Source organism: Bacillus ectoiniformans, assembly GCF_016908875.1.
Classification (GTDB): Bacteria; Bacillota; Bacilli; order Bacillales; family Domibacillaceae; genus Bacillus_BX; species Bacillus_BX ectoiniformans.
Genome location: NZ_JAFBES010000009.1, coordinates 57,672 through 115,342, shown reverse-complemented (window position 1 = coordinate 115,342; position 57,671 = coordinate 57,672). Strand labels below are relative to the sequence as shown.

At 41.0% G+C, this 57,671-nt stretch carries 50 protein-coding genes and 1 riboswitch (2 of these 51 cut by a window edge); of the genes, 24 read left to right on the top strand and 26 right to left on the bottom strand.

What is annotated here, in order from left to right; genetic code table 11:
* Positions 1–1,067, top strand: partial view of a DNA helicase RecQ gene (recQ, locus tag JOC78_RS12645; RefSeq protein WP_204556445.1) — the 3' end only. 1,078 nt of this gene lie to the left of the window's left edge; the window shows 1,067 of its 2,145 coding nt (coding positions 1,079–2,145); its start codon lies off the left edge, out of view; its stop codon occupies positions 1,065–1,067.
* Positions 1,068–1,110: 43 nt separating this feature from the next.
* Here recQ and JOC78_RS12640 read toward each other — a convergent pair whose 3' ends face one another.
* Positions 1,111–1,278: a hypothetical protein gene (locus tag JOC78_RS12640; RefSeq protein ID WP_204556444.1), complete on the bottom strand. Its 168-nt coding sequence runs from the start codon at positions 1,276–1,278 to the stop codon at positions 1,111–1,113.
* A 174-nt stretch (positions 1,279–1,452) separates the two neighbouring features.
* On the opposite strand from JOC78_RS12640, the gene JOC78_RS12635 reads away from it, so the two are divergent.
* Together JOC78_RS12635 and JOC78_RS12630 are read left to right on the top strand one after the other, a co-directional pair.
* The gene (locus JOC78_RS12635; RefSeq protein WP_204556443.1) at positions 1,453–1,653 is read left to right on the top strand and encodes a YwbE family protein; all 201 of its coding nucleotides are present in this window, start codon (positions 1,453–1,455) and stop codon (positions 1,651–1,653) included.
* Positions 1,654–2,123: 470 nt separating this feature from the next.
* A complete protein-coding gene (locus JOC78_RS12630; RefSeq protein ID WP_204556442.1) occupies positions 2,124–4,253 on the top strand; it encodes a PAS domain-containing sensor histidine kinase in 2,130 nt (709 codons plus the stop codon).
* A 16-nt stretch (positions 4,254–4,269) separates the two neighbouring features.
* Here JOC78_RS12630 and JOC78_RS12625 read toward each other — a convergent pair whose 3' ends face one another.
* On the bottom strand, positions 4,270–4,635 hold the full coding sequence (locus JOC78_RS12625) for a hypothetical protein (RefSeq protein WP_204556441.1): 366 nt from the start codon (positions 4,633–4,635) through the stop codon (positions 4,270–4,272).
* A 204-nt stretch (positions 4,636–4,839) separates the two neighbouring features.
* On the opposite strand from JOC78_RS12625, the gene JOC78_RS12620 reads away from it, so the two are divergent.
* Positions 4,840–6,150, top strand: coding sequence for a DUF2254 domain-containing protein (locus JOC78_RS12620; protein ID WP_204556440.1), 1,311 nt, complete (start codon positions 4,840–4,842; stop codon positions 6,148–6,150).
* Between the two features lie 32 nt (positions 6,151–6,182).
* Here JOC78_RS12620 and JOC78_RS12615 read toward each other — a convergent pair whose 3' ends face one another.
* From JOC78_RS12615 to JOC78_RS12600, 4 genes are all read right to left on the bottom strand, one after another.
* The gene (locus JOC78_RS12615) at positions 6,183–7,298 is read right to left on the bottom strand and encodes a GerAB/ArcD/ProY family transporter (RefSeq protein WP_204556439.1); all 1,116 of its coding nucleotides are present in this window, start codon (positions 7,296–7,298) and stop codon (positions 6,183–6,185) included.
* A 10-nt stretch (positions 7,299–7,308) separates the two neighbouring features.
* Positions 7,309–7,542: a hypothetical protein gene (locus tag JOC78_RS12610; protein ID WP_204556438.1), complete on the bottom strand. Its 234-nt coding sequence runs from the start codon at positions 7,540–7,542 to the stop codon at positions 7,309–7,311.
* Between the two features lie 76 nt (positions 7,543–7,618).
* Entirely contained in the window at positions 7,619–8,803 is a 1,185-nt protein-coding gene (locus JOC78_RS12605; RefSeq protein ID WP_204556436.1) for a Ger(x)C family spore germination protein, read from the bottom strand.
* Positions 8,804–8,823: 20 nt separating this feature from the next.
* Complete coding sequence (locus JOC78_RS12600; RefSeq protein ID WP_204556433.1) at positions 8,824–10,413, bottom strand: spore germination protein; 1,590 nt, start codon at positions 10,411–10,413, stop codon at positions 8,824–8,826.
* A gap of 200 nt (positions 10,414–10,613) precedes the next feature.
* Here JOC78_RS12600 and JOC78_RS12595 point away from each other — a divergent pair, with 200 nt between their 5' ends.
* Positions 10,614–11,291 (top strand): oxidoreductase, encoded by a 678-nt coding sequence (locus JOC78_RS12595; protein ID WP_204556466.1) that lies wholly within the window; start codon positions 10,614–10,616, stop codon positions 11,289–11,291.
* Positions 11,292–11,361: 70 nt separating this feature from the next.
* Positions 11,362–11,961, top strand: a complete 600-nt coding sequence (locus JOC78_RS12590; protein WP_204556432.1) for a DNA-3-methyladenine glycosylase — start codon at positions 11,362–11,364, stop codon at positions 11,959–11,961.
* A gap of 22 nt (positions 11,962–11,983) precedes the next feature.
* Here the strand turns inward: JOC78_RS12590 and JOC78_RS12585 are convergent, their stop codons facing one another.
* The 8 genes from JOC78_RS12585 to JOC78_RS12550 form a co-directional block, all read right to left on the bottom strand.
* Positions 11,984–12,910 carry a DMT family transporter gene (locus JOC78_RS12585; RefSeq protein WP_204556431.1) on the bottom strand — a complete coding sequence of 309 codons (927 nt, stop codon included), beginning with the start codon at positions 12,908–12,910 and terminating at the stop codon, positions 11,984–11,986.
* 106 nt (positions 12,911–13,016) lie between these two features.
* A complete protein-coding gene (locus JOC78_RS12580) occupies positions 13,017–13,691 on the bottom strand; it encodes a LutC/YkgG family protein (protein ID WP_204556430.1) in 675 nt (224 codons plus the stop codon).
* The gene (locus JOC78_RS12575) at positions 13,684–15,111 is read right to left on the bottom strand and encodes a LutB/LldF family L-lactate oxidation iron-sulfur protein (protein ID WP_204556429.1); all 1,428 of its coding nucleotides are present in this window, start codon (positions 15,109–15,111) and stop codon (positions 13,684–13,686) included. The genes JOC78_RS12580 and JOC78_RS12575 overlap by 8 nt, the downstream gene beginning before the upstream one ends.
* Positions 15,108–15,836 (bottom strand): (Fe-S)-binding protein, encoded by a 729-nt coding sequence (locus JOC78_RS12570; protein WP_204556428.1) that lies wholly within the window; start codon positions 15,834–15,836, stop codon positions 15,108–15,110. Before JOC78_RS12570 ends, JOC78_RS12575 begins: the two co-directional genes overlap by 4 nt.
* A gap of 30 nt (positions 15,837–15,866) precedes the next feature.
* The gene (locus tag JOC78_RS12565; RefSeq protein WP_204556427.1) at positions 15,867–17,336 is read right to left on the bottom strand and encodes a sodium:solute symporter family protein; all 1,470 of its coding nucleotides are present in this window, start codon (positions 17,334–17,336) and stop codon (positions 15,867–15,869) included.
* A 16-nt stretch (positions 17,337–17,352) separates the two neighbouring features.
* Positions 17,353–17,781: a hypothetical protein gene (locus tag JOC78_RS12560; RefSeq protein ID WP_204556426.1), complete on the bottom strand. Its 429-nt coding sequence runs from the start codon at positions 17,779–17,781 to the stop codon at positions 17,353–17,355.
* 138 nt (positions 17,782–17,919) lie between these two features.
* Positions 17,920–19,692: a GAF domain-containing protein gene (locus tag JOC78_RS12555; RefSeq protein WP_204556424.1), complete on the bottom strand. Its 1,773-nt coding sequence runs from the start codon at positions 19,690–19,692 to the stop codon at positions 17,920–17,922.
* 96 nt (positions 19,693–19,788) lie between these two features.
* Complete coding sequence (locus JOC78_RS12550) at positions 19,789–20,007, bottom strand: hypothetical protein (RefSeq protein WP_204556422.1); 219 nt, start codon at positions 20,005–20,007, stop codon at positions 19,789–19,791.
* 157 nt (positions 20,008–20,164) lie between these two features.
* On the opposite strand from JOC78_RS12550, the gene JOC78_RS12545 reads away from it, so the two are divergent.
* Entirely contained in the window at positions 20,165–20,629 is a 465-nt protein-coding gene (locus JOC78_RS12545) for a general stress protein (RefSeq protein WP_204556419.1), read from the top strand.
* A gap of 59 nt (positions 20,630–20,688) precedes the next feature.
* Here JOC78_RS12545 and JOC78_RS12540 read toward each other — a convergent pair whose 3' ends face one another.
* The gene (locus tag JOC78_RS12540; protein ID WP_204556417.1) at positions 20,689–23,205 is read right to left on the bottom strand and encodes an EAL domain-containing protein; all 2,517 of its coding nucleotides are present in this window, start codon (positions 23,203–23,205) and stop codon (positions 20,689–20,691) included.
* Between the two features lie 279 nt (positions 23,206–23,484).
* On the opposite strand from JOC78_RS12540, the gene JOC78_RS12535 reads away from it, so the two are divergent.
* The gene (locus JOC78_RS12535; protein WP_204556415.1) at positions 23,485–24,621 is read left to right on the top strand and encodes a DEAD/DEAH box helicase; all 1,137 of its coding nucleotides are present in this window, start codon (positions 23,485–23,487) and stop codon (positions 24,619–24,621) included.
* A gap of 111 nt (positions 24,622–24,732) precedes the next feature.
* On the opposite strand, the gene JOC78_RS12530 is transcribed toward JOC78_RS12535, so the two are convergent.
* The 3 genes from JOC78_RS12530 to JOC78_RS12520 form a co-directional block, all read right to left on the bottom strand.
* Positions 24,733–26,679, bottom strand: a complete 1,947-nt coding sequence (locus JOC78_RS12530) for an MASE3 domain-containing protein (RefSeq protein ID WP_204556413.1) — start codon at positions 26,677–26,679, stop codon at positions 24,733–24,735.
* Between the two features lie 160 nt (positions 26,680–26,839).
* Positions 26,840–27,496, bottom strand: a complete 657-nt coding sequence (locus JOC78_RS12525) for a Dph6-related ATP pyrophosphatase (RefSeq protein ID WP_204556409.1) — start codon at positions 27,494–27,496, stop codon at positions 26,840–26,842.
* Between the two features lie 17 nt (positions 27,497–27,513).
* Positions 27,514–29,070, bottom strand: a complete 1,557-nt coding sequence (locus JOC78_RS12520; RefSeq protein ID WP_204556408.1) for an ABC-F family ATP-binding cassette domain-containing protein — start codon at positions 29,068–29,070, stop codon at positions 27,514–27,516.
* A 176-nt stretch (positions 29,071–29,246) separates the two neighbouring features.
* Between JOC78_RS12520 and JOC78_RS17740 the strand changes: the two genes are divergently transcribed.
* Both JOC78_RS17740 and JOC78_RS12510 read left to right on the top strand, forming a co-directional pair.
* On the top strand, positions 29,247–30,287 hold the full coding sequence (locus JOC78_RS17740) for an STAS domain-containing protein (RefSeq protein WP_204556407.1): 1,041 nt from the start codon (positions 29,247–29,249) through the stop codon (positions 30,285–30,287).
* Positions 30,288–30,463: 176 nt separating this feature from the next.
* Positions 30,464–31,789, top strand: a complete 1,326-nt coding sequence (locus JOC78_RS12510) for a hemolysin family protein (protein ID WP_204556401.1) — start codon at positions 30,464–30,466, stop codon at positions 31,787–31,789.
* 33 nt (positions 31,790–31,822) lie between these two features.
* On the opposite strand, the gene JOC78_RS12505 is transcribed toward JOC78_RS12510, so the two are convergent.
* The 4 genes from JOC78_RS12505 to JOC78_RS12490 form a co-directional block, all read right to left on the bottom strand.
* Positions 31,823–33,532 (bottom strand): methyl-accepting chemotaxis protein, encoded by a 1,710-nt coding sequence (locus tag JOC78_RS12505; protein WP_204556400.1) that lies wholly within the window; start codon positions 33,530–33,532, stop codon positions 31,823–31,825.
* Between the two features lie 143 nt (positions 33,533–33,675).
* Positions 33,676–34,125 (bottom strand): C40 family peptidase, encoded by a 450-nt coding sequence (locus JOC78_RS12500; protein WP_420829938.1) that lies wholly within the window; start codon positions 34,123–34,125, stop codon positions 33,676–33,678.
* Positions 34,126–34,434: 309 nt separating this feature from the next.
* On the bottom strand, positions 34,435–35,226 hold the full coding sequence (locus JOC78_RS12495) for an endonuclease/exonuclease/phosphatase family protein (protein ID WP_204556399.1): 792 nt from the start codon (positions 35,224–35,226) through the stop codon (positions 34,435–34,437).
* A 3-nt stretch (positions 35,227–35,229) separates the two neighbouring features.
* Positions 35,230–36,879, bottom strand: a complete 1,650-nt coding sequence (locus JOC78_RS12490; protein ID WP_204556398.1) for a PTS transporter subunit IIBC — start codon at positions 36,877–36,879, stop codon at positions 35,230–35,232.
* A 566-nt stretch (positions 36,880–37,445) separates the two neighbouring features.
* On the opposite strand from JOC78_RS12490, the gene JOC78_RS12485 reads away from it, so the two are divergent.
* A complete protein-coding gene (locus JOC78_RS12485) occupies positions 37,446–38,507 on the top strand; it encodes a LacI family DNA-binding transcriptional regulator (RefSeq protein WP_204556397.1) in 1,062 nt (353 codons plus the stop codon).
* Between the two features lie 164 nt (positions 38,508–38,671).
* Here the strand turns inward: JOC78_RS12485 and JOC78_RS12480 are convergent, their stop codons facing one another.
* Together JOC78_RS12480 and JOC78_RS12475 are read right to left on the bottom strand one after the other, a co-directional pair.
* Complete coding sequence (locus JOC78_RS12480; protein WP_204556395.1) at positions 38,672–40,879, bottom strand: GDYXXLXY domain-containing protein; 2,208 nt, start codon at positions 40,877–40,879, stop codon at positions 38,672–38,674.
* Positions 40,880–41,020: 141 nt separating this feature from the next.
* Positions 41,021–41,731, bottom strand: coding sequence for a TspO/MBR family protein (locus tag JOC78_RS12475; RefSeq protein WP_204556394.1), 711 nt, complete (start codon positions 41,729–41,731; stop codon positions 41,021–41,023).
* 200 nt (positions 41,732–41,931) lie between these two features.
* On the opposite strand from JOC78_RS12475, the gene JOC78_RS12470 reads away from it, so the two are divergent.
* Both JOC78_RS12470 and metA read left to right on the top strand, forming a co-directional pair.
* Entirely contained in the window at positions 41,932–44,091 is a 2,160-nt protein-coding gene (locus JOC78_RS12470; RefSeq protein WP_204556393.1) for a DNA topoisomerase III, read from the top strand.
* Between the two features lie 195 nt (positions 44,092–44,286).
* Positions 44,287–45,195 (top strand): homoserine O-acetyltransferase MetA, encoded by a 909-nt coding sequence (metA, locus tag JOC78_RS12465; RefSeq protein WP_204556392.1) that lies wholly within the window; start codon positions 44,287–44,289, stop codon positions 45,193–45,195.
* A gap of 181 nt (positions 45,196–45,376) precedes the next feature.
* Here metA and JOC78_RS12460 read toward each other — a convergent pair whose 3' ends face one another.
* Positions 45,377–46,165, bottom strand: a complete 789-nt coding sequence (locus JOC78_RS12460; protein WP_204556391.1) for a carbon-nitrogen family hydrolase — start codon at positions 46,163–46,165, stop codon at positions 45,377–45,379.
* Positions 46,166–46,263: 98 nt separating this feature from the next.
* Here JOC78_RS12460 and JOC78_RS12455 point away from each other — a divergent pair, with 98 nt between their 5' ends.
* From JOC78_RS12455 to JOC78_RS17655, 3 genes are all read left to right on the top strand, one after another.
* Positions 46,264–47,436: a pyridoxal phosphate-dependent aminotransferase gene (locus JOC78_RS12455; protein ID WP_204556390.1), complete on the top strand. Its 1,173-nt coding sequence runs from the start codon at positions 46,264–46,266 to the stop codon at positions 47,434–47,436.
* A 92-nt stretch (positions 47,437–47,528) separates the two neighbouring features.
* A riboswitch (SAM riboswitch) is annotated at positions 47,529–47,638 on the top strand.
* Positions 47,639–47,706: 68 nt separating this feature from the next.
* Positions 47,707–48,252 (top strand): class I SAM-dependent methyltransferase, encoded by a 546-nt coding sequence (locus JOC78_RS12450; protein WP_204556389.1) that lies wholly within the window; start codon positions 47,707–47,709, stop codon positions 48,250–48,252.
* Positions 48,253–48,410: 158 nt separating this feature from the next.
* Positions 48,411–48,536, top strand: coding sequence for a hypothetical protein (locus JOC78_RS17655; protein ID WP_275582032.1), 126 nt, complete (start codon positions 48,411–48,413; stop codon positions 48,534–48,536).
* Positions 48,537–48,738: 202 nt separating this feature from the next.
* On the opposite strand, the gene JOC78_RS12445 is transcribed toward JOC78_RS17655, so the two are convergent.
* Positions 48,739–49,548: an AAC(3) family N-acetyltransferase gene (locus tag JOC78_RS12445; protein ID WP_204556387.1), complete on the bottom strand. Its 810-nt coding sequence runs from the start codon at positions 49,546–49,548 to the stop codon at positions 48,739–48,741.
* 182 nt (positions 49,549–49,730) lie between these two features.
* Between JOC78_RS12445 and JOC78_RS12440 the strand changes: the two genes are divergently transcribed.
* From JOC78_RS12440 to JOC78_RS12405, 8 genes are all read left to right on the top strand, one after another.
* Positions 49,731–51,119, top strand: a complete 1,389-nt coding sequence (locus tag JOC78_RS12440; RefSeq protein ID WP_204556385.1) for a chorismate-binding protein — start codon at positions 49,731–49,733, stop codon at positions 51,117–51,119.
* Between the two features lie 136 nt (positions 51,120–51,255).
* A complete protein-coding gene (locus tag JOC78_RS12435; RefSeq protein ID WP_204556383.1) occupies positions 51,256–51,573 on the top strand; it encodes a DUF3870 domain-containing protein in 318 nt (105 codons plus the stop codon).
* Between the two features lie 128 nt (positions 51,574–51,701).
* The gene (locus JOC78_RS12430; protein ID WP_204556381.1) at positions 51,702–52,865 is read left to right on the top strand and encodes a DUF819 family protein; all 1,164 of its coding nucleotides are present in this window, start codon (positions 51,702–51,704) and stop codon (positions 52,863–52,865) included.
* Positions 52,866–52,880: 15 nt separating this feature from the next.
* Positions 52,881–53,963, top strand: coding sequence for a dipeptide epimerase (locus tag JOC78_RS12425; protein WP_204556379.1), 1,083 nt, complete (start codon positions 52,881–52,883; stop codon positions 53,961–53,963).
* Between the two features lie 15 nt (positions 53,964–53,978).
* Entirely contained in the window at positions 53,979–54,992 is a 1,014-nt protein-coding gene (locus tag JOC78_RS12420) for a C40 family peptidase (protein WP_204556377.1), read from the top strand.
* Between the two features lie 142 nt (positions 54,993–55,134).
* Entirely contained in the window at positions 55,135–55,722 is a 588-nt protein-coding gene (gene pabA, locus JOC78_RS12415; RefSeq protein ID WP_204556375.1) for an aminodeoxychorismate/anthranilate synthase component II, read from the top strand.
* Position 55,723: 1 nt separating this feature from the next.
* Positions 55,724–56,581 carry an aminodeoxychorismate lyase gene (gene pabC / locus JOC78_RS12410; protein ID WP_204556373.1) on the top strand — a complete coding sequence of 286 codons (858 nt, stop codon included), beginning with the start codon at positions 55,724–55,726 and terminating at the stop codon, positions 56,579–56,581.
* A 209-nt stretch (positions 56,582–56,790) separates the two neighbouring features.
* On the top strand, positions 56,791–57,671 hold the 5' portion of the coding sequence (locus JOC78_RS12405) for an anaerobic C4-dicarboxylate transporter family protein (RefSeq protein ID WP_204556371.1). The gene runs 433 nt beyond the window's last position; 881 of the gene's 1,314 nt are visible here — the first part of the coding sequence; the start codon lies at positions 56,791–56,793; its stop codon lies beyond the right edge, outside the window.

The following is a 57,671-nucleotide window of genomic DNA, read 5'->3' as shown; positions in this document are numbered from 1 at the left end:
AGCTTCAGCTGATGACGGATTATTGCCATACAGAAGAGTGTTTGCAAGGCTATATTTTAAAGTATTTTGGTGAAGAAGACCCCAAGCCTTGCGGGAGGTGCGGCAACTGTATAGATGATCGAGCGGTTGTAGATGTGACCAAAGAGGCGCAAATGGTTCTTTCCTGTATTATTCGGATGGGACAGCGTTTTGGAAAAGCACTAACGGCGCAAGTATTAACCGGATCTAGAAATAAAAAAATCCTTGAATTAGGCTTTCATGAACTATCTACGTATGGGATTTTAAAAGATCAAAGCGCGAAAGAAGTGGGGAATTTTATTGAATTTTTAATTTCTCAAGAAATGGTTGGTGTGGAGCACGGCTCTTACCCGACGATCTTTGTTGCGCCAAAGGGCAAGGATGTTCTTCTCGGCAAGCTGCAAGTCAACCGAAAAGAAGCCGTACGAACAAAGCAGATTTCTAAAGATGATCCTTTGTTTGAGGAACTGCGAAGTATTAGAAAGACAATTGCCGAACAAGCCGGGGTGCCTCCATTTGTTATCTTCTCAGATACGACACTTCGGGATATGTGTATGAAGCTGCCTCAGTCAGAAGAGGAATTTCTTGCTGTCAATGGAGTGGGAAGCAATAAGCTAGAGAAGTATGGTGAAGCATTTATTCAAGCCATTCAAACGTATGCACAAGCGAATCCAAAGCGCGAACAAGTTTTTTCTGAAGAAGTGCCTATATCTAAACCGAGGGCCAAGCCTGTTAACGATTCCCATTTGGTCACGCTAGAATTGCATCAAAATCAGCTATCTATCAATGAAATTGCGGCCAAAAGGGAATTAGCCGTCAGCACGGTAGAAAATCATTTAATGCAATGTGTGGAGCAAGGTCTGGATGTTGACATCGATTCCCTTATTCCACAGAGTTGGATGCCGCTTTTGAAAAGTGCGGTTGAAGAAGCTGGACGAGAGAAGTTAAAGCCTATTAAAGAAAAGCTGCCTGAAGAAGTGACGTATGGGATGATTAAGATGTTTCTTACACTCGAAAGAAAACAGAACATTGTAAATGAAGAAAAATAAAAAGCGCTTAGCTGGGCAGCTGAGCGTCTTATCGAGGGTTTCATTATTTTATTTTTGTCAGCTCTTCTTCAAAGTAAAAAGTACTGGGGTTTTCCTTAATTGTATAAGAATATCTTTGCATGTTGCGAATATAAGAAGATCCTTTAATCGTAACGATTTCTCCATTTAGCAAAACTTTTTCATTATCTTGAAATTTATTTTTGTTGTTCAATGCGTTCACCTCAATTGTATTTAAGTACATTCTTTAAGCTTATCATATAATAAGGACAAGCGGAGAGATTAAAAAAATAAATATCATTTACAGTTCGTGAGCTGCTTGCTTATGATGACCTAAATGGAGAAAATAGATGCAATGTTAGGGTAAATAAAGAAAGAGGTGATCATCATGACACAAAGCGGGAACTACAGAAAAGACATCCGCGCTGGACTTGAAGTAGATATTGTATTAAAGCAAGATCAGCGTACAGGTAAAACAACACGCGGGATCGTAAAAGATATCTTAACGAATTCGGCTCAGCATCCACACGGAATTAAGGTTCGTCTTCAAGATGGACAGGTTGGACGGGTAAAACAGATCGTCAATTAATAAGGTGTTGACTCCGCATGCATAGCGTGATATGATGTTAGTTCATGGCTCGATAAGTAACTTAGAACGTTTAATATACATGACTGGCATTCTGCTATGTTTTTGAAGTAACACTTATTCAAACTGGAGCGGCTTCGGAGCCGCAAGGACTTAAGAGAAGGCAGGGCTTAGGTCGTTTAGGTCAATCATAAACGACGATGTAGAACACAAACCGCGGCGGTTTATATCCCATAGGGGATCAAGGAAATATCTATTTCTTTAAAGCGTTGTGAGTTACCGATATATGCATATAAAAACCGGACTGTTCATTTCAGTCCGGTTTTTTCAATGGGAATAGACAGAATGTTTTCCGGCTATTCCCACGCTAATATTTTTCATCCAGCTGCCCGAGTCTGCTAATATAGAGACAAGAGGTTAAGATTATCATTGCGGCGGGTAGGAAAAAATATAAAAAGTCCAGGTGAACACACATGAAATGGTACAAATCACATATTTTCTGGAAAGTATTTTTGATTAATCTCGCTCTCATTTTCAGCATACTTACTTTAATGTTTATTGTTTCAAGAATTATGCTTCCGGAAATTGTGCAAGTGCAATACCGAGAGATCACTGATAAAAGTGTATTGCGGACGAAAGAACAGATCTCTATCGTAGTGCGAGATATTGAAAGCTTATCTGACTACGTCCAATCAAAAGAGGCTTTTCGTTCGGGGAGGTCTTCCGACTGGCTAAGAGAACTCGATACGATTGGCACCATTTCTCCATTTATCGACAGTGCGACTATTACTGATTCTCAGGGGCGGGTAGTTGGCTATTATCCAGAGGACATCAAGAGTATTCAAAATTATGATTTAAGCAAACGAAAATATGTAAAACGGACATTTGAGACGAAGAAGCCATATTTAAGTGATGTTGTATCAGCTGATACGAATCGTTATATTATTGTCTTATCCGTTCCTATTATAGAGAATGGCCAAGTGATTCGGCTTGTGAATCTTAGTTTGCGAATTGCGGATAATGAAAACTTTCAATCAATCTTTCAAACGTCAAAGATTGGAGAGAAAGGATCTACTTTTATTGTCGATCGCAATGGACGTGTGATATCCCATCCGGAAAAGAGCAAAATAGGTGAAGATGAAGCCAGAAACCCTGTGGTGAAGAAGCTGCTTCAGGCTGAATCAGGCTATATGGACGGTAAGAATGAAGATGGGTTTGATGCCTATGCTTCTTATGAATATGTGCCTGTTCTGGATTGGGGAGTAGTCGCTCAAATTCCTAAAGCAGAGATCTATCAACCCTATCAGATATTCCAACAATCACTATGGACCATTTCTGTCGTTGTCTTTATTTTACTTTCATTATTAACCGCTCTTTATGCCCGACAAATGATTCGGCCGATTCGGAGACTGTACAATGCGGTGGATCGCGTGGCTCAAGGAGACTTTTCTCAACAAGTGAAAGAAATTGATAACAGTGAAATTGGAGCCTTGTCCAGCCGTTTTAATGAAATGACACAGTATATCAGGAAGACGAAATCAGACTTGCAGATGAAAGAAGAGCAGCTGAAGGAGCAAAAAGTCTTCTTAAGAAAAGTGATTGATATGAATCCAAGCTTTATTTATGCGATTGATAGGCAGGGGTGTTTTACGCTGGTTAATGAATCCTTTGCCGATTTTCTTGGAGTAGAAGCAGATGATCTCGTGGGCAAGAAAATGGCGGACTATTCGTTTAAACTTCAGCCAGATTCGGAAGCCGCAGCTCATGGATCATTGCCTTCTATTATATTTGAAGAAGAATTTGTGGGGTGTGTTGGTAAAAACCGCTGGGTAGAAACGGTTAAACTGCCGATCTATTCATCTTCATATGGAATTGATCAGATGCTGTATGTATCAACGGATATAACGGAAAGAAAACAAGCGGAAGAGTGGATGAGAAAGTCAGAGAAGCTCACGGTTGTCGGTGAATTAGCCGCAGGTGTGGCTCACGAAATTAGAAATCCGCTTACTTCAATTAAAGGGTTTATCCACTTGCTAAAAGAAGAGAATGATGAGCGCAAAAGCTATTTCGATATCATTGAGTCTGAGCTTGAGAGGATTAACTTAATTGTTAACGAGTTTTTAGTGCTTGGCAAACCACAGGCCATGAAGTTTGAGAAGAAGAACCTTTCTCTCTTAATTAACGATGTCATGACGCTGCTCAGCGCCCAGGCGAATTTAAATGGTGTGCATATGCGGCCGAATTTTACTGAGGGAATTCCGCTGATTTACTGTGATGAAAACCAGCTGAAGCAGGTGTTTATTAATATAATCAAGAATGCGATTGAAGCTATGCCGGCTGGTGGATGCATTTGGATAGACACTTATATGAATGGTGATCAGTTGGTGGCAAGCATTAAAGATGAAGGAGCAGGAATTTCAGAAGATCGTTTAGAAAAGCTAGGGGAGCCTTTTTATAGCACGAAGGAAAAAGGAACAGGACTGGGATTGATGGTGAGCTTTAAGATTCTCGAAGCTCATGGCGGCACTGTTCATATTGAAAGTAAAGTAGGGGAAGGCACGCATGTAGAGCTCGCGTTCCCTATAAAAAAAGAAGAGGCCTGACTGAGCCTCTTCTTTTTTATGGTTGCATATCTGCTTTTTTACGCTTACGCGGGGCTGGAAGTTTAAATTGATACTCTTCTGTTATCGATTTTAAAACAACGCCCAGCTGTTTTACTCGCTCAGGAGTTTTTTTCGCTTCCTCTACAGTAAACATCACGTTTTCTTTTTGCTGCTCCACAGTTCCTGTAATCTTCGTTTGGTGTACTTTCAGCTGATCTGCTTCTGCTTGAATACGGGTTTGCTGTTCTTGCATACGTTCTGATGTCGCTTGTAAATGATCAATTTTTGGCTTCATAGATTTGTATGTGCCAAATGCGGAGATACCTAAATAGATAAGTGCCCCAATAATGATTGCTAAGCTAAGCCATCCGATAATTTCCATATCCATTCCTCCTACCGTTAAACGTTAGTAATTTTAGTTTACCCGATATTGACTTTGGAATAACGAATTTTAATCTTTTTTACAAATTCATTGTTCAGATAAACAGATCTTATAAATAAATGTGTACTAATTGATCAAAAGAAGGGGTAAAAGATGGGAGACTAGAGATGATAAAAAGAGTGGATATAAATAGGAGGACTTATTATGAAGGAACGCTGGGATTTAAAGATTAAAAGCAGTATTTGGCTCATTCCTAGCCTGTACAGCTTAGCTGCTTTTACTATAGCGACCATTGTCATTTGGCTAGATATTAACCATTATGAGGAGCTTAAGCGTTATCTTCCTGACCGGCTGCTAACGTCTGTTGATTTAGCGGAAACGATATTAGGTTCATTAGCTGGCGCGCTGTTAACGATGACAACGATCACCTTTTCAACGTTAATGGTTGTGTTAACTACATATTCAGGACAATTCTCTCCTCGAACCCTGCAGAATTTTATTCGCGATCAAGTAACGCTGCGGGTGCTCGGGGTATTCATGGGAGGTTTCGTCTACTCGGTCTTTTCATTATTATTTATCCGTGAACAAAATGATGCACATCCAGTCATTTCGGCTGCGGTAGGTGTACTATTTGCCTTCATTTGTCTCGCTTACTTTGCTTACTTCCTGCAGCACGTCGCAAACTCTATTCAAGTGAATAAATTAATTAATCATTTAACGGATGAAGCAATGGATGCGATTGATAATATGAAGAAAAGAGTGGCGGACAAAGAGGAAGCGTGCCGGATCATGGATAAACCCGATATGGAGCAATCAGGGGATCAAGTCACTATTTTGCAAGCAGGGAAACATGGATACGCACAATTATACGAGCTCGAAAGGCTGTATAAAATGGCCTGTGAGGAAGACTGCCAAATAGAAATCATTAAACCGATCGGATCTTTTCTTTCGCGCAAGTCGGATTTAATTAAAATCTATCATCAGCAAGAAATGAAGGCAGATTTTCTGCAAGCTGTGAAAATAGGGTCGGAGCGTGTACCGATGCAAGACTTAGAGTTTTCCATTCAAAAACTCGGAGAAGTCACTTTACGGGCATTGGCTCCTGGATCGAATGACCCTAACACAGCTATTGATGGTGTGAGGCATATTGGTATGTGTTTGGATGAAGCAAGCGAGCTTGACGGACGTTATATCGTTTATTATGAAGGGGAAACACCTCGTGTGGTGATTGCGCAGAAACCATTTGAAGAAGTTCTCTATCGGACGTTCTATGAGATTTGTTACTCTAGTCGAGACCGAGTTTCCGTCTTATTAGCCGTATTTGAAGCACTTGTAGAAATTGCGGAGAAGAACAAACAAGAAGTCAAAGAGAAAGTTCAAGACTTTGGCCAATATGTGCTTGGGAAGCTAGAAGAGGATATTCTTAACGAAACCGATAAAGAACGAGTAAAAGAAAAGTTTATGACATTGGAAAGTATTTGTGAGGTCAGTAAGACGGTAACAAAGCTGCTTTAACAAAACGTATTTAAAGCAGCTTTATATAGGTGTTAAGCGGTTTTTATGGCAGCTTTCTTTTTCTGCTGCCACCATTTTTTAATGAAGGAAATCAGCAGCAGCAATAGAGGAATAAACAAACCTAAGACCAGCTTATATCCCAATGATGCCTTAACAAATGCTTGGAAATAAGCTATGTTAGGATAGATAATGATAGAGAGGAACCATATAACTATCCCTATAGGAAAAGAGAGCGGCTTGTGGTCAGCAATGCCTGCCATTTGAGAAAAACCTTTTACAGTAATATACGAACATAAACAAAGTTTAAAAAACAAAGTAATTATCCAAACCGCAGTAATGACCACTTCCACACGTTGAATAAAGTCAGCGATGTTGACCTTTTTTGCTAAAGAAAACGTGGGGTACAGAACCTTTAGTGAGTATTCATAGCCAAGAACAATAACAATAAGGAATGTTAATAAAGCTAAACTTAAACCGCCTAGCATTCCTCCATAAAGGAAAGCTCGCCCATTCTTCACATAAGCAAGAGGGTAAATCGTTAACAATATAATCATTTCAAGAAATGGAAAGGAAAAGATAGCTATCGATCCTCTTAAATGGGCTTTAAACCCTTCTCCGAATACGGGTTTTATATTCTCTAACTCCACTTGCGGAAGCAAGAAAATGACAAGAATGATGAAAAAAATAATGATAACCGGATAGAGGACTTCAGCCGATCTGCCGATTACTTCTATTCCTAACCGGACACCATAAATGACTGGAATTATAAAGAGCAGTTCAATAAACTCTTTCGGTGTTTCAATCATAATCTGTGTCACGATAAAATCTCCCAAGTTACTTAATACTTGAGAAGACAGAATAAATGCATAGAACAAATAAAGGGAACCTATCAGCTTCCCGCCAATTTTCCCGAATAGGCTTTCGAGCATTTCAAATAAATTCTGATTGGGATGGGCTTTGCTCATAGCAATATATAAACCAAGAAGCAGGAGCCCGAGGCAAGTTCCTATTAATCCTGACAACCACGCATCTTGCTTAGCTGCTTGGATCAGGGAGGGGGGGGATAAGATAACAGCGCTTCCCAATGTATAAAGTAAAGTTAACAGCATGAACTGTCTAGGGGAGATTTTGATCACTGCCTGTTTCATGTCATCATCCTCATTTCAAGAAGCTCATGAACCAGTCGGTCAAGGGCTTGGATAGTAATTGAACAAAGTCAAGGGGATTAGGAACCTGCACCTGGAATGCTCTGGCGCCAGTCAGAGAAATGCCTAGTATCAAAACGGCGAAATAAACAACGAGCGTCTTCCATTCCTTCGTTTTAAAAAGGGGTGGAACATCTTTAATAGCCGAGACAATAGAGAGAAGAATAATTACTAATAAAGCGCCCACCATGATGCCTCCTTTTAATTTGATTTAACAATATTTAAAAGTTGCTTTAACTCTTAGAAAAACAGTGTGATCACCTTTACTTTGGTAACGATTTGCCTATCGAGCCTGTATTATTTATGTAACCCTCGACTTGAATATTTACATCAACCGATGGGGAAATTTTACCCCAAATTTTTTTGTGTTCTTTCCAATACTTTGGATTGTTGTGGTGAACTGTTCGTCCAAAACCAAGAACATCAATTTTTAATTTTTGCTGTTTTTTAACAGCTTGGTTAATATATCCCTTAACTTGTTGTTCCAGCTGCTTCTCTAATGATTTGACAATCTGCACATCTGTCACATTCGCAGCACATTGAACATCAATTATATTTCCTTCTACGGTCACATTCACAGTAATTTGCGGATGTTCATTCTTTATAGCTGCCTTCATGTCACTATTCGTACGAATGATTTCAACGGCAAGCAAACCGTCTTCCTTTGGACAGGTTAATTCTTCAACAGTGCTCTTTGTTTCACCACGGACATAATTATATCCCTTGGTTTCTTTTGAAGTGAACCATCCAGCTAGTTTGTCCTCTTTGAAAACAGCGGTTTGGTAAAATTGAAGCAGAGTGCCAATCGTTGTTTTATCGATATTTTCTTTGGTTGCGCCTGACTTCACACTGCCTTTTGGTCTCAAGCCTGTTATAATTAAATCTTTTCCTTCATGTCCCATTTGAGCGATAATTTCATCGAATGTATAAGCAACAGTTTCGGCTGTATTTTTTTGTGAAGTTTCAAGTGAGGAAACCAGTTTGATTGCTGGGACTTTTTCCAAAGCAGTTAAAACAGAAAGCACGCCTTTAGCGCTTGATTTTCTTGCAATAGCCAAGAAATAATCGGCCCGAAATTCATGATCTCGAAGCAATGGGTCCAGAGGCTTGGCAATTCCTTCTCTTGCTACGTCTTCTCCAATTACTAAAAGTCTGACATGCCCAAAGTAAACTTTTCTTGGAGAGATTTTCGTAATTTTCCGCCACGCATCAAAGAGGCTTTTTCCCGTTTCAGAATATGTAACAACCGGTGTGCCGAAATCACCGCCGCTTCCCTGACCTGCAGTAGTAGCGGGGTTTATGACTTGAACGGTAAATCGATATTCTCCGCTTTCTAATTTATCTATGCCTACAGCTATGGCGATGACGACTTCGTTTAACTCCCGGCTATTCCAGCATCCTGCTAAAATCAAAGAAGCGCTTAAAGTCATTATTAGGAGATTTCTCAAGACACGGCCCTCCTTAGCTTCTAATTTGTTTGTTTACTCGCCTTAGGCTGCTGTTTTGTTTTATTTAGCTGACTGATTAATCTCGGACGAGTCGTTCGCCATTTTAAAGGGAAATGAAAGATCGCATCCTGCTGATCGGTGTTATTGTAAGGAGCAATCGGTGCTAAATAAGGAATGCCGAATGAACGCAAGCTGCACAGGTGAAGAACAAGGATAAACAACCCTACAGCTATTCCAAAAAGTCCAAAGGTAGCAGCCAGAATCATAAATCCAAATCTTAATCCCCGCACACTGATGGCCAAGTTATAAGCGGGCAATACGAAACTGGAGATGGCTGTAATCGCAACGACAATAACCATGGCAGCAGTGGCGAGTCCAGCTTCTACAGCTGCTTGACCAATAACAAGCGCCCCCACAATCGAAATCGCAGTACCGACGGCTTTAGGCATTCGAAGACCTGCTTCTCTTAATATTTCAAATGTAAATTCCATCAAGAGCGCTTCAAAAAAAGCTGGGAAAGGCACACCTTCACGCTGAACAGTTAATGTGATCGCAAGCGACGTTGGAATCAGTTCTTGGTGAAAGGTAGTGACCGCAATAAAAATAGATGGGCTTAATAACGCGAGAACAAAGGTAATATAGCGAAGCATTCGAATTAAGCCTAAATCAGAACGCTGGTAATAGTCTTCGGCTGATTGCATGAACTGTGTGAAAAGGACAGGTGCAAGCAAGACAAAAGGCGTGCCGTCTACTAAAATGGCTACCCGGCCTTCCAATATGCCAGCGGAAGCAACGTCAGGCCGTTCTGTATTAAAGATTGTAGGGAAGGGACTGAAGGTACTGTCTTGAATCAGTTCTTCAATATAAGCACTTTCTAAAATGGCATCGATATCAATACTGCCAAGCCTTTCTCTAACTTCGTTCACTACCTTAGGGTTAGCAATCCCTTCAATATACATAATTGATACGTCGGTTTTCGTAATTCGTCCGATCTGTTTGGATTCCAAGCGTAAATGAGGGTTTCTGATTCGTCTTCTGATTAAAGACGTATTCATACGTATTTGCTCCACAAATCCTTCTTGAGGACCCCGGACGACGTTTTGAGTCAGAGGTTCCCCGACGCTTCTGCCGACAATTCCCCGAGTTTTGGCGATAATGGCTTCATTAGAGTTTTCAAGTAGAAGAGCCGTTTCACCAGAGAGAATAAAGTTGAACAGTTCATCGAAATCCTTTACAAAACTGACATCCCCAATTGTCATGATGGTTTCTGCCATCTTTTTAATCGGTGAATCATCGCTCTTTAAAGGGGGAACTGAGGTTTGTTCCTTATCTTCTAGTAAGGACTGAATGACGAACTCTTGAATAGCAGCAGAATCGGCAATGCCTTCTATATATACAAGGCCAATTTCCATCTCTTTCGGGGAAGTGATTTTAATCCGTCTTGTAATTAAATCAATACTTCCTCCAAATGAAGATTGAATGAATTGTAAGTTCTGGTCTAAATTTAGATGAAGCGGTCCATATTTGGCTCCGCTCATATAATCATCTACACTAATGGGCGACTGCCTGGGATAGTTTTGATTCTTCTTCTTTTTTTTGAAAAAGGGCATATGTTCTCCTCTTTTCCGCCTGCTTTTTTACTATTATTAACTTTTCCATATTTTTTATTCATCAACAGGTTTTGGGTTTCAATTGAGAAGGAATAACATAAGAATAAGATCAAGCGGAGACCAGATGTCACCTTAATTGGTATCTTTGCAATAAGGTGCAGTATATAATGGAAGTATCAAGAGGCAAAGGGTGGATGAAGATGGAGAAGAAGATCGCTTTAGTCGTTGGGGCCACCGGGCTTATCGGTCAGGAAGTAGTTCGCCTGTTACTTGCTTCTGCAGCTTATGACAAAGTGAAAGTGGTCCTTAGACGTCCATACGAAATAAACCATCCGAAGCTTGAAGAACATATCATTGATTTCCACGAATTAAAGAATTATGACATTGGGGAAGTCGATCATATTTATTGCTGTCTAGGCACGACGATGAAAAAGGCGAAGACAAAAGAGCTGTTTAAACAAGTAGATTATGAGTATCCTTTGGAATTGGCAATGAAAGCAAGTGAACAAGACGTATCTCAATTTTTAGTTGTATCGGCCATGGGTGCTGACCCAGCGTCTTCGTTTTTTTACAATCGGACAAAAGGGGAGTTAGAAGCTGCGTTAAAAAGTCTGGACCTTCACGCCTTGCATATTTTCAGACCTTCTCTGCTTCTTGGGGAACGAAGAGAATTCCGCCTAGGCGAGGAGCTTGCCGCTTGGCTGTCGAAGCTCATTCCTTTTAAAGGATCGATGGAAAAGTATAGACCTATCAAAGGTAAGGACGTCGCACTTGCCATGGTGAAGATTGCTCAGGCAGAAACATCAGGCAATCATTTGTACTTATCTCCGCTCATTCAAAAAATTGCTTCAGGAAAAAAACCGTCGAGCCCTGCTTGATGGTTTTTTAGTTTGCTGAGAGTCTGGCAGGGAAAGATATATGAGAATGAATGGATAAAGGAAGGGTATCATGAGCCAACCAAAATATGTACCATATTCTAAAGAGTTTTTTGAACAGCCGACATTGCTGCTTGCGAAAGAATTATTAGGCAGTCTTTTAGTAAAGGAAACAGATGAAGGGCGGACAAGCGGATATATTGTGGAGACGGAAGCTTATCGAGGACCGCTCGATCGTGCGGCACACAGCTACAATAATCGCCGGACAAAACGGACAGAAGTGATGTTTTCAGAAGCGGGGAGAATTTATACGTATCTCATGCATACTCATTGTCTTGTAAACGTGGTAAGTGCCGAAGCCGAAGTGCCAGAGGCGATTCTTATTCGCGCCATTGAACCACTCGAAGGACTAGATTTGATGGTGAAACGGCGAGGAGAAATGCCTATGAAGAACTTAACGAGCGGGCCTGGCAAATTAACGAAAGCAATGGGAATCACGATGGCTGATTACGGGGGCCGGTTTAATGAACCGCCATTATATATTGCGCGCGGCTATAAACCAGAGGAGATAGCTATAGGACCGCGCATTGGCATTGACAATTCAGGGGAAGCGAAAGACTACCCGTGGCGTTTTTGGGTGCCGGATAACCCTTTTGTTTCTAAAAAAAGATAAGCCTCGCATGTTTGAGCGAGGCTTATTTGTCGTGATAGTAAAAAAACTTATTTTTCTTTTTTAAGAACAGTTCTTCTAGTGAGCCTGAACCGAGTACCACCCCAGAAACAATTAAGATCAGACCGAAGAAGTGAGCAGGAAAAAGGGGTTCACTTAAGAACAGCGCAGCTCCTGCTAAAGAAAAGAAGGTGCTTAGGTTCATAAAAATGGACGCTTCAGCTGCACCAATTTGTCCAATAGCATAGTTATAAACCATGTGGCCAACTGCAGTAGCAAAAACAGCTGAAATGGCAAAAGCCAGCCAAACAAGAGGTGTGCCGTCGGTTAGAGTATGGATGCCGCCAGGCTCTGCCCATAAACTTAATATAAAAAGCAAAATCGAACCGATCATTAACATATAGCCTGTGAGTAATCGAGTATCCATTGTTTCAGATGCTTTACGAATAATAATAAAGCTCATAGCTTGAGAGAGAATGGAAAGCAAGATATCCAAGTCCCCGCTATTCATCGAAGTGAATCCTTTTCCTCCAGCTAGAATAGTCAAGGTAACTCCAAGGCCGCCGAGAATAAATCCAGCCAGCCGGATCCACGTCGGCTTTCTTTTTAATAGAATCATTGAAAAAACAGCGGTCAATAGAGGACCCATTCCTAAGATCAGTCCCGCATTCACAGCGGTAGTAGAAACGAGGCCGGCAGCTAAAAAGTAGTGATGAGACACGACACTGAGAAGAGCGCCGAAGAATATATACACGCCTTCATTTTTATATGGAATGCGCAATTGTTTCGTTAATCCAAGAATGATAAAAACGGTGACGCCAGCAGTAAAGATCCGAAGAGAAGTAATCGTGACAGGGGGGAAGTGAGCGACTAAAATCTTAATAATAGAAACATTGAATCCCCAGATCAGCATGATTCCGACCAGTAAAAAATAGATGTGAGTTTTTCTCAAAGCAGACAACCTTTCTTTAGCCAATGCAACGGTAAAATTAAGTATATAGGAAAATACGAAGAACGCCTAATAAGAAAGAGGCATCCTGTAGAATGCCTCTCTTATCTTAATCTATTTGCATAATCGCGTATACATGCTTCGGTCCATGGACACCCGTTGTTAATTGAAGCTCTATATCCGCACTTTTACTAGGTCCCGTCAAGAAATGCAAAGTGGAAAATTCTTTTTCACGAAGGTCATGAAAGATATCTCCCATCCGGGCCACGAGCTGTTCTTGCTTGAGAACTAACACATGTACAGGAGGAAGCAGACTGACGGCCCGGCCTTTCTTTTCACTGTAAGTTAGTACAGACGTACCGGTATTAGCAATGGCGTAATCAGCTGTTGTGATGCCGATATCGGCGTGTTTAGCGACATCAATGTTTGTTTGCTTAGCAGCGGCTGCATCCCAAATATGGACGTTTGCTTGTGCCGCTCGAATCGAATGATCTAATTGCATTTGGTCTAAAGCCGGGTCATCCCAGCGAATAACTGAAGTCGCCTGATGGATTTGAATAATTTCCGCTACAATGCTTTGTACGTCTTCTGCCGTCTGGGCTTGATAAACCTTTCCGTGAACCGCTTCCAGGTTTTCTGTAAATTCTTTGAGCAGTTCGTCTTTAGAACCGGATAGCTGTGTATAGTATTCAGGCGCTCCTTTTGGATAATCAGCGATGGCGAGATGCTCGTGATTTCTGCCAAGCCTTGCTTTAATATTGTTGAAAAAATCTGCTTTATTCATGCTGTCCCTCCTGATGAGCTAATGATTCCTTCCAGCGTTCCCGGAATGACTTTTGCACTTCAGGAAATTCTCTTGAATTGGTCCAGCCCTTCATAAAAGGGGTGCTTTCCTTGAAATGTCCATCTTTTGTAAACGGCTTTTGCATCAAGAGGCCTGCTTTAGTGGCCGAGTTGTAAAGAGCTGGTGAGCTGAATGTCTTGCCGTACATATTAAAAGCTAATTTCTCCAGTGCTGGAACGTCTCCATTTTCCACGTTTCGGTGCCGCAGCTTAACGAGCATATCATGAAGCGGAATTCGGACAGGGCAGGCTTCATGACACGCCCCGCAAAGGCTCGAAGCATAAGATAATTCAGAGGCCTGTTTTGAGTCTTCGTTCAACAGCGGCGTCAGCACGGCGCCAATGGGACCGTTATAAACAGAGCCATAGGAATGTCCGCCGACATGGCGGTACACAGGGCAGACATTAATGCAGGCACCGCAGCGAATGCAGTTGAGGATCTCCTGGAAATCAGGGTCACCAAGCTGTTTCGACCGACCATTGTCTAAAATGATGACATGCATTTGTTTAGGTCCGTCGTTTTCATGGGGCTGCACGGGTTTTAAAATCGACACCCCGGAAGAAATCTTTTGGCCTGTTCCGGCACGCGGCAATAGATTGATAACGACCTCAAAGTCTTCCCACGTAGGAACGATTCGTTCCATGCCCATAAATACAATATGAGTATCGGGAAGGGTAGTGACCATCCGTGCATTCCCTTCGTTCGTCAGCAGAGAGACGGCTCCTTCTTCAGCGATGGCGAAGTTACAGCCGGTTATGCCGATGTCAGCTTGCAGGAACTTTTCACGAATAGCTGAGCGGGCGAAGCCGACCAGCTCCTGCAGATCAGGAGGAATTTCCTTTCCGCCTTCTTTAGAAAATAATTCAGCTACCTGCTCTTTAGTTTTATGAACGGCAGGGCCTAGAAGGTGAGAGGGGTGTTCTCCCGCGAGTTGAAGAATATACTCGCCAAGATCCGTTTCCACCGTTTCTACACCAATTTCATTCAGCGCTTCGTTTAACTTGATTTCCTCAGTGACCATGGATTTGGATTTCACGGCATGTTTTCCGTTCACACTTTTGGAAATGTTGAGCGCGTACGCGAGCGCTTCTTCTGCGTCTTTAGCAAAATAAACGTTCCCGCCTTGTTTTTCTACATTGCTTGTGAACTGTTCTAAATAATAATCTAAATGGGCAATGGTGTGGCTGCGAATCGCACTGCCTCGTTCTCGCCATTCTTCCCAATTGCCCATCTCCATCGCAGCGTTTAAGCGGCCATTTTGAAGCTTTTCCGTTGCTTTAGCTACCGCAAGTCTAGCATGGGTGTCTTGAATTTCTTTTTTGACACGTTCCTTTAACGTTCCTTCTGCGTAAATACTCATACTGTTACCCCCTGATCAAGGACTTCAGCAATATGCATGACCTCTACAGGGTAGCCAAGCTGCTTCATCCGGCCGCCGATATTCATTAAACAGCCCATGTCAGAACCGATTAAAATTTCAGGAGCGACGGATTGGACGTGCTGCGCTTTTTCGGTGACCATTTGTTTAGAGATATCGGACATTTTGACAGCGAATGTGCCGCCAAAGCCGCAGCAGTCCTTTTTGTAAGGAAGATCTACCAGCTCAAGCCCATTGACATTATTTAAGAGAATCAAAGGTTCCTCTTTAACATGAAGCAATCTAGTCGTGTGGCAGGAAGGGTGGAAGGTGGCCTTTTTTGAGAGGGTGGCTCCGACGTTTTCCACTTTCAGTACTTTGACCAGAAACTGGGATAATTCAAACGTTCTCTCGATCAATTCATCTGCTTTCTTTCGCCAAACGGGATCATCTTTAAAAATTTCAGGATAATAATGATGAATCATGCCGGTGCAGGAGCCGGAAGGCAGCACGACATACTCACTGTTTTCAAACACTTGAATCGTATGTTTGGCGACTTTCTCGGCATCCTTTCCATAGCCGCTGTTAAAGGCAGGCTGCCCGCAGCATGTTTGTCCATCAGGGAAGTCAACACTGACTCCCTGACGCTGTAGTATTCTGACGACACTTTCACCTACATTTGGATATAAGTTATCAGCTAAGCAAGTGATAAATAATGAAGCGTTCATATAATCTCTCCTTCTAAGTTGTCGATACGGCTACATTCCTTTAATAACTTTCTGCATATGAGGAGTAAGAACTGGCTGTCTGGATTGAGTCAAAAACGAGATCACGATAAATGTAATAAGCGATAAAGCAAAAGCAAAGGCTCCATTAACGACAGTTGGCGGGATCATCTGGAATCCGTATTTCGCTCCGATTTCTAGAACGAAATTGCTTAGAATACCAACCACAATACTCGCAACGGCTGCTTGCTTGGTGGCTTTCTCCCAAATCAGTCCTAACACGACAGAAGGGAAGATAGCAGCGGCAAATGTACCAAAGCCAAATACGCCTAACAAGCCGACTAATGTATTCATGTAGAAGGCAAATAGCGCAGAGGCCACAAGCAAAACTACCACGGCAATCCGGCTCCAGAAAAGTTCATTTTTCACTTCAATATTAAATGCTTTAGGGATGTCGCGAATTACCGCTCCTGCACCTAAGTTAACGAAACTGTCACCTGTAGACATAATAGCGGCCAGCAAACCAGATATGACTAGACCGGCAATGACCGGGTGTGTGTAATTCAGAATAAACGTCATTAACGTATCATCTGGTGAACCAATTGCTGGGAAGTTGCCCTGTGCATATAAGGCAGCAGAAGCGAGACCGATGCCAAGCACTAGGAAAATCGTGATTAAGTAAGCGACACCAGAGGTGAAAGCTCCCCATTTCAGCTGCTTTAAATCTTTAAGCATTAAGAACTTTGTCACTAGCTGAGGCTGTCCTGCCATTCCGAGACTCATCATAAAGAACCAGCAAATCACCGTTATAAGCGGGAATTGTCCAGTAGGAGAAGCCATTAACGGCTCTGATTCCTGCAGGGTTTTTGTAATATTTAATAACCCTCCGCCTGCATCTAGCGCATAGAAGAAGACGATCACTGAAACGACGACCATCATGACACCTTGCACCACATCGGTGTAAACGCCAGCAATCATTCCGCCACCAACGGCATACACAGCAAGAATGATTAATCCGATAATGGCGCCTTCTTTAACGGACAAGCCAAATGTAAGATTCATAATCACACCAAGTGCCTGAACTTGAGTACCTAAATAGCCCAGTACGCCTAGAATGACCGCAACTCCCATCCACCCTTGGGCTGCACGGCTTTTATAACGAGTGCCGACAATGTCGCCCATCGTGAAGATTTCTTCCTTCTCGCCAAGCTCCCATACGCGTCTTCCTACTAAGAACCAAGTCAGGCCGAAACCGATCGACGCGCCAATTAAAGGACCCGCGATAAAACCTAACCCCTTATCAAATGTCAATGCGGTTCCGCCGACCATACCAACGCCGCTTTGAACAGAGGAAAAGGCAGCAATCGCCATGACGAACATGCCGAGACTTTTGCCGGCCACATAAAAATCACTGCTGGACTTTGTTTTCTTTGTCGCCCAGACACCGATCAAGATACAGATGATTAAATAGCCTATTAAAATTGAAATGATTGTTGAATTCATGTTTATTCACCCTGTTTCATGAGGTTTTACTCAATTTTTTTTCTTCATAATGAGCTAAATCAAGAGAAGATTCTTGCTTCCTATGATTAATAGCGTATAAGAGCGGAACAATTAAGATCATCGAAGCGATCCCATACAGAAATACCGCAGTAGTCGGCACTAAACCGAAAAGGTAAGACGTACTGCTTCCACCAGCTGTTTCTGAACCAAGCCCATAGGCATCAGCTAAAATAAATAATCCATAAAATAGTCCGGTAATAAATACGGGAAATAATATAAAAGACTTATTTTTCTGAATATAAGAAGCAAGGCTAATTGCCAATATGACCCCCATTGCTGCTAAATATGAATAAATAATGATTCGCCATGAACTTAACATCATCCCCGTAATCATGACTGTAATAATGAATAACAAAGCTGCCATACCTTTACTTTGTGCATCCATTGTTTTCCCCTCCCTAAATGTAAGCGGCTGGCATGAAACTGCCGCAATTCTTTAATGAAGTATAGAATATTCTGATAAAAATAGATATATCAAAAACAGACAAAGCCAAGTGTTCGGCTTTGTCTGTTTTGTACATATTCAAAGTGTGCTTAAATATTCGTGCATATAGATTCCCAGCTGAAGCTCAAAAAGATCCTTGCCAGTCAATTCTTGTTTATTCAAAAGCTTCTTTGCTGTTTGCAGGCGATACTTGATCGTATTCAGGTGAACAAAGCTTTCTTCAGCAGCCCTTGTAATATTCTGGTTGCACTCCAGGTATATCTTTAGTGTTTGAACCAATTCAGTCCCTTGCTCGGCATCATAAGCAATAAGCCGTCCTGCGGTTTGCTCGACATAATAGCCCAGCTCTTCTCGGCTATGAGCTAAAAACAGACGATAAAGTCCCAGCTTTTTATAACTCATAATCGATTCTTTGCCGTGTGAAGTTTGTAAATATTGAACGCAGCTTTTCGCATCTTGTAAAGATTGAGTAATTTGCTCAATGGAAGAGAAAACACTTCCGATTCCTGCATAGAAATCAAACAAACTCCGCTGGTGAGACTGGGTCAGCAATTCTTCCAGAAAACTCTGAATCGCATTCAGCCATTCTTTTTCGTCCATTTTTTGCGGAGCGATAAACAGGAGCGATATTTCAAAATTATCTTCAAGCACCAATACTTTGTGGTCAAAGGATTGGATGTGGCGATAAAACAGCCGGCTAAATTGCTGTTTCTTTACGGACAAATTTTCAAAGCTAGTAAAGGGGTCAATCAATTGAATATAAGCGGAGATATAATGGTTATTTTTTAAGATCCCCATTTTTAAACGCTGCTTAGGTGAGATATCAGCAAAGCGTGATTGAGTAAGTTTCTCTAATAAATAGCCTTCGTATTTAAAATGTTCTGAGATAAATCGTTCCTGATTCGTAATTTCTAAAGCGAATATCATATTTGCCTGTTCAATGGCAAACAGATCTAGTGGATCAAGGTCTTCGTTGTTTGGAGTAAAGACTGTCAATAATCCGATTTGGCTGTCGTTTGCATGAATCGGGAAAAAGTATATAGACTGGCAGATCCCATCGACCTTAATAGAATGGATCACATGCCGTTCTGTCACGTTTTCCTTAAAAAAATCAGGAGCAATTTGTTTAACCATCTGAACATTAGATTGTGCTTCGGCTGAACTAGAGCAGATTAAATCAGAGAACTCATCGAACACACAGATATCTTTTCCAACAAGTCTTGAAAGGGTTACTGTAATATCGGGTAACCCTTTTTGAGATAGGGAAACTTGAGAAAGTTCGGAAATAATCTTTTGGGCACGTTCTGTTTGAGAGAATAGCCTTGCGTTTTCTATGGCGATCACGGCTTGGCGGGCAAAGGTCTCTAACAGTTGTAAATCTCTAGTAGTAAATCTAACTGCCTCATTGAAACTGACAATGGTTAAAATACCGATGCAACTATCTTCTTTCGTCAGCAGCGGAGCACAAATAGCACTCGCTGGAAACATGAGTTTTCCGAGAGACTTTTCATAATAATCCATGTGTTCGGGATAGAGGTTTAACATGTTTTTTTCCGTATCCATTTTTGAGTCAAATATGGTGGCTTGTTTAGAGGTGAAGGTTTTTCCAGTCATCGCTTCATTGGGAGACAGCTGAATCTTTCCTAAGAAATCCATGTTATACCCAATCGCATTTTCTGCTATTAATTTATCGAACTTAGGCTCGTATTTAAAGAAAACACCAGCATCTGCTCCAGCAATGACTTGAAGAACTTCTGTTATCAATTGATCAAGGACTTTATTTAAATCTAGGGTGGAGGTTAATACTTGGGCAGCATTAATTAAACTAAGCAATTGCTTCTCAGAACTCATGATGAACCATCCTTTATCTTTCTTTTTTACCATTATAACGGAAAGATCATAGGGTAAAGGGTAAAAAAATAACCCCCGCAATCTGCGGGAGTACATTTAGCCGGGAAATTTCTTTTCGCTAGAAGAAGAATCTTTTGTACCGTGTTTATCTTTTTCTTCACGCTGTTCTTGTTTTAAATCTTCTAATGGAATGGAGTCTACGTTTTGTTCGCTTTCAAATTGATCATATAAGCTTTCTTTTTCTGTATCCATTTGATCTGGATTGTCCATTTTTCCTTGTTTTAAAGGCTTTTTATTATCTTTACTCACATTCATCACCTCAAGGTTTGATTTGTTCTCATAGTATGGATCGTTTATATCTTTTCATTACTATACCTATTCCTGGAAAAGATTAAACATGGACAGGGATGTTTGAATGAATTGATATTGGGAAAAGTAAAGACATATTCAAATTATAGGAGGGCTTTAGAATATGTTTAACTTTGATGATAATAATCATGAAAAACAAGTAGTCGGAATTTATGACAACCAAAATGAAGCGGTTGCGGCTATTGAAGATCTAAAGCGCCAAGGTTTTACTTCTGATGAAATTTCAATTGTAAGTAAAGAACGAGAAGAAGTTGATTATGTAGAAGAAACAACGGATACAAAAGCGGAAGAAGGAGCAGCAGCAGGAGCTGCGACCGGCGGAGTTCTAGGCGGTTTGGCCGGTATAGCAGCAGGAGCCGGAGCGCTCGCGATTCCGGGGATTGGGCCAATTATTGCGGCTGGACCGATCGTGGCTGGCTTAACTGGAGCAGCAGCAGGGGCCGGAGCAGGTGGCTTAACAGGTGCATTGGTCGGTTTAGGTATTCCAGAAGAGGATGCCGAACACTATAATACAGAAGTAAAAGAAGGAAAAATGTTAGTTCTGGTGGATCGCAGCCGTCATTTATAATAGAACCAAAAGAGGGTGTTCCAAAAGTTTAGACTTTGGAACACCCTCTTTCGTTTCATTTATATTTTAATGGCCATATTTTCACCTGTGCGAACCAGTCTTTCTAGTTCCTCGGCTGGGAGCGGCTTGCTTACATAATATCCCTGAATTTGATGACACTTGCATTTCTGCAGGAATTCTAACTGATTTTTTGTTTCCACGCCTTCCGCGATCAACTCAAGCCCTAAATGCCTGCCCATAGAAATAATGGTTTCTACGATCGCCTGATTGCTTTTTTGGGCGGATAAATTGCGAATAAAGGACTGATCAATTTTTAATTGATCAATTGGAAATTGGTGAAGGTAGCTTAATGAGCTGTAACCGGTACCGAAGTCGTCCACAGCGATTCTTACACCAAGTGCCTTTAACTCATGTAAAACAGAGATGGTTCTTTCCACATCCAGTGTCATACTTTCTGTGATTTCTAACTCTAAATAATGCGGAGGAAGTCCGCTCTCTTTCAAGCTTGCAGCAATGGTATCTGCCAGGTCTTCTTGAAAGAATTGCCGGAGGGATAAATTGACCGAAATCTTGATAGCAGGAAGTCCCTTATCAATCCACGCTTTTAATTGTTTGCATGCCTCCTGAATGACCCATTTGCCAATTGGTACAATTAAACCGGTTTCTTCAGCTAAAGGAATAAACTTAGCGGGGGAAATGAGCCCGTGCTTGGAGTGATTCCAGCGAATTAAAGCTTCCGCGCCAATATATTTTCCAGTGCGAATATCTGCCTGCGGCTGAAAATGCAAAGTAAATTCATTCTTCTCAAGCGCTCTATGCAGATCATGTTCCATTCGTATGGTTTCATAAAGTTCTTTATTCATATCTGGATGATAGACGGACACTGTTTTTCCATATTTTCGTCCTTCTTTCATCGCAATGGCTGCTTGTTTCATCATTTCTTCCACGCTGGATATTTCATTAGATACGACAGAAATTCCAATTGAAGCTGTAATATGGAAAGTAAATCCCTTAGCCACCATAGGTTCATTTAAATACTTGGCAGCGTCATGAGCTATTTTCTTTAATTCATCAATGTTTGTAATTGAAGATAATAAGGCAAATTCATCTCCATTAATTCTGGCAGCGGAGAGTTCATATTTTAAAGAGAATGACTGCAGTCTTAAAGAGATGTTTTTTAAGAATAAGTCTCCAATGGCTGTACCTAACGAATCGTTTACATTTTTAAAGCGGTTAATATTTAAGAACACAATCGCAAAGGGCTGCGCACCGCTTAACCTTTCTTCCACTTGTTCGTAAAAGAAGTGACGGTTAGGCAATCCGGTTAAGTGATCGTGAAAAGCCAAGTGGTTGACTCTTTCAATAGCCTTCATCTTCGTTGTAAGGTCAGTGATTGAATTAATCACTTGGGTCAGTTCGTTATTTTCGTTGTACATAGGAGCTGAATTAACAGAGAGGATAATTTCTTCTCCATGCGGATGATTTAATTTACACAATACGCCAGTTACAGGCTTTCCTGTATTCATCACTTGAATAAATGTGTGCTGATCCTCAGGGAAATCTTCACCATTCACGGTTTTTAAATCCCAAATCCGATTCGTGATGTTGCGATTCATAAACTCTTCATGGGTAATCCCTAAAATCTTTTCTGCCGCAGAATTGATGAATAAAGGGCTGCCATTGCAGTCAGTAATAGTGATGCCGGTTGGAACTGTATTAACGATTGTATGTAAGCGCTTTTGGCTTTCTTCGAGCGCTTTTTGAGTAGTAGATTGTTCTTTAGCCGCCTTCTCAATCGTGGATAGGTAAATTCCTTTTAGCAAGAAATAATAACTGATCATTTTAAACAGATGGCTAAGTAGGTATACATAGCTAAATCCATTTTGAGTGAAAATCAGCAAGGCTTCGCTATAAAGACTAAATCCAAGAGCCGCCATTAAAGTAAGCCATTCAAGACGAGAGGTGAGCCGGTATTTATTCAATAACAGCGTAAAGGTGCCAAGTAAAATGAAACTGATTAAATATTCAAAGCCAATTTTTAAAGCGGTTGACTGGCCGTTTTCTGTGAGCAATAAAGGCAGGTGGTCTTTAAAGAATGATAAAATCAAGCTCAGAGTGACGGCATAGGCTGCTGACCACAGAAAGATGGAATTTCGGCTTTTTTGCGTATGATTTCGATCAGGCTTTAAGAAAATAAAGAAAAGAGCACCAGCAAAGGTAAACCTTGCGATGAGCGATAACCAGGCAGCCTGCTGTACAGAATCATTGATTGATAAAGATGTGCTGGTTAAAGTTAATATATGGAAAATGGTAAATAGGACAACTGCTAAAAATACAGCTGCTATGGACGAGCGGTAGCGTGTAACAGTGCTAGGGAGAATCATCCAGCCTTGAGCAATGGCGGCAAATGCAATAGAGACGCTAAACAGCTCAAGCAGCTGATGAAGGGATAAAAACGTTTGCGTATTTATGTTAAACATGCTTGTATGAAGAGATTGAGAAAATTGAATAAGAAGGATGGATAGTAAACCTAGAGCTAATATGGCAGCTAAACGAAATTCCGGTTTATTTTTCATAATCAGGCTCCTATACATAAAATACATGTTTATTAACTATAAACACGTTGAAAACCAATAAAATTAGCCGGAGTTACAGTTATTTACTATAAAATAGTATAAAAGGATTAAGGTGTCAATTCATTTTATTAGAAATGATAAAAATACAAGATTTCAATAAATATGCAGAAAAGAAGTCAGGTCTTAAATTTTGTTAAAACGTTGCACATTCTTTAAAAGTTTTCCATAATGAAGGGTAGAATAATGACAGCAGAGCTGTTTAAGATAAAAGGAGTTTTTATGACTAATTCATTTCCAATACTTCAGACAATGAAGACGTTTTTGCAGGAATCATGGGAAAAGGCGAATTTTAATGAACCGACAGCGATTCAACAAAAAGCGATTCCTCCTATTTTAGAAGGAAAAGACCTATTGGCTGAATCCCCGACAGGTACTGGCAAAACATTGGCTTATTTATTACCGCTACTAGAAAAGATAGATCCCGCCAAAAAAAATCTGCAGGCGATCGTGCTTGCTTCTTCGAGGGAACTAGTCATGCAAATTTCCGATGAGATTCGCGTTTGGGGCGGAGGCAGCATTACAAGTGCCTCACTTATCGGGGGAGCCAACATTAAAAGGCAGATTGAAAGACTAAAGAAACAGCCGCAGGTGGTAGCTGGAACACCTGGCAGAATTCAAGAACTTATCCAAATGAAGAAGCTGAAAATGCATGAAGTGAAATTAATTGTGCTCGATGAAGGAGATCAGCTGCTGGTGCCTGAGCATATGAAAAACCTAGAAGCTATCGTGAAATCGACAATGAAGGACCGTCAAATGGTTTTGTTTTCTGCGACATTGCCGCCTAAAACAGAAGATCTGGCAAAGAGTTTAATGAAGGAACCTGACGTCATTAAAGTGGGGAAAGAAGACATGCCTGCTTCAAAAGTCGAGCATCATTACTTTGTATGTGATCGCCGAGACAAAAATTTAATGGTAGAACGGATCATGCGCGGATATAATCCTGAACGTGTTCTCGCTTTCATCAACGATATCGGGAATGTTGGCGCGTTCGCATCTAAGCTTGAATTCAAGGGATTTGCGAATGGCATGCTGCATAGTGAATTGAATAAGCAGGAGAGAGAAAGTGCGCTGCGTCGTTTCCGGGACGGGTCATTGCCGCTGCTTTTTGCTACAGACGTAGCAGCACGGGGGTTGGACATCAAAGGATTGACTCATGTGCTTCATTTTGATTTGCCGAAGGATGTTACGCAGTATACTCACCGCGCGGGACGCACAGGACGATCAGGAGCAGAAGGAACGGTGATTGCTCTTGTAACTGAAAGAGAAGAGCGGGATTTAAAGAGGCTTGCCCGTGATTTAGGCATTAAGCTTGAGAAAAAAGAATTCTACAAGGGTCAGCCGGTGGAAGCTAACTGATTCATACTAGTTTAGCGAGATGGATAATTGATACAATCCATCTCGCTTTTTTCTTAGGGAATTTTATTTCAAGAAATGAATAGGGAAAAGGCGCATGAGTGATTCATGCGCCTACACTAGTTTCTTAAATACAAGCAAGGTTTGATCATCCATAACAGAGCGGCCGGATATTCTATTTAGTTGATCATGAAGCTGCTCCGCAAGTTCTTGGGCTGTCAATTGATGATCGGCTTCTAACAGTAGTTTACGCAGCAGCTGGTTATCATCTGACCAGTCTTTCTGGCGATTCTCTGTCAATCCATCTGTATAGAGCAGTAAAATGTCTCCTGGCTCTATCTTCACGTAATTAGTTTCATATCTTGATTCTTTAACAATCCCAAGAATAGGGTTGTTGGTAGTGAGCTCAAGAAATTGATTCGTCGCTTTTTTATAGAGAAGACCGGGCTCATGTCCGCCATTACAATAAGAGAAGACAGAGGTAGACGTGTCATAATTTCCAAGAAAAATCGTGACGAAAGAAGAATCTCCCATATATGTAAAGGCAAAACGGTTTAAATTGCGCAAGATATGATGCGGCTGGTCAATTAAATGATCAAACTTTTCCATCGAGTAGGTCATCATGGCCATTTCGATCGCTGCCGGTACGCCTTTCCCGCAGATATCTGCCACTCCAAATACTAATTGATTTTTTTGATGAACAACTTTATAGAAGTCTCCGCTTAACTTTTTATAAGGAATGTTAATAGCTCCTATATCCACTCCGTTAGGGAGATTGTTAAACTTCGGCAATAACGATCTTTGTACAATGGCGGCTGCTTCTAATTCGGCGTCAACCGCTTTTTTCTCAAGCTCAAGCTGTCTAAATTTTAGTGTTTCCGTCAAGTCGGAGAAGGTAGTAACAGTACCGATAATGTTGTCGTTCTCCTTTAGTGCACGTATCGCCAATTCTACTGGAAAGCTTGTTCCGTTTTTGCGCCAAAATATCGAGCTAGAGTCTGTTCTCATTTCTCCATCTTGACCCGTAAGAAAAACAGGACACTCATCTAAAGGGTTAGTGGAACCATCGGCTTTTTTGTAGTGAATGAGATGGTGCAGGTTGTTGCCCATCAATTCCTCCTCTGTATAACCGAGCATATCAAGAGCAGACTTATTAATAAAAATCGTTCTTCCTTCACGATCGAGTCCGTAAATTCCTTCAGCTACACTCTCTAGCAACAATTTGTTTCGTTCACTGTACTCTTTAAGCCGTCTATAAGGGTATTCAATATTAATCTTGAAAATAATTCGTACAAGAAAATAATAACCTAAAACTTTAAATAAATGGCCGGCTAGAGAACGGTACTCGTCTATTGATTCATAGCTTGTAAACATCCATGAGGATAGGATTAGTGAAAAAGAAGATAAAATGACAAGTAAATACTCGCACTTGTTGGTTTTTAAGTAAATATTAAATCCCTTTAAAAGGACTAGTGCATGTATGAATATAAATAAATACTCGAAGCTGTTCTTTAATAAAGTAGGATGCCCGTTATCAATAAGCGTTGGCCAGCTGTCTGCATATAAAAAAACGGCGGCAGAAATTAAAATGGCAAACAAAAAGAAAAAGAGGTACATTTTCCAGCGGTTCGACAAATCGTTTTTCGTTTTCTCGGGCAAGAAAACGACATAAGCAAATACCGCTGCTTCTGATAGTCTAGCAAGAACCCAAAACCATGTGGCTGTAGTAGTAGAGCTTTCTACTATAAAATACGGCATCCCTTTATAAGCAACTGTATGCATAAGATCAAATAAGCCAACGCTGACAAATACGCTTGAAAATATTAATCTATTAGTTGAAAGTGTGTGGTTAAAAGCTACCCATCCATGACTAGCTATAATGATGGAGACGATAATACTTATAAACTCAAAAATGAGGTGAAGGGTTAAGAAATTTTCTTTGTAAGGTTCATACAAAAATGAAAAAAATGAAACGAAATTTGCAAAAAATATAAACATACATAAAGAAAAGAGTATATATATGATGGCTTTTTTTTCATCGCGGCTTTGTATAAAGTTCATAACTTCCCTCATTTACTCTCAATTTGATGTTAAGTTGTATTGAAATATATTTAATATTTAGTATGACATAGCAAATAGGGAAAATCTATGTCAAATGATAAGGGTGAAGGGATATAAAGAAAGAGACTGCTTAAGCAGTCTCTTCTAGAATACTATTCAATTATTCTATCTCTAGTCTTTTACTTGTCTCAAGTATCAGTGTGCTGCCTTTCTCCCATTCTATCGGGTGTTGAAACAAGGGCCCGTCATATACGAATGTATGAAACTCACCGTGTTCACCCATGGGGCATACTGGCTGCTGCTGAATGTCTGTTAGAAATGTCTCATCTAATAATCGCCCAAGCCATGACTCATCTAAGAAATCATTTGTTACTCGGATGACGACTGCTTTATAGCCAGAGTGAACAAATTTCTCTAACAAACGAATGCTGTCTTCTTCTGTGCTCCAAAGCGGATAAAGAGCGTCTAATCCAACAGAATCAGCGACTGCTTGGCCCCACTCGCGGTGACCATCTAAATATATGTCACCAAAAGCTATAGCACTTAGCTCTAACTGATCCTTAAGTTGGATTAAATCATGTTTAAAGGCATCTGTGTAGTCTTCAAACGTACAATGAACAAAGTGAAGAGGAATGCTTAATGCTTCGCTTTGCTTCTCGATAAAATCCGTCCGTTCTCCATGGCCAAATGTACGGCCAATTTCTTTTGGAACGGTGGTGAGTAAGCAGGCCACTTCATACCCTTGTTTCTTCAACAAGTCGAGAGCCATACAGCTGTCCTTGCCGCCGCTCCAGGAAAGGGCTATTCGTTTTTTCATCCAATCACTCCTGACTCTTAAAACACTTTTGTCGTCCAAGACTCGCAATTCCAAATGTCTGTTGCTACTTCTTGATAAAACTCAGGTTCATGTGAGATCAATATTATGCTGCCTTTATATTCTTTAAGCGCGCGTTTTAATTCTTCTTTGGCGTCAATATCCAAGTGGTTCGTCGGCTCGTCAAGAACTAACAGGTTCGTTTCATTATTAATAAGTTTGCAAAGGCGAACCTTGGCCTTCTCTCCTCCGCTCAAGACTTCAACTTTGCTTTCGATATGCTTCGTCGTCAGACCACATTTAGCAAGGGCGGCTCGGACTTCATACTGTGTGAAAGAAGGGAATTCAGACCACACCTCTTCAATACATGTATTGGAGTTAGTAGACTTCATTTCTTGTTCGAAGTAGCCCGTGAATAAATGCTCTCCTCGTTCCACTTCTCCAGACACAGGTTTGATTTCGCCAAGGATACTGCGGAGCAAGGTAGTTTTTCCAATACCATTTGCCCCGGTTAGAGTCACCTTTTGTCCGCGTTCCATACGCAGGTTCAGAGGTCTTGATAGTGGTTCATCATAACCAATGACTAAATCCTTCGTTTCAAAAATCAATTTTCCAGATGTGCGTGCCTTTTTAAAATGGAATTCAGGTTTTGGGCGTTCTTGCGCCAGCTCAATGATCTCCATCTTATCAAGCTTTTTCTGTCTGGACATCGCCATGTTTCGAGTAGATACCCGCGCTTTATTTCTAGCAACGAAATCCTTTAATCCTGCGATTTCCTGCTGCTGTTTCTTGTAGGCGGCTTCAAGCTGCTGCTTTTTCATTTCATACACTTTTAAGAACTCTTCATAGGAGCCAGCGTAGCGGTTCAGCTCTTGATTCTCCATATGGTAGATCAAGTTCACGACACTGTTTAAGAAAGGAATGTCATGTGAAATGAGAATAAAGGCATTTTCATATTCAAGCAGATAGCGTTTTAGCCATTCGATATGCTGCTCATCCAAGTAGTTCGTCGGCTCATCCAATAGAAGAATATCAGGTTTTTCAAGCAATAATTTAGCGAGTAAAATCTTCGTTCGCTGTCCGCCGCTTAAATCATGAACATCGCGATCAAGACCAATTTCATCAAGACCGAGTCCGCGGGCGATTTCTTCTACTTTCGCATCAATGATATAAAAATCATTGTTCGTTAGCACATCTTGAATGGTTCCTGTCTCTTCTAAAAGCTCTTCCAGTTCTTCAGGAGAGGCTTCGCCCATTTTGTCAAACAGCTGATTCATTTCTGCTTCCATATCAAATAAATATTGAAAAGCTGTTCGCAAGACATCACGTATGGTCATGCCCTTTTCTAACACTGCATGCTGGTCTAAATAACCGACCCGGACATTCTTTGACCATTCTACTTTTCCTTCATCAGGCTGCAGCTGCCCGGTGACAATATTCATAAATGTTGATTTTCCTTCTCCGTTTGCCCCGATTAAACCAATGTGTTCGCCTTTTAACAGCCGGAACGATACATTATTAAATATGGCCCGGTCACCAAATCCATGGCTTAAGTCTTTTACAGTTAAAATACTCATATATAATTCCTCTCATGTGTTGGTTTAGTTATCACTTCCTCTATTCTACAATAGAAATCTTCTAGAAAGAAATGGGGAAATACGGGTTAACAGAATGTATTGCTTGGAATATGGGCAAAAGGTTAATAAAATATAAATAATTATAATCCTAGACGTATAGGCAGGAGTGGAACTTAGTGAAAAATGATGAATATACAATAAAGGTTGATCAATCTGAATTTTATTGGGATAGAACAGAAGGGCTGTTTCAGTTTGAAGGTGATGATGCGGTGCTATTCTGGGTGAAATCTGCATTTAAAACGTTTCTTGATTCAATTGAAGAAGTGACAGGAGAAGATGCTGCGCGAATTGTGATGGAAACGGCGGGCTATCGGACGGGGAAAATTGTCAGTGAATTTTATGAAACACAGATGGGAGAGCTTGATCAGATTTTAGAAATGCTGCCGAGTGTGTACATTAATGCGGGGTGGGGTGTAACAGAAATTCTCGCTGTTTGCCCTGAAGAGAAGAAAGCGAAGATTTGCATCAGCAACGACTGGGAAGAAAAAGTTGTTCAGGCACAAGGGAAGAAGGAACCGGGAAGTTTTCTTGCAGGCCATTGGTCGGGCGTGCTAAGCGGACTTTTTAAAACAAATATTTGGTATAAAATTGTAGAGAGTAAAGCATGGGGGGATGACAAAACAGTGATTGAGTTCTCTCCTTCAGATATCACGCCCAAAGGGAATATTCACGACTTGGCAAGGCAAAAAGAAAAGTCAGCAATCTTACAGCTAGAAGCAATGGTAGAAGACCGAACCATGGAACTTGAGAACTTGGTGAAAGAACTTTCTACGCCGATCATTCCTGTACTAGACGGAATTCTCGTTGTGCCACTAATCGGGAAATTTGATGAAGGCAGGGCAAATGAATTGCTTGAAACTGCTCTTCAAGGGATTGTGGATCAAAAGGCGAATATTCTTATTCTTGACGTAACTGGAATAAACGCGATGGATGACTTTGTTATTGGTTTAATTGAAAAAGTGACTCAGGCAATCACATTAATTGGAGCAGTGCCGATTGTAGTGGGAATTTCTGCAGAATTAAGTCTGCAGCTAACTGAAAAAAGCATTTATTTGAACGAACTGAAATGTTTTGCCACCTTAAAGCATGGTGTGCATTATGCATTGGCTATAGAGGGGCTGCAATTAACAAGTGCAGAGGGGCAATCCCTTTCTTAATAGGGTGAACTGGTGAATAACAGTGGACTGCCTTGCTGGGTGACGATCAAACAGATGCCATAGTGAAAAAAACGAGGACTTTGTTATAACCTCCCCATGGTTGGGTAAGAGTAGAATAATACATTCTGCGCGGGAGGTGAGAGGGGAGACGGATCTAATTCATTCTCCTCGTGTCCTTGATTATTACAAACTTATTGCTAGTTGCATTATTAATAGCACTGACCGCTTTTTTTGTGGCTTCCGAGTTCGCTATTGTTAAAGTGAGAATGTCACGAATTAATCAGCTAGTGGCTGAAGGAAATAAACAAGCAATGGCTGCACAAAAAGTAATTACCAATATTGATGAGTATTTATCAGCTTGTCAGTTGGGAATTACATTAACTTCTTTAGGACTAGGGTGGCTTGGGGAACCGACTGTTGAGCGGCTGCTTCATCCTTTATTTGAACGTTTTGGTGTAGCTGCTGGTTTATCGAATATTTTATCGTTTGTGATTGCTTTTTCTGTGATCACGTTTCTTCATGTAGTAGTCGGTGAGCTTGCTCCAAAAACGCTGGCCATTCAAAAAGCAGAACGGCTGACATTGCTTCTTTCAAAGCCGCTGATTTTGTTTTACCGAGTGATGTATCCGTTTATTTGGGCATTAAATGGATCAGCCCGATTATTTACAGGCCTGTTCGGTTTAAAACCGGCTTCTGAGCATGAGGCTGCCCATTCAGAGGAAGAACTGCGCATTATTCTTTCAGAAAGCTATGCAAAGGGAGAAATCAATCAATCAGAATATAAATACGTCGATCGAATCTTTGAATTTGATGAACGGATTGCGAAAGAGATCATGGTCCCTCGAACGGACATGATGACATTATCTCAAGATACACCTTGGGAAGAAATGAAGGAAGTCTTGAAGAATGTAAAGTATACCCGCTATCCTGTGGATGATGGTGATAAAGATAATATTATTGGAATGGTCAATATCAAGGAAATTCTTGCCTATTACCTAAATGATGAAAAGTATGGCCCGAGACCATTGCAGCAATTTATTAAACCGACAATTCGCGTCATTGAAACTATCCCTATTCACGATTTACTGTTGAAGATGCAAAAGGAGCGTATTCACATGGCCATTTTACTTGATGAATACGGAGGAACGTCGGGTCTTGTAACGGTGGAAGACATCTTAGAAGAGATTGTGGGTGAAATCCGTGATGAATTCGACACGGATGAAAAGCCAGAAGTGCAAAGGCTAGGCGAAAACCATTACTTATTAAGTGCAAGAGTTCTGATCACAGAAGTGAATGACTTGCTTGGAACAGATTTATCAGATGAAGAGGTAGACACAATCGGCGGCTGGTTTTTAACGCAGCAAATTGACGTAGAACTTAATGATATGATTGAGCATGAAGGATACCAATTTATTATTCGGGATGTGGACGGGCACCATATTCATTCAATTGAAGTTGTAAGAAGCAAACAAATTGAAGAAGAAGAGATAAAAAAGGATTAAGCGATAGATGCTTAATCCTTTTTAGCAGGCTATTTATTCGTTGCTTACTTTAAATTTATTAACAATGGAGTTAAGCTGCTCAGCCATTTTGCTAGTTTCTGTTGAGCGATGTGCAATGTCTTCTATCGCCATTGAGGTTTCTTCTGTGGCAGAAGATACTTCTTGGCTCGTAGCCGCCATTTGCGCAATTGAAAGAGCCAATTGATTGACGAGAGCAACAATGTGATTCGAGCTTTCGGACTCTTCATTAATTAAGGCAGAGATCGCTTTGATTTCTTCGACTGTATTCATGACTGCTTGCGAGATATCTCGAAGTGCCTGATCCGTCAGCGCAACTGTCTGTGTACCTTGTTCGACTAATTGACTGCTTGACCGCATCGCATTCACGACTTGCTGGATGCTAGAAGTAATATGTTTTACGAGCTTTTCGACTTCAAGCACTTCTTCACTAGATTGTTCCGCGAGTTTTCTAACTTCTTCTGCTACAACTGCGAAACCTTTTCCATGTTCACCTGCACGGGCCGCTTCAATAGAGGCATTTAAGGCTAATAGATTCGTTTGATCCGCGATAGCCGAGATCGTTCCTGTAATATTTTGGATCTGTGCTGTGGATGCATGAAGCTCTTGAATCGTTTCCTCTGTTTCTTTCGCTGATGTTTTGATTTTGTTCATATCTACAGCAATCTCATTGACTTTCACTTTTCCATGTTCAGCTGTTGTCATCGTATTTTCTGAATTTGTGACATTTTGGTCGGCTTTTTCCTTAGCTGAATGAATGGAAGTGGCAAGGCTTTCGAGAATATCAGATGATTTTTCAGCATTGGTTGTGCCGGTCGCAATAGAAGAAGCGACTTGGCCAATGCTGATTGTCACTTGCTGCATAGATGTTTTAATCTCATCTAATGATGCCGATGTATCATAAGCATTTTTTGTTAGCTGTCCAGATGTAGCCTTTAATGTACTGATAATATCTCTGAAATTAGCTGTCATTGTGTTTAGTGTCGCAGCTAAATCACCTATTTCATCTTTTGCATTTACTTTGATCTCAGGCACGTCTAAGTTGCCGTCTGCTACTTGTTTCGCATGCTCAATAAGATCTGAGATTGGTTTCGTTTTTCTTCTAATGAGAAGAATCGTAATGATAGAGGCTAGGATCATTGGGATAATTCCCCAAAGGATTCCGTTCTTCACGACATCCCATGTACGTTCAGCGACAATATTGCCGTCAAAATCAATGACGCTAATGGCAACAATTTCTTTAGATGAGTCGTGATCACGATAGATAGGGGCATAGCCAGATAGTCTTTCCATGCCGCCGAATTCATAGATTTCTGAATAGGTAGGATGCTTCATTTTTAAAAGCATATCGATCGCTTTTTGATCCACAGCGAACGAATCTCCAGGAGAAAACCCTTTGTCTTGTAAATTTTTATCAAGTGCCAGCAGGTTGCCGTCTAAATCTAAGATGTATTGTGTATTAAAGATCGATTTATGGTCGGTTGTCCAATTTAGCTGACTGCCGACTTTTTGAGAAACGGAGCGATCACCATTAAGCATTTTTTCGACATCTTCAGGTGCAAGCAGGCCAGTGGTAATATTTGCGCAGCCATATGCTTCTACTCCAGCTGCGTCATAAATTTTATCGTAAGCAGTCTTATAGGTGGCGATGGAAGTAATGAAAAGGGAGGCGATGATAATTCCAACTATAATTACTCCCAGGTGCCATGTTAGGGTACGTTTCAACTAAAGTCACTCCTTATTAAGTGCATAGAAAGTCCTTTTCGAACGAACAATCTCTACTATGATTTAATCATATATTACTAGTGAAAAGGTGAAAAAAATTGAAAAATTTTCTACAAAATAAAAAAAACGGCTGCAGCCGTTTTTTATTTCGCAATACGCTTAGTTCCAATATATCTTTTTGTCCAATAAGAATTGCTTACTTTATCAATGTTGACGCCTTTAGAAGCCGAGTGAATGAATTGATTGTCTCCTAAGTAAATACCTACGTGTGAAGCGCCTTTTTTATATGTAGTAAAAAAGATTAAATCTCCTGGCTGCATGTCTTTTTTTGCTACCGCTGTACCTTGTTTATACATTTGAGCGGCTGTTCTAGGTAGGTTTACGCCATTTTGTTTATGGGTATAAACCATAAAACCGGAACAATCAAAGCCTTTAGGTGTAGTTCCGCCCCATTTATAAGGAGTTCCTATGTGTTTTTTTGCTTCTGCGATAATATTATCTGCTGAGTAAGCTGCATCTGCTGATTGAACAGGTAATAAAAAGCTAATGCTTAATAAAAAAGAACATAGTAATACTTTCACCATTTTTTTCACTTGATTCACCTCGGTTACCCTTCCGCTACTAAAAGCATCTTATTTTGGTAAATTTTTCTCATGGGATAAATATATCAGAAAGTTAGCGAATATTAGGTTACATTTATTTATTAATCATGTTACAAGAATGTTACAAAAGTTCTAGTTTTGTAGTTTTTGAGAGGGATAAACGCATATATTCTGTAGAAAATCGGGGATATCCGGTGAAATATAGTCGTTTTTACCTCGTTATAATGTCAGGTTATGAATTTGGAAAGATAGAATAAAAGAAGAAGCCGACAGTTAAATAATGTCGGCTTCTTCTTATTATTAGATTGTACATTTAATTTCGACACCGTAATGATCGGAAATGATCGGCTTGTTGTTTCCATTAAAGATGACGGATGAACTCTTTGTCGCAAGGGGGCGATTAGCTAATATAAGATCGATTCTTAATCCGTCAGCGTTCTTTTCCCAGCCGTCGATTTTTCCTTTAATTGTGGACCCTTGATCTTTTTCTTCTGCTAATTGGTACGTATCATACCAACCTTTCTGCAGGAGGTAAGAGTACCCTTCTCCTTCAATATCCGCATGGTTATTAAAATCACCAAGCAAGAAGGAAAGTCGGCTATTGTCAATATGGGCATTTAGCTGATCAATTTGGTGATCCACTGGCTCCTCTTCATCTTTCCACCAGCCTAGATGACAGCTATAACAATCAATCCATTGATTGTTGTACCGGATCGTGGCTTTGACGATTTTTCTCGTTTTCCAATAATTTGTGTCGTTGCTATTAGAAACGAAGAAAGAAGTTTTTGATTGAACGGGATGCTTCGTTAATAGAGCAAGTCCTTCTTCAAAGCGGTCGTAGCCGATATGGCTGAAGTCCCAATGCATTTGATAGTCGAGCACGCCCATTTTTTGCAGTGCTTGAATCAGAAGAAGAGCAAAATTGTCTTTGCGTATTCCATCATAGAGAACGTCTTCTGAAAGTGACTGGTTCACTTCCTGAAGGGCAATGACATCATAGGATTTTTCTTTAATCGTTTCAGCTAATATCCGCATTTTATCCAGCTGATTTTCTTCGAGCCACGAGTGGCAATTTAATGTTAAAAGTTTCATCGTTTACACTCCCAGTGCGTCTTGAACGTTAGACTTGATTACGTCAGCTTTAGGACCGTAAATCGCTTGAACTCCTTTGTCTTTTAAGACTAATCCGATCGCGCCGGTTTCTTTCCATTGATCTTCAGCCGCTACCTTAGAAATATCTTTGACTGTGACGCGAAGGCGAGTCATGCAGGCATCCACATCTTCAATGTTTTCAGCACCGCCAAGAAGGCCGATGATTTTTTCCGCTTGAGGGTTGCCGCTAGCCGATTGCCCAGCTTCACCGCCAGCAGCTGGTGCTTCGTTTTCTTCAATATAATTTCCTGCGCGTCCTGGTGTTGGAAGGTTTAACTTTTTAATTAATACACTGAAAACAGCGAAGTTTAAACCAAAGAATGCTAAGCAAGTTAAGACAAAGTTAATTAAATCTTGAGTCAGTCCAGCTTTTACCGTCATTGGTGCACGTGTTAATAATTCAATCAAACCGAAAGAGTGAACACGCAAATCAATGATATCAGCCGCCGCAAAGGCAAGTCCTGTTAATATAGCGTAAACGACATATAAAACAGGTGCAACAAACATGAACATAAATTCAATCGGCTCAGTTACCCCTGTTAAGAATACAGCCAGTCCAGCAGAGAAAAACATGGATTTATAACGTGTTTTCTTATCTGGATCTACATTGCGGTACATGGCCAGTGCTGCACCAAGCAGGGCCGCAGATGAAAGAATCATTTGTCCGACTTTAAAGCGGGCAGGTGTGACATCATTCAATAATTGGTTGTAAGCTGTCATGTCTCCTGCCGCAAGCAAGTTGTTTAAGTCAGCCACCCAAGCAAGCCATAATGGATCTTGTCCTGATACAACGTTGCCTGCGCTTGTTCCAGTTAAAATGGTGTATGTTCCGCCAAGCTCCGTATAGTTGATTGGAACTGTCAGCATGTGGTGCAAGCCGAATGGCAACAATAGACGCTCAAGTGTACCGAAAATGAACGGAGCAATAATTGGCGCTGTGTTTCTGGAAGTGGCAATCCACTTACCGAAATCATTCAGTGCGCCTTGGATGAAAGGCCATACAAGAGAAAGACCAATGGCTGCTACTGTTGACCAAAGAATAACAACGAAAGGTACAAATCGTTTTCCATTAAAGAATGAAAGTGATTGCGGCAATTTATCATAGTTATAGTATTTGTTGAATAGTACCGCGCCTAGGAAACCTGAAATAATTCCCACGAATACACCCATGTTTAGAGCAGGTGCGCCAAGAACAGAGGTGAAGTAATCTTTTACAATTAGGTCACTGCCTAAAAGAGAAGGTACAGTTGCTTTTGGATCTGCCAGCATATCTCCGCTGACCCCAAATAAAGCACCGGTGATACGGTTAATCAAAATGAAAGAAAGCAAGGCTGCGAATGCACCGCCTGCTCGTTCTTTAGCCCACGAACCGCCGATTGCGACAGCGAATAAAATGTGAAGGTTGACAATGATTGCCCAGCCGATATCTTCCATTACTCGAGCGATCGTTTGGATCACTGTGATATCCGCACCGGACATGCCAACAAGCTTACCGAGTGAAATCATAATACCAGCTGCAGGCATAACAGCTACAACTACTAGTAAAGCTTTACCTAGCTTTTGCCAAAAGTCGAATGAGACCATTTTCTTCATGATCGTTTCCTCCTAAATAGGGAAATATTTAATCTATAATTAGTAATAGTTTTGGTGCAACCGCTTGCATAACTTATTGTATTAAAACCGCTTACATAATTCAATCATTTCTTAAAAAATTTCATAATTAGTCACAAGTTACTTACTAAATTTATCTATTTTAACTTAAAAGTGGGGGAAGATGATCAAATTAATGATCACTTGTGCAACCGCTTGCAAAAAAGTATCTTGCTGAACTATCGTATATTCTGAAAAAATGAAAGGTCACCGAGTCAAAGAAGGTCATAAATAGAACAGATGCGCATGAATGCAGCTATAGAAGCAAAATATATTGAAATGAATAAAGCCTTTCTTATGGTTTGCAATTTTGTGATCAACTATTAACAATCTATATTAGCGGGGATTTAGCCAAGCAAATAATCATTGACAGCTAACGTATAACCAAAGATAGTTAAATAAAAGAAGATGTCTCTATAAATGTGCTCGTTTAAACATGAACGCAGAAGAAATAAACGAAGTACGAATGAGCGGCCTCTTTTTAAGATGGTAAAAAAGGAGGGGAGCCAATGGTAACGATTAAAGATGTAGCTAAACTTGCAAATGTCGCGCCCTCTACTGTTTCGCGCGTTATCGCTAATAATCCCAGAATTAGTGAAGCCACTGCATTAAAAGTAAAAAAGGCTATGAAAGAGCTTGGATACCATCCGAATTTCCAAGCGAGAAGTTTAGCTGGCAAAAAGACTCAAACGATCGGATTGGTTATGCCAGATTCAACCGATAAAGTTTTTCAAAACCCATTTTTCCCGGAAGTGATCCGAGGTATTAGTAAAATGGCTCATGAACAGCAATATGCCTTAAATATTTCGACGGGTGAGACGGAGCAAGAGATTTATGAAAGTGTAGTTGGCATGGTTCAGGGCAGAAGAGTCGACGGTTTCATTCTGCTTTATTCCCGAATCAATGACCGTGTAACCAACTTTTTGAGGAAAAAACAATTTCCTTTCGCTGTGGTCGGAAAGCCTTGTGAACACATAGATGAAATTACGCATGTGGATACGAATAATTTTGCCGCTGCTCAAATGGTGACAGAGTATCTCATTCAATTAGGGCACCGGAGAATTGCTTTTGTGGGCGGTGCAACAGATCTTGTCGTGACGATGGATCGTGTGAAAGGGTATAAAGCTGCCATCGAGTCTGCGGGATTAGCCGTCATGAAAGATTATATTGTGTCGGAGAAATCATTGCAGGCAGGCGGTAGGGAAGCAGTCGCCCAGCTAATGAGCCTTACGCATCGGCCAACGGCCATTATAGCAATGGATGATCTCTTGGCATTTGGCATGCTGAATATGCTCCATGAACTGGGTCTCGTGGTTCCCGCCCATGTCTCTTTAGTGGCATTTAATAACATTTTGCTGACAGAAATGTCGAACCCGCCACTCACGACTGTGGATATTCAAATCTTTCAGCTTGGGTATCAGGCGACTAAATGTTTAATTGAAAGGCTCAATGATTCCAACGAGCCGGTGAAACGATTAATTGTTCCCCATCAATTGATTGAAAGAAGTTCCTGCAAGCCGCTTCATGATATGATGGCTGTAACAAAATTAGATGAACGAGAGAGCAGATAGAAGTTTATAAAGAAGGGGCTGACTCGCCAGATCGTTAAAGTGATCCAGAGAGTGAGCCTTTTATTTGTCTTTCGCTGGTTTATTTCGATTTTGATCATATGACGGAAGGTAACAAAGCAGAAAAGACACCTTTTCTCTCTAGGAGGGAGAAGGTGTCTTTTTCATTATTTCTTCACAAGGGTTTCAAGGATCGCATCCCCGTTTTTAGCAACACGGACGAGCGCGTAATTTTTATCTTCCCATTCACGCCCCGTATTCTCCGGTATAAAGAAGTGTTCGATGCCAAGAGTCAGTGTTCCAAAGCGTCCTTTACCTTGAATGGTCACCGTGTCATCTTCCACAATAGGTGCTGTATTTCCCTTGATGAATTTTGTTGTTTCATAAATCGGAACCGCTTTGTTGCTGTAAGATAGTGTATCAGCTGTCTTTCTGAGCTGGACCTGTACGCTTCCTGGACGATTTTCATTCTGTGCCTCCCTATCTCGATAAAGGGTGTGAATGGAGTAGTTCAGCTGAACGTAATCCCCTTGCAACATAGAACGCGGATCTAGCGGCTCTAACTTTAACGCTACAAGTTCGCCATTTTGCAGAAGCTGTTCTTTCTGCCAGGCAGTTCCGCCGACAAACACCAGCTGAAGCAGGAGAATAACCAGCACAGGCTTCCAGCTCCATGCAGGCCGTGTTCTGGCGTTTTCTGTATGCTTTCTTCCCCATGCATAAAAAATTAGGAAGAAGAGAGCACTGACGATAAAGAACGCGAGCGATTTGTGAAGCAGCGTCCAGATATACTCGTAATATTTCCAGATGAGAAACCCTGCGAAAGCGATCCAAGTAGGCCATAGATAAAGCCGCGATGAATGAGCAGGATGAGTCAGATGCCAATATAGGTAAGCAATGAAAAGCACGTGATAAAAAATAGTTAAGCCAACTGGCGAGTTCGTGACATCCATCGTGAGGGCAAATAAGTAACCAACCGACAGAAGGTAGGCTCCAAGTCCAAAGGGAACTCTCTTAAACTTTAAGAAGATAGCTGCATTGATGACCCCTAAAAGCAGCAACATCATTTTTAATGATTCATTAGGGAGTTCGTATTTCATGACTAGACTCATCAGAGCATTGATCAATCCAAAGTTAGCCGCTAAATAATAAAGCAAGGCCTGAGTTTTCTTAAATAAGTAAAGAGTTAAGGCGACCAGAACAATGGTAATCAGCCATGTATCCCAAATAGCGGGCTGCATGAAAGAGAATAGGAACAGAAAAGCAATTCCCGTAATTTGCAAGGTGATCTGAATCACCAGGTATGCTTCATTATTTATTTTCAATCCAACTGCAATACAAATGATGCCCAAGACTAGATAGCCAATTTCTAAAGCATTGCCAAATCCGAACATCATGACTACGAAAGAACTTAAAGAGCCGATAGCGATAAGAGTCCCCAGAAAGGACATGACGCCCACAAAGAATTTCAGCGTATATCGGGTCCACTTTTTATCAGTATCTTTCGCTATTTTCGCAAGCTTCTGCAAAACATAAATACTAAATACAAATAAGCCGATCAATAATAAGAAGCCTGTGTAAAAAATGAATTCACCAAATACCATAATATAGATATAAAATGTGTTATAGATGATATAAGAACCGGAAAACAGCAGGTGGATCGCCATTTCAAGCGGGTGTTTTTTGCGTTCATTTATGAATTTTCTCCAGAACTTCACGATGAAAGCAATATAGATTCCGTGTAAGACCAGGAAAACGAATGAACTTGATGCAAAACTCTCCAATATGTCGTAAATAGAATGTTTAATCAGCAAGAAGATAGCACAGTACTGGATAATCCCTAGTGAAATAAAGGCGATTTTTTCTAAATTAATACGATTCCAAAATAGGTATAATCCTATATGCAGCACGATCAAGCCGAGGTAAATGGCAAGTTCTTCCCATTCGTTATACTGCACCCAGACGCCGGTAGGGTAAAGTTTCATCCATACGGTCAGTTCAAATAATAAAAATGATAGCCAATAAAATGGCTGATACTTCGTAAACCAAGCTAGAGCCGCTGTTGGAATTAGCCAGATAAGAAACAATAGATAAGAATCAGCGTGAGAATTATACAATTGTCCGATTAAAGCTACGCTCACACCAAACGCAATAGCTGCAATAAACAGCCACCAATTTCCTAAATAAGCAAACCACGAACTCCTTTTATAAAGCGCGGATGCTCCGTAGCTGATCAGCAGAATGGAGAGACTTAATCCAATCTTAACGGGACGATCAAGCAGCGCCCAGTTCGACGCGAAAAAATAAACCACTCCAGCAATAAAAAAGATAAGTCCAAGAATGTAGGGAATATCGCCGCGTTTTTTCAACAACATAATGATCCCTCCTTATAATCTAACTATAATACGAAAGACAGTGTTTTGGGGATTTTTCAAACATTTTTTCAAAACAAAAGAGCCTGAGAATTCATCCTGCTGAATTGTTCAGGCTCTGCAATCAAACAGTCATCCCATTCCTTAGGCTTTTTTAAACAGGCTGGCGAAGACAACAGCAGACATGGCGAGTGCTATATAAGAAACGATGGCCGCATCGCCCCAATTCTGTACCGCAATACCAATGAAAGCCCAGATAAACACAAGCGGAAAGGCAGCATCTCTATGTGAAAGTCGGAAGGTGACCGCAATTCCCGTGGCGATCAGCAGCAGAAGAATCGCCCAGAACGTATCAGACAGGCCGAAACCATTCCAGTGATAATATTTCAGCACATAACTGATATTGGCGATCGTTGCTACGCTGATCCAGCCTAAATAAACGGAAAACGGCAAGCGGTCCATAAAAGAGAAGTCGACCTGTTCAATTTTTTGATAAAGCTTGATGAGTGTAATTAAAAATGCGAGCATCACCAGCACTGTAAAAGCGAAGAACTCATAATGCCATAAGAAAATCCACGCGATATTGAGTAAGCAGCTCAGAATGAAGAGCAGGTGGGTTTGTTTATATAGAGGCAAGTTTCTGCGCTCTTTAGGAATCTGTCGTATGACCCAAATGCCTAAAAGTAGGTATATGAATCCCCAGATCGAAAACACATAGCCGGCTGGTGTAAACAGTACGTTTAGTCGGTTTGAAATTTCACCAGTTGTTTGACCGTTCAAGGGCAGTGCGTTAGCAGCCGCATTCACCGAAATAACAATAATTAGCGCCAATAAATTCACAATAAATATTCGCATTTTTTCATCTCCTTACCTATAGTTTCCCCCTGAACAAATAAGAAAAAACTACGGTAAGCACATTTCAGGTTCAGTGAGTAAGCCTTAATTTATTATATGAAAAAATGCCGCAATCATAACCGCGCATCGCCTTCTATTATCTGTATGAGCGGTGCTGAGATGTTATAATATAAAAAGTGTATATATGAAAGGATGTTCTTATGAGTAAAACAGTAGTATTAGCTGAAAAACCGTCTGTAGCCCGTGACATTGCCCGCGTGTTGAGTTGCGGAAAAAAGGGAAACGGCTTTTTAGAAGGCAGTCAATATATCGTGACATGGGCGCTTGGTCATTTAGTCACTCACGCAGACCCTGAAGCATACGGGGATCAATATAAAACATGGAATCTTGCGGAGCTTCCGCTGATGCCTGGTCAGTTAAAAACCGTGGTCATCAAAAAAACAGGCAAACAATTTCAAGCAGTTAAAACCCAGTTAAACCGCAAAGATGTAAAGGATATTGTCATTGCAACAGATGCCGGCCGTGAAGGGGAGCTTGTCGCACGCTGGATTATTGATAAAGCACATGTGAAAAAGCCGGTAAAAAGGCTATGGATCTCTTCTGTGACAGATAAAGCCATTCGGGAAGGCTTTAAAAAACTGAAGGATGGCAATGAGTATGAGAACTTATATCGTTCTGCTGTAGCCAGAGCCGAAGCAGACTGGCTTGTAGGAATTAACGCGACGCGAGCGTTGACTACTAAGTTTAATGCCCAGCTGTCATGCGGACGAGTTCAAACACCGACCATTGCTATGATTGCGAAGCGCGAACAGGAAATTAAAGAATTTAAACCGAAAAGCTACTATGGAATGACAGCAGTAGCAGGGGATATGAAATTAACATGGAAAGATGCAAAAACGAATGACTCAAGAACGTTTTCAAAAGATAAGCGCGACAGTCTGATAAAAGGGATAAGAGGCAAGGATGCAATTATTGCGGATGTGAAAAAAGCTGCGAAGAAATCTTTCGCTCCTGAGCTATATGATTTAACTGAATTGCAGCGGGATGCACATAAATTTTTTAATTTCTCTGCAAAAGAAACCCTGTCAATTATGCAAAAATTATACGAACAATATAAGCTTGTGACGTACCCGAGAACTGACTCGCGATATTTATCAAGTGATATGGTTTCTACGCTGAAAGAACGTGTAGAGGCGGTAGAAATTCGTCCGTATACACCGTTTGCGTCCAAGATTTTAAAACGCGGCATTAAGTCTAATTTAGCATTCGTGAACGATGCTAAAGTCAGCGATCACCATGCGATTGTTCCAACCGAGCAAACGGCTATTTTATCTGACTTAAGCGATAAAGAGAGAAAGATTTATGACTTGGTTGTTAAACGTTTCTTAGCTGTGCTGCTTCCGCCATTTGAATATGAACAGACGACAGTAGAAGCGAAGATCGGCAGTGAGACATTTACAGCGAAAGGGAAAGTGATTAAAAACCTTGGCTGGAAAGAAGTCTATGGAAAAGAAGAAGATGACGAAGCCTCACTTCCTGCTGTTAAGACAGGAGAAAAGCTTGGAGTACAAGCTTTAACAGAAACACAAGGTGAAACTTCTCCGCCGCCTCGATTTAACGAAGGTACGCTGCTAAGTGCGATGGAAAACCCATCTAAACATATGGAAGATGAGAACAAAGCCTTGAAGCAGACGCTCACTCAAACAGGCGGCCTTGGCACCGTTGCTACAAGAGCGGATATTATTGAAAAATTATTTAATACATTCTTAATTGAAAAGAAGGGGAAGGATATCTTCCTTACTTCAAAAGGACGGCAGCTTTTAGAGCTTGTGCCAAACGATCTGCAGTCGCCGGCGTTAACCGGCGAGTGGGAGCAAAAGCTTGATGCGATAGCAAAAGGAAAGCTGAAGCCGCAGCAGTTCATGCAGGAAATTCGCGGATATGCTCAAGCAGTCACGACTGAAATTAAAAACAGCAATAAAACGTTTAAGCATGACAATATATCAGGCAAACAATGTCCAGATTGCGGAAAGATGCTTCTTGAAGTAAACGGGAAAAAGGGAAAAATGTTAGTCTGTCAGGATCGTGAATGCGGACATCGTAAAAATGTAGCTAAGCTGACAAATGCCCGCTGCCCAAATTGCCATAAGAAACTAGAACTTCGCGGTGAAGGAGAAGGACAAATCTTCGCCTGCAAATGCGGACATAGAGAGAAAATGTCAGCTTTCCAGGCACGCCGTAAAAAACAATCAGCCAATAAAGCTTCGAAACAAGATGTTAATCAATATTTGAAAAAGCAAAACAAAGAAGAACCAGTTAACACTGCTTTGGCAGATGCCTTAGCAAAATTGAAGTTATAGTCAGTAACCCCCGATAAAGGATCAATATCGGGGGTTTTTAGTTGGAGAAATCGAATAAAAATTAGTTATTATGAATAAAAATGAGGGTGATAAAAGCGCTAAAATTTCTTTTAAAAGAAAACAAATCTTGTAATTTTTAATCGAAGCTGTCTATAATTGTTTATTGAAAATTCAAAAATAAGAGGGGGTTCAAACATGCCTATTAATATCCCAAGACAATTGCCTGCACGCGAGGTGCTAGAGAAAGAAAATATTTTCATCATGGATGCAGATCGAGCGAAAAGCCAGGACATACGGCCGCTAAATATTTTAATTCTTAATTTAATGCCGGAGAAAGAAAAAACAGAAGCGCAATTGCTAAGGCTGCTTGGAAATACACCGCTTCAAGTGAATGTGTCGTTTATGCGGACGGCGACCCATGAGTCGAAAAATGTCAGCAAGTCGCATTTGGAACAATTCTATACGACATTTGAAGAAGTGAAGAACCGGAGGATAGACGGCATGATTATTACCGGTGCCCCAATTGAGTTAATGGAATTCGAGGACGTCAATTACTGGGAAGAGCTAAAAGAAATCATGGATTGGGCCGAAACGAATGTCACTTCGTCTTTGCATATTTGCTGGGGAGCTCAAGCTGCACTCTATCATCATTTCGGCGTGGGGAAATTCGAGCTTCCTGGGAAATGTTCAGGAATATACAAGCATACGGTGCAAGAGCCGAAAGAGAAGCTGCTGAGAGGATTCGATGATGAATTCTTTGCTCCTCATTCCCGTTATACGGATGTGAATGCAGAAAAAATTCAACAGCATGAAAACCTGATGCTTCTTGCTTCTTCTGAGGAAGCTGGTCCGTTTATTATCATGTCAAAAGACGAGAAGCATGTGATGATTACAGGTCATTTAGAATACGAGGCACAAACGCTCGCAGAAGAATACGACAGAGATTGTAAAAAGGGAATCGACATAGAAACGCCAAAAAATTATTTCCCGGACAATAATCCGACAAAAAAACCGCTAAATGTGTGGCGTTCACATGCACACTTGCTATTCTCTAACTGGCTGAACTACTATGTCTACCAAGAAACTCCGTACGAGTGGAGTTGAAAGGGCAAGGGGCAAGATAAGCGAGTAAGAGTTTAATTAATAAAAAACACCGGACCGCTTGGTAGCAGTCTGGTGTTTTTTTATAGCTTGAGTCCTAAAAAGTGTGAAATAAAGGTATTTTACTTTGAATAGTATCCGGCATTAAATATCTGGCGTACACCTTTATGAACACGTGCCTTTTTTAGTTTTCATAAAATTGAATGCGGCGGTCTTCAAAAACAGGAATCCTTTCTCTGATTTCTTCCACTTTTGAAAGGTCTATATCCCCAATCAGCAGCTCTTCGCCTTCACCAGCTTCGGCAATTATTTCACCCCATGGATCAATAATGATTGAGTGTCCGGCGAAGACATTGTTAGGGTCTGATCCGCTTCGGTTACAAGCTACTACGTAGGATTGATTTTCAATGGCGCGGGCAAGCAGGAGGGTGCGCCAATGATCGACCCGTGCTAAAGGCCATTCAGCAGGTACAAATAATACTTTTGCTCCGTTTAGGACATGTTTTCTCATCCACTCAGGGAAACGAATGTCATAGCAAATGAATCCAGCCATTGTTTCATCTTCAAGTGTAAATAAACCGTCCTCAGCACCAGCCTGCAAAAACTTCTCTTCCTCCATAAGCCTGAATAAATGCAGTTTGGAGTAGGTTTTGACTAAGTTGCCTTTGTTGTCGATGACAATCAGTGTATTTTCAACACCGGCTTCTTTACGGTTAGCTACTGACCCGGCCACTAAATGCATGTTATGTAATTTAGCTTGTTCTTTTAAAAATTGAATAGCCTCTTCTGCGTTATCATCAGCAATTTCATCCAGCCTGGTCAAGTCATATCCAGTTGTCCATAGCTCGGGCAGAACCGCCAGTTGGCAGCCTTGATCCGCGGCCTTCTTAAACCAATCTTTCACTTTTTTATAATTTTGTTCTGGCTGCCCAAAGGCAATATCCATTTGAATACAAGCCGTTTTTAACAACATTCGCACTCTCTCCTCTTTCAGAAAATTCTCTCTTTACATTCTGTACCTTTCGTTATACCATTATTAACTAGAATTTAAAAGTGGGGGAGACTGGAAAAATGAAAACTTTTGAGCAGTCTAAAGTGCTCCATGCTTTGCCGGATCAGTTCTTTGCGAAGCTTGGCGTAAAAATTAAGAAGGCATCAAATGAAGGACGGGATTTAATTAATTTAGCCCAGGGAAATCCGGATCAGCCGACACCTGAGCATATTGTACAAGCATTAAAAGAGGCGGCGGACAAGCCGGTTAATCATAAATATTCTCCGTTTCAAGGGTTTCCTTATGTGAAAGAAGCGTGTGCTGCATTTTATGAGCGGGAGTATGGAGTGAAGGTCGATCCAGAAACAGAAGTGGCTCTTTTGTTCGGCGGAAAAGCAGGGCTTGTAGAGCTGCCGCAATGTTTATTAAACCCAGGTGACGTCGCTCTAGTTCCGGATCCTGGCTACCCTGATTACTGGTCTGGCATTGCGCTGGCAGGAGCGGAGATGCATATGATGCCGCTGAAAGAAGAGAATGGTTTTCTGCCGTGCTACGAGGACATTCCGGACGATATTCTTGATCGTGCTAAACTGCTGTTCATCAATTATCCGAATAACCCGACTGGGGCAATGGCGGATCTTGAATTTTATAATCAAACGATCGAATTTGCCAATAAACATGATATCTGTGTGGTGCATGATTTTGCTTACGGTGCCATCGGTTTTGATGGAAACAAGCCTGTCAGTTATTTAGAGGCTGAGGGAGCAAAAGAAACGGGACTTGAAATCTACACCATGTCAAAAACATATAATATGGCCGGATGGAGAATAGGCTTTGCCATTGGGAATCCAAGTGTTATTTCAGCGATTGAATTACTGCAGGATCACTTGAATGTCAGTTTATTCGGAGCTATTCAAGAAGCGGCGGCTGCCGCATTTTTAGGATCGCAGGAGTGTGTCTACGCGCAGTCTGATACATATGAATCCCGCAGAAATGTGCTGATTGGCGGGTTGAGAGAAATTGGCTGGGAGGTCAGTGCGCCGGCAGGGTCGTTTTTCTCTTGGTTAAAGGTTCCGAAAGGGTATACTTCAGTGGAATTCAGTGATCTTTTACTCGATAAGGCAAATGTAATTGTGGCGCCTGGCATCGGCTTCGGAGAATATGGAGAAGGCTACGTCCGCGTAGGTTTGCTCGCCTCTGAGGAACGAATGAGAGAAGCGATTCAAAGAATTAAGGCTTTAAATATTTTTTGAAAGACCTGTTGACAGGTTCTTCTAAACGTGCAATAATCCAAACTAATACAAATGATCTTAATTTTTCAAACATGACAATTATATATCGCAAGATCTTATCAAGAGCAGGTGGAGGGACAAGCCCTATGAAGCCCGGCAACCGATCCGAATATATATTTCGGGCACGGTGCTAATTCTTGCAGCTTAGGCTGACAGATGAGAAGACGTGAACGACTAAAGCCTCTTCTTATTTGAAGGGGCTTTTATTTGTTTTTTTAGGAGGAGAATAAGGTGACGATTACAGCAGAAAAATACCAAGAAGAATTATTAGATTGTGAGAATTTTTCTATTTCAAGCGAAAGTTTTATTAAAACAGTGCAAGCCAAGAAGGGAGAAAAACTGTTATTTATTGGTGAACCCTATTCACCAGCAGTTTTTCCGCTGATTCGTGCAAAGGCGCAGGTCACTGCATTAACACAAGCAGAGGAAATCGATGAGTTAGAGAGCGGCTTTGATGGAATTGTCACTCAATTCGGCCTCCATCAGTCAGCCGATCCTCTGCATTTACTGACAGCTGCATTTGCCCTGCTCAAAACGAATGGAAGGCTAGTGGCTGATTTAGCAGAAGCAAAGGTTCTTGAAGACCGAGGCGGCTATTCTTATCAAGCATCCTTGGCAGATTACTGGACACTTATTCAGCAAGCAGGATTTGAAGCGGTGCTAGTCCAGCAAATTTCAGTAAACAACGCAGAAGAAGCCATTAAACAAGGCTGGCAAGACCTAGCAGGAGCGAATAGTTATCCAATCACGGTTAATCGTTTCATTGCAGTAAAGTGATCCAGCTAGCGTGTCACTGTTCAAAAAGATGCTAGAAAGAATAATAGGCAGGTTGGAAAGAATAGTGACCGAATTGGAAAGAATATAGGACAAATTGGAAAGAATATTGGACAAATTGGAAAGAATAAAGACCGAATTGGAAAGAATAAAAAGGCGGATTGGAAAGAATCGAGCGAATTAGAAAGAATAAACCGCAATTCGGAAAGAATAAACCTAATATCGGAAAGAATATCGGACAAATTGGAAAGAATAAAGACCGGATTGGAAAGAATCGAGTGAATTAGAAAGAATAAACGGCAATTCGGAAAGAATAAACCTGAATTAGGAAAGAATAATAGGCAAATTAGAAAGATTAACAACCGAATACGAGTCATTCAGCAGGGCTTACCGTAAAGAAGTCATCTTGCCCATGAGAAAAAGGCTGAATCAATGAATCAGCCTTTTGGAAATCATGATCATATGAGCAAAATGAAAGCAGCTTGGTCCCTATTTCTGCTCTTTATCCAAGTAGTGAGTGGTAAAGTCAATAAGCGGCTGAATTGAGATCAGCTTCGCGGTCGTTTGACCAATTCTTCCTGTCTGGATCGGATGTTCATTTTCGAAAGCAAGACCGATGTCATTGAATGTCTCGGAGTTCTCTTCAAGTTCAATGAACTCTTTCCAAACTCTTTCGCCGTTTTCCATCATAGCTGCACCCTGTGTGTATTCTTTCCGCGTCGATTCCGACCGGTATTCGCTTAAATGCATCGCGGTACATGAAGTATAATCCGTTCCGATAAACAAGGTGGAAGCATTCAAATCATATAAACGGGCAAGCGGCGAGTCTTCGCCAAACGGATAATTTAAAGAATGGTTTTCAGTTATCCATTTCGCATGTTTTCCCCAAGCCGTGAAAGAGCTGGTTGGATGGTTGCTTCTTAAAACGCCAGGGAATGTCCGAAAGGTTTCTGCAATTTTCCCCATTCCAAGAGATGGCGTGATTTCAGGGAGAAACGCTGGCATCATGTAGCGAATGCTCGGCCACCAGTCTTCCGGAACAGGCGGATGCTGCCAGTAACTTGGTTCAGAATTATATGTGGTCTGAGCGGGCATCACAATGGTTCCTTCTTCTGTAAGTGTTTCCATTAGTGCTTGAATTACAGCCACTTCAGCGCCAACCACCCATCCAAGCGATTTTAGCGAGGAGTGAACAATGACTTGGCTTCCTGATGTTAGACCAAGTGAAGTGAAATCTTTTTTTAACGTTTCCTTTGTAATCACGGATTTTGTCCGTTCAATTAATTGCTCTTTCCCCATATAGAACCTCCGAATAATGATAGTTTCTTCTATTATATATAAAACCCATTTCAATTGGTTAAAACTTCTTAGATTTTAACGGAGATTACATTCCCAAGCTATTTTCTTTGCTGCATATTTAGTATGATATTTGAGAGTATTTATATTGAAAACATATTAACGTGTGGAGAAGGTGGCAATCAGTGAAAAAACGCAATTTGCATTATCAAACAGCTCCTTATACAAAAGAGCAGTTTTTTATTAAATATAAACAATTATCCAAGCAGGAATCTCATCATGTTTTTCTTGAGAGCGGAAGGGGAGGCCGTTATAGCATAGCGGGGCTTAAGCCGTCTGCGATGATTACTTCGACAGATTCTGGTATAGATATTTGCACGGAAAAAGGAACAGAGTCACTGGCTGGAGAGCCATTAAGAGCGCTTGATCAGTGGATGGAACAATATCAAATCCCGAAACAAGAAGAATTGCCAGATTTTCAAGGCGGAGCAATCGGGTACATCAGCTATGATTATGCTCGTTATATTGAGGTGCTCCCTGAGCTTGCTGCAGATGATTTAGGTCTGCCGCTTGTATATTTCCTCGTCTATGATGAGTGGGCGGTCTTTGATCACGAAACCAATCTGTTATGGGTCATGAAATTAACAGAAAACGCAGAGGATGCAGATGTTCCGCTTGAAAAGTGGCTTGAGCAAGACATGGAGAATGAAGAGTATAAAGGTGTAGAAACTGCAGATGATACGATTCACTTTTCTTTAAAAGAAGAAGCATTTAAACAGGCAGTCGAAATCACACAAGAATATATTTCTAAAGGAGACGTCTTTCAGGTCAATTTATCAGTCAGACAATCGAAGGAGTTAAAGGTTCCGGGTCTTGCGGTATATGAACAGCTGCGGTTATTAAATCCATCTCCATACATGGCGTTTATTCATACGCCGGAATTTGAAGTGGTGTCTGCATCTCCCGAATTGTTAATTAAAAAGTCAGGCATGGAATTAAGCACGCGCCCAATCGCTGGCACGCGGTCACGAGGGAAAGATGAAGCAGAAGATCTATTGCTTGCTTCTGAGCTGATTGAAAATGAAAAAGAACGGGCGGAACATGTCATGCTCGTCGATTTAGAACGCAATGATTTAGGACGTGTCAGCAAATATGGCACGGTTGAAGTCAATGAATTTATGGTCATCGAAAAGTACTCTCATGTTATGCATATCGTTTCAAACGTAAGAGGCGAGCTGGCCGAGGGAAAAACAAATGCGGACATTATTGAAGCGGTCTTTCCCGGCGGAACGATCACAGGCGCTCCTAAAGTGAGAACGATGGAAATTATTGAAGAGCTTGAACCGGTGCAGAGAGGCATTTATACGGGGTCGATTGGCTGGATTGGCTTCAATAGGGATCTTGAATTAAATATTGTCATACGTACCATGTTAGTTAAGGATGGCGTTGGACATGTTCAAGCAGGAGCGGGAATTGTCATTGACTCAAACCCTTACCATGAATACAAAGAATCGCTTAAAAAAGCATCAGCAGTCTGGGCTGCAACGAAGATGGCAGAAGAGAAAGCGGATTAATAAAAATAAATATTTAAAAAATATTGTCAAATTATGAACTGTTATATTACAATAGATATACCATACACATTGTACTGAATATAGATATGTCCTATCTGTACCTCTTACAATATCTGTAATGGCTGGAGGAACGACTGTGTTTCATAGTAATACGATTTATGTAGTCGGGGATGCGAAGACCGCTTCGAATAATCCGATTACGCAGCAATTTAACAGTTTCTTTATCGGTTTAGTGATCGATAAGCGGACTCATGAAATTATTGAGGCTGAGTGTTCAGCTACTATTTCACTGACATCAAGGTTTGTTCAGTCTTTATTCGTTGGAAAGTCCATTCTGGATTTAGAAGAAATGGTTAAAGATATTGAAGCCCGTTATTTTGGATCTTCTCAAAAAGCGCTAATTGTCGCATTAAAAAATGCGCATATAAAATATAACCAAATAGATCAGATGTAGCTGCTTCATTTGTTATTCGCAATTGAAATCCAGCTGTTAAAAGGCCGTACGGGCTTTTTAGCAGCTGGATTTTTTATTTTATCGGCCTGCCTATATGGCTAGAGCCTACATACAAGGAGGAAATAAAAATGATACAAGATGGTGTAATGTTTGTCTGCTTTTTGCTGGCGTTTACAGCGGCAGTCGCGATCGCCGAAAAAACAATTGGAGGTAAGTTCTTTAAATATGTGCCAGGCATTATTTTAATTTATGTGGGAGCGGCGTTAATGAAGACGTTTGGCGTATTCTCAGCTAGTGAATCAGTTGAAACCGCTTACAGTACTATTCGCGGATTATTGCTTCCAGCGATGCTGATGCTCATGCTTTTGCAATGCGATTTAAGAAAGATTATGCGTCTTGGACCTAAAATGCTTCTGACGTTTTTCGCTGCTTCCATTAGTATTGTCGGCGGATTTGCTATCACATACGCTTTGCTTCAAGGGTTTTATGCGGAAGGAACATGGCAAGCTTTTGCTGCACTGAATGCCAGCTGGACAGGCGGATCAGCGAATATGGTCATTTTGCAGGGGATTCTGGATGTGCCAGAAAATATTTTTGGCTACGCATTAATTATGGATACAGTGAACTATTCTGTTTGGGTCATGTTTCTTTTCTGGTTAGTGCCATTTGGAATGAAGTTTAATAAATGGACAAAAGCCGATACAACTTATTTTGATCAAATCACTGCTGAATTAGAAGCGGAAGAAGCTGAAAATAAGAAGGAGTTTGGTTTTGTAGAATTAATCGGCTTCTTAGCTTTAGGGCTGATTGTATCCGCAGTTGCTTCAAAGATCTCTGGGAATCTTCCGGAGCTAGGAGCAGCGGTGAATGCGACAACATGGACAATTATTATAGCCTCTGTGGTTGGGTTAATTCTAGCGGTAACAAAGGTAGGGAAAATGCCGGGATCGATGGAGATTTCAAAAGTGATGCTTTACATCATTATTGGGTTAATTGCTTCCCACGCCGATTTCTCTCAGCTGTTCCAAGCACCGATCTATATTATCTCAGGATTTATGATTCTGTTCTTCCACGGCTTAATTATGGTCATTTTAGCTAAGGTATTTAAATTAGATTTATTCACCATGGGTGTTGCTTCTTTAGCCAACATTGGCGGTGTAGCTTCCGCACCAATCTTAGCAGGTGCATTCAATCGCGCATTAATTCCTGTGGGAATCCTGATGGCGGTACTTGGAAGTTTACTTGGAACTTATTATGGAATCTTATCTTCGTATATTTTATCAGCTCTTTAAAGAAAGGAAGTCACCATGAAAATTCAAGCAGTGAGAGTTTCCGTTGAGAAACTCCCTTTAGTCAAGCCATTTAAGACCGCTTTACGAACGGCGTTAGAAATTGATAATATTTTTGTTTCAGTTTTATTGGAAGACGGAACGGAGGGAATAGGAGCCGCAGCGCCGACAGTTGCCATTACAGGGGACTCAACTGGCAGTATTGTAGAAATCATTAGTGAAGTGATCGCTCCCCAGCTAGAAGGCAAAGAAATCGAGCAGTTAAATCGATTGTCTTTGATTGTTCAAAACTCAAGTGTCGGCAATACCAGTGCAAAAGCGGCAGTAGAAATTGCTCTGTATGACGCGGTATGCAAACAGTTAAAATTACCTTTATATCAATTTATTGGAGGAAGAACAAATAATCTTCAGAATGATATGACTGTCAGTGTCGGAGAACCTGCTGATATGGTTCGAGATGCAATTGATATTGTTAGAGACGGATTTTCCACGATGAAAATAAAGGTCGGCAAAGACTGGGAGAAAGATGTGGAGAGAATCGAGTCGATCCGGCAAGCAGTGGGAGCAGATATTACCATTCGAGTTGACGCGAATCAAGGCTGGACACCGAAGCAAGCGATTAAAATTATTCATGAGCTGGAAAACAGAAACCTGAACATTGATTTAATCGAACAGCCGGTAAAAGCTTACGATATTGATGGATTGAAAGAAATAAAGAATCATGTGGAGCTGCCGATTATGGCAGACGAAAGTCTTTTCTCACCGCGCGATGCGATGCGTTTATTGTCAGAAAAAGCGGTGGATTTTTTAAATATTAAATTAATGAAAACCGGCGGCATTCGTCGAGCGCTGCAAATCGCGGATATGGCAGAAGCAGCAGAAGTTGAATGTATGATCGGCAGCATGATGGAGTCATCTGTCAGTGTGGCCGCCGCCGCACATTTAGCCACGGCTCATCCTAATATCACGAAGATCGATCTGGATGCTCCTTTATGGATTAAGGATGAACCGTTTGAAGGCATTCAATACGTGAAAGATCAATTAATTTTGTCCGAAGAATTTGGTTTAGGAGTAAAGAGAAAGCCTTCTTTTTCTCTATAAATATATATTGAAAGGATGAAGAAATTGAACAAACAGAAAAAATGGTCACTTGCCTTTTTGTCAATCGTATTAATGTTTATCTTTGCCCCGCAAACGACTGGAGCAAAAGAGAAGGAACAAACCGCTTATGTAAATGTCTCCGTTGCGACACTCTGGACTGAGCCTAATCTTTTGCGTGAGCTGGATGCACCATCCGCTTCTGTACCTGCTGATTTGCGCCAATGGACAAGCAATATGGCTTACCAGGATAAACTGTGGCTAGTAGGAAATTTAGAAACACAGGCGCTTTATGGTACGAAGGTGACGATTCTTGAAGAAGAAGGGAAATGGGTGAAAGTTGCTGCTCATAACCAGCCAACGCCAAGAAATGAACTGGGCTATCCTGGCTGGATGCCGAAAGCGCAATTAGCAGATGGCAAAGCTTTCGAAAAAATGTCTGAGCGCTCAACAGCCTTAGTTACTGCGCCTACAGCATGGGTGTATAACGCGCCTCGTCAAACAGCTAAGCAAATGGAGATCAGCTTTAATACTCGCTTGCCTATATTGAAAACTCATAAAGACTGGGTGTTAGTAATGACACCTGCTGATGGAGCGAAATGGCTCAATAAACAGGACGTTACAATCCTTGAAGACAATGAAAGCATGCCGGCTCCAACTGGCCAGCAAATCGTCGACAGCGGTAAACAGTTCCTGGGACTTCCATATTTGTGGGCAGGAATGTCAGGATTTGGCTTTGACTGCTCTGGTTTTACCTATACAATGTATCATGCTAACGGAATAACAATCCCTAGAGACTCTTCTGTACAAGCGAAGAATGGTCTTCCGGTAGAACGTGAAAATTTGCAGGCAGGAGACTTATTATTCTTTGCCTATGAAGAAGGAAAAGGAAGAGTTCATCACGTTGGCATGTATGTAGGGGAAGGCAAAATGATTCATTCTCCAAACAGTTCAACCCATGTTCGGATTGACGTGATTGACGAATCTGGCTATGGAAATGAATATGCTGGTGCAAGAAGATATATTAAGTAACTTGTTAAAAGCTTAAGGGTAGCTGCTCTTAAGCTTTTTTGAATGGATTTAATTGCACACAATTTTACAGCAATTTTAAGTAGACGAAAACGGATCAACCATACATAATATAAGCACAACCATGTGTAAAGGAGAACAGCGAATGATTTTAATGATCGACAACTACGATTCATTCACATATAATCTTGTGCAATATTTAGGAGAGCTTGGGGAGGAGCTTGTGGTAAGGCGAAACGATGCAATTACGATTCAGGAAATCGCTGAAATGAACCCTGCTTTTCTCATGATCTCCCCAGGGCCTTGCACACCCAATGAAGCTGGGATTAGTTTAGAAGCGATCCGAACATTTGCGGGCAAAATTCCGATCTTTGGTGTTTGTCTCGGACAGCAGTCGATTGCCCAAGTATTTGGCGGAGAAGTCGTACAAGCAGAACGGCTAATGCATGGAAAGACATCGCCCATGTTTCATGATGGCCAATCAATTTTTGAAGGCTTTCCAAATCCTTTTCCTGCGACCCGTTACCATTCCCTCATTGTTAAGCGGGACACACTCCCGGATTGTTTTGAGATCTCTGCCTGGACAGAAGAAGGGGAAATTATGGCCATTCGTCACAAAGAATTGCCAGTGGAAGGTGTCCAATTTCATCCGGAATCGATCATGACCTATGGCGGAAGAGAGATGCTCGCGAACTTTATTAAGCGTTATAAAAAAGTTCCGGCAGGTGAGTAATATGTTCGTTTATATGAACGGTCAGATCATAAAACAAGACGAAGTACGAATTTCTCCCTTTGATCACGGATTTCTATACGGACTTGGTGTATTTGAAACGTTTCGTCTTTATAATGGCCATCCCTTTTTATTGGACGATCATTTAGAGCGATTAAATAAAAGCCTGGAGACTTTGATGATTGAGAGAGCTTTTACCCGGGATGAAATCATGGAGATCGTCATCTCTTTATCAAACGCGAACGAATTAAAGGATGCGTATATTCGGTTGAATGTATCTGCGGGCAATGGCGAAATTGGTCTGCAGACAGATGTCTATAAAAAACCGAATGTCATCATGTTTCAAAAGCCGCTTCAACCACCTAAAGAAATGCAGGAAAAGGAAGGAGTTTGGCTTGAAACTAAGCGAAACACGCCAGAACTCTCAGAACGGCTCAAATCTCATCATTACTTAAATAATATTGCGGCTAAGCGCGAGATAGGCAATGATCTTAGAAAAGAAGGTATTTTCTTTACATCAGAAGGTTTTATAGCAGAAGGAATTGTCTCCAATGTCTTCTGGATAAAAGGGGGCACGCTTTATACACCCACCATTGAAACCGGCATTTTAAATGGAGTTACCAGACAACTTGTCATGGCATTAGCAAAAAAGAACGGATGGCGCATGGAAGAAGGCTATTACAAAAAAGAGCAGCTGCTTGAGGCAGAGGAAGCGTTTTTTACCAATTCTATTCAAGAGATTGTTCCAATCGTTTGCATTAATAGCCGTGTTTTTCCAGGCCGAAAAGGTAAGCATGCTAAGAATCTATATGAAGATTACAGCTTGCATAGAGAAGAATTATGGAGCAGAAATCAATTGTAAAAATGGCTCTATACAGCGGAAAACCCGGTTTGGAGATTACCTGTCCAATCGGGTTTTTATTTTTCAATTAAGCAGTAAAAATATATTTACATATTTGTGAAATGGTGAGCAAACTTTATCGAAATTTGTTATACTTTCTTTGTAAATAATTAATAAAAATTGGTAATTGGGGTAGAAGTAAATATTCCCAATTTCGGAGGTGACATATAATGTTTTGGATTCAATTTGCTATCTTACTTGCTTGTATATTTATCGGCGCCCGGCTTGGCGGGGTAGGTCTAGGCGTTATGGGCGGTGTCGGTTTGGCTATTTTCGTTTTTGTTTTTCAGCTGCAGCCGACAGATCCGCCAATCGACGTGATGCTGATGATCGTTGCGGTCATTACAGCAGCTAGTTCGCTCCAGGCAGCAGGAGGAATGGATTACCTGGTCAGTATTGCAGAAAAAGCCTTGCGAAAAAATCCTAAGAGAATTACATTTGTCGCGCCAATGGTGACGTATATATTTACCCTTTGTGCAGGGACAGGCCATGTGGCTTACTCTGTGCTTCCAGTGATTGCAGAAGTCGCCCGCGAATCGAAAGTTCGGCCGGAACGTCCGATGTCGATTGCGGTTATTGCTTCCCAGCAGGCGATTACAGCTAGTCCAATTTCAGCAGCAACAGTGGCGCTTGTTGCCTTACTGGCTGATTTTCAAATCAGTTTACTGGACATATTAATAGTATGTATTCCATCTACTTTTATTGCTTGTATGATTGCCGCATTTGTTGCGAGCAAAATGGGTAAAGAGCTAGAAGATGACCCTATTTACTTGGAGCGTTTAGAACAAGGACTGGCCTCTATTAAAGCCGATCAGCATGAATTGCAAATCACAAAGGAGTCAAAGATTTCTGTTGCCTTATTTTTAATAGGAGCGATCCTTGTGGTGTTATTAGGCTCGTTAGAATTTTTAAGACCTGCATGGACAGTTGAAGGTGAACTTGTCCGATTGTCTATGCCGCATACGATTGAGATTGTGATGCTGACTATTTCTGCTTTAATTATTCTTTTATGCAAGCCAGATGTTGAATCAATCGTTTCTGGCACTGTTTT

Coding starts and splice junctions, on each gene's coding strand:
- JOC78_RS12420 (WP_204556377.1), top strand. CDS start 53,979: ATGAAGAAATTGAACAAACAGAAAAAATGGTCACTTGCCTTTTTGTCA.
- pabA (WP_204556375.1), top strand. CDS start 55,135: ATGATTTTAATGATCGACAACTACGATTCATTCACATATAATCTTGTG.
- JOC78_RS12455 (WP_204556390.1), top strand. CDS start 46,264: ATGAAAACTTTTGAGCAGTCTAAAGTGCTCCATGCTTTGCCGGATCAG.
- JOC78_RS12570 (WP_204556428.1), bottom strand. CDS start 15,836: ATGAACGCTTCATTATTTATCACTTGCTTAGCTGATAACTTATATCCA.
- JOC78_RS12620 (WP_204556440.1), top strand. CDS start 4,840: ATGAAGGAACGCTGGGATTTAAAGATTAAAAGCAGTATTTGGCTCATT.
- JOC78_RS12625 (WP_204556441.1), bottom strand. CDS start 4,635: ATGGAAATTATCGGATGGCTTAGCTTAGCAATCATTATTGGGGCACTT.
- JOC78_RS12480 (WP_204556395.1), bottom strand. CDS start 40,879: ATGTTGTTGAAAAAACGCGGCGATATTCCCTACATTCTTGGACTTATC.
- JOC78_RS12550 (WP_204556422.1), bottom strand. CDS start 20,007: ATGAATGTGAGTAAAGATAATAAAAAGCCTTTAAAACAAGGAAAAATG.
- JOC78_RS12470 (WP_204556393.1), top strand. CDS start 41,932: ATGAGTAAAACAGTAGTATTAGCTGAAAAACCGTCTGTAGCCCGTGAC.
- JOC78_RS12580 (WP_204556430.1), bottom strand. CDS start 13,691: ATGAATAAAGCAGATTTTTTCAACAATATTAAAGCAAGGCTTGGCAGA.
- JOC78_RS12520 (WP_204556408.1), bottom strand. CDS start 29,070: ATGAGTATTTTAACTGTAAAAGACTTAAGCCATGGATTTGGTGACCGG.
- JOC78_RS12535 (WP_204556415.1), top strand. CDS start 23,485: ATGACTAATTCATTTCCAATACTTCAGACAATGAAGACGTTTTTGCAG.
- JOC78_RS12495 (WP_204556399.1), bottom strand. CDS start 35,226: ATGAAACTTTTAACATTAAATTGCCACTCGTGGCTCGAAGAAAATCAG.
- JOC78_RS12565 (WP_204556427.1), bottom strand. CDS start 17,336: ATGAATTCAACAATCATTTCAATTTTAATAGGCTATTTAATCATCTGT.
- JOC78_RS12485 (WP_204556397.1), top strand. CDS start 37,446: ATGGTAACGATTAAAGATGTAGCTAAACTTGCAAATGTCGCGCCCTCT.
- JOC78_RS12545 (WP_204556419.1), top strand. CDS start 20,165: ATGTTTAACTTTGATGATAATAATCATGAAAAACAAGTAGTCGGAATT.
- JOC78_RS12595 (WP_204556466.1), top strand. CDS start 10,614: ATGGAGAAGAAGATCGCTTTAGTCGTTGGGGCCACCGGGCTTATCGGT.
- JOC78_RS12525 (WP_204556409.1), bottom strand. CDS start 27,496: ATGAAAAAACGAATAGCCCTTTCCTGGAGCGGCGGCAAGGACAGCTGT.
- JOC78_RS12560 (WP_204556426.1), bottom strand. CDS start 17,781: ATGGATGCACAAAGTAAAGGTATGGCAGCTTTGTTATTCATTATTACA.
- JOC78_RS12490 (WP_204556398.1), bottom strand. CDS start 36,879: ATGAAGAAAATGGTCTCATTCGACTTTTGGCAAAAGCTAGGTAAAGCT.
- JOC78_RS12615 (WP_204556439.1), bottom strand. CDS start 7,298: ATGAAACAGGCAGTGATCAAAATCTCCCCTAGACAGTTCATGCTGTTA.
- metA (WP_204556392.1), top strand. CDS start 44,287: ATGCCTATTAATATCCCAAGACAATTGCCTGCACGCGAGGTGCTAGAG.
- JOC78_RS12635 (WP_204556443.1), top strand. CDS start 1,453: ATGACACAAAGCGGGAACTACAGAAAAGACATCCGCGCTGGACTTGAA.
- JOC78_RS12630 (WP_204556442.1), top strand. CDS start 2,124: ATGAAATGGTACAAATCACATATTTTCTGGAAAGTATTTTTGATTAAT.
- pabC (WP_204556373.1), top strand. CDS start 55,724: ATGTTCGTTTATATGAACGGTCAGATCATAAAACAAGACGAAGTACGA.
- JOC78_RS12475 (WP_204556394.1), bottom strand. CDS start 41,731: ATGCGAATATTTATTGTGAATTTATTGGCGCTAATTATTGTTATTTCG.
- JOC78_RS12555 (WP_204556424.1), bottom strand. CDS start 19,692: ATGAGTTCTGAGAAGCAATTGCTTAGTTTAATTAATGCTGCCCAAGTA.
- JOC78_RS12575 (WP_204556429.1), bottom strand. CDS start 15,111: ATGAGTATTTACGCAGAAGGAACGTTAAAGGAACGTGTCAAAAAAGAA.
- JOC78_RS12460 (WP_204556391.1), bottom strand. CDS start 46,165: ATGTTGTTAAAAACGGCTTGTATTCAAATGGATATTGCCTTTGGGCAG.
- JOC78_RS12445 (WP_204556387.1), bottom strand. CDS start 49,548: ATGGGGAAAGAGCAATTAATTGAACGGACAAAATCCGTGATTACAAAG.
- JOC78_RS12590 (WP_204556432.1), top strand. CDS start 11,362: ATGAGCCAACCAAAATATGTACCATATTCTAAAGAGTTTTTTGAACAG.
- JOC78_RS12430 (WP_204556381.1), top strand. CDS start 51,702: ATGATACAAGATGGTGTAATGTTTGTCTGCTTTTTGCTGGCGTTTACA.
- JOC78_RS12530 (WP_204556413.1), bottom strand. CDS start 26,679: ATGAACTTTATACAAAGCCGCGATGAAAAAAAAGCCATCATATATATA.
- JOC78_RS12425 (WP_204556379.1), top strand. CDS start 52,881: ATGAAAATTCAAGCAGTGAGAGTTTCCGTTGAGAAACTCCCTTTAGTC.
- JOC78_RS12540 (WP_204556417.1), bottom strand. CDS start 23,205: ATGAAAAATAAACCGGAATTTCGTTTAGCTGCCATATTAGCTCTAGGT.
- JOC78_RS12600 (WP_204556433.1), bottom strand. CDS start 10,413: ATGCCCTTTTTCAAAAAAAAGAAGAAGAATCAAAACTATCCCAGGCAG.